Source organism: Qipengyuania psychrotolerans, assembly GCF_019711355.1.
In the GTDB taxonomy this organism is placed as follows: Bacteria; Pseudomonadota; Alphaproteobacteria; order Sphingomonadales; family Sphingomonadaceae; genus Qipengyuania; species Qipengyuania psychrotolerans.
The window spans coordinates 1191487-1248695 of the sequence record NZ_CP081297.1 but is presented as its reverse complement, the minus strand read 5'-3'; the positions used below and the strand labels follow the sequence as shown (position 1 = coordinate 1248695).

At 58.2% G+C, this 57209-nt stretch carries 55 protein-coding genes and 1 tRNA gene (2 of these 56 only partly in view); 25 read left to right on the top strand and 31 right to left on the bottom strand.

From position 1 onward, the window contains the following. On the bottom strand, positions 1-127 hold the beginning of the coding sequence (gene lipA, locus K3166_RS06130; RefSeq protein ID WP_221423773.1) for a lipoyl synthase. 827 nt of this gene lie to the left of the window's left edge; only the first 127 of its 954 coding nucleotides appear in the window; it begins with the start codon at positions 125-127; the stop codon falls past the left edge of the window. A gap of 100 nt (positions 128-227) precedes the next feature. On the opposite strand from lipA, the gene K3166_RS06125 reads away from it, so the two are divergent. Genes K3166_RS06125 through K3166_RS06110 form a run of 4 tightly spaced genes read left to right on the top strand, consistent with a single transcriptional unit; the run spans position 228 to position 2930 of the window. Then, the gene (locus K3166_RS06125) at positions 228-1208 is read left to right on the top strand and encodes a sodium-dependent bicarbonate transport family permease (protein WP_221423772.1); all 981 of its coding nucleotides are present in this window, start codon (positions 228-230) and stop codon (positions 1206-1208) included. Between the two features lie 10 nt (positions 1209-1218). Then, a complete protein-coding gene (locus K3166_RS06120; protein ID WP_221423771.1) occupies positions 1219-1527 on the top strand; it encodes a P-II family nitrogen regulator in 309 nt (102 codons plus the stop codon). Then, complete coding sequence (locus K3166_RS06115) at positions 1527-2168, top strand: carbonic anhydrase (RefSeq protein WP_221423770.1); 642 nt, start codon at positions 1527-1529, stop codon at positions 2166-2168. The genes K3166_RS06120 and K3166_RS06115 overlap by 1 nt, the downstream gene beginning before the upstream one ends. Positions 2169-2204: 36 nt before the next feature. After that, complete coding sequence (locus K3166_RS06110; protein WP_221423769.1) at positions 2205-2930, top strand: NYN domain-containing protein; 726 nt, start codon at positions 2205-2207, stop codon at positions 2928-2930. A gap of 70 nt (positions 2931-3000) precedes the next feature. On the opposite strand, the gene K3166_RS06105 is transcribed toward K3166_RS06110, so the two are convergent. Continuing rightward, positions 3001-4290, bottom strand: a complete 1290-nt coding sequence (locus K3166_RS06105) for a hypothetical protein (protein WP_221423768.1) — start codon at positions 4288-4290, stop codon at positions 3001-3003. 302 nt (positions 4291-4592) lie between these two features. Here K3166_RS06105 and gyrA point away from each other — a divergent pair, with 302 nt between their 5' ends. Next, positions 4593-7433, top strand: a complete 2841-nt coding sequence (gyrA, locus tag K3166_RS06100; RefSeq protein WP_221423767.1) for a DNA gyrase subunit A — start codon at positions 4593-4595, stop codon at positions 7431-7433. After that, the gene (locus K3166_RS06095; protein WP_221423766.1) at positions 7430-8272 is read left to right on the top strand and encodes a TauD/TfdA dioxygenase family protein; all 843 of its coding nucleotides are present in this window, start codon (positions 7430-7432) and stop codon (positions 8270-8272) included. The genes gyrA and K3166_RS06095 overlap by 4 nt, the downstream gene beginning before the upstream one ends. Here K3166_RS06095 and K3166_RS06090 read toward each other — a convergent pair whose 3' ends face one another. Further along, positions 8273-8947: a lysoplasmalogenase family protein gene (locus K3166_RS06090; RefSeq protein WP_247714756.1), complete on the bottom strand. Its 675-nt coding sequence runs from the start codon at positions 8945-8947 to the stop codon at positions 8273-8275. A 51-nt stretch (positions 8948-8998) separates the two neighbouring features. Between K3166_RS06090 and trmFO the strand changes: the two genes are divergently transcribed. Further along, positions 8999-10366, top strand: coding sequence for a methylenetetrahydrofolate--tRNA-(uracil(54)-C(5))-methyltransferase (FADH(2)-oxidizing) TrmFO (trmFO, locus tag K3166_RS06085; protein WP_221423765.1), 1368 nt, complete (start codon positions 8999-9001; stop codon positions 10364-10366). On the opposite strand, the gene K3166_RS06080 is transcribed toward trmFO, so the two are convergent. From K3166_RS06080 to K3166_RS06040, 9 genes are all read right to left on the bottom strand, one after another. Continuing rightward, entirely contained in the window at positions 10367-10837 is a 471-nt protein-coding gene (locus tag K3166_RS06080) for an EF-hand domain-containing protein (protein ID WP_247714755.1), read from the bottom strand. A gap of 31 nt (positions 10838-10868) precedes the next feature. After that, positions 10869-11540 carry a hypothetical protein gene (locus K3166_RS06075; protein WP_221423764.1) on the bottom strand — a complete coding sequence of 224 codons (672 nt, stop codon included), beginning with the start codon at positions 11538-11540 and terminating at the stop codon, positions 10869-10871. A 65-nt stretch (positions 11541-11605) separates the two neighbouring features. Beyond that, positions 11606-12013: a TadE/TadG family type IV pilus assembly protein gene (locus tag K3166_RS06070; RefSeq protein ID WP_221423763.1), complete on the bottom strand. Its 408-nt coding sequence runs from the start codon at positions 12011-12013 to the stop codon at positions 11606-11608. After that, complete coding sequence (locus tag K3166_RS06065; RefSeq protein ID WP_221423762.1) at positions 12010-12468, bottom strand: TadE/TadG family type IV pilus assembly protein; 459 nt, start codon at positions 12466-12468, stop codon at positions 12010-12012. Before K3166_RS06065 ends, K3166_RS06070 begins: the two co-directional genes overlap by 4 nt. Next, on the bottom strand, positions 12465-13706 hold the full coding sequence (locus K3166_RS06060) for a pilus assembly protein TadG-related protein (protein ID WP_221423761.1): 1242 nt from the start codon (positions 13704-13706) through the stop codon (positions 12465-12467). The genes K3166_RS06065 and K3166_RS06060 overlap by 4 nt, the downstream gene beginning before the upstream one ends. A 320-nt stretch (positions 13707-14026) precedes the next feature. Next, entirely contained in the window at positions 14027-15409 is a 1383-nt protein-coding gene (locus K3166_RS06055; protein ID WP_221423760.1) for a pyruvate dehydrogenase complex E1 component subunit beta, read from the bottom strand. Between the two features lie 3 nt (positions 15410-15412). Continuing rightward, the gene (pdhA, locus tag K3166_RS06050; RefSeq protein WP_247714754.1) at positions 15413-16495 is read right to left on the bottom strand and encodes a pyruvate dehydrogenase (acetyl-transferring) E1 component subunit alpha; all 1083 of its coding nucleotides are present in this window, start codon (positions 16493-16495) and stop codon (positions 15413-15415) included. 127 nt (positions 16496-16622) lie between these two features. Beyond that, entirely contained in the window at positions 16623-16937 is a 315-nt protein-coding gene (locus K3166_RS06045) for an FtsB family cell division protein (protein WP_221423758.1), read from the bottom strand. Positions 16938-16989: 52 nt separating this feature from the next. Continuing rightward, positions 16990-18156, bottom strand: coding sequence for an acyl-CoA dehydrogenase family protein (locus K3166_RS06040; protein ID WP_221423757.1), 1167 nt, complete (start codon positions 18154-18156; stop codon positions 16990-16992). A gap of 128 nt (positions 18157-18284) precedes the next feature. Here K3166_RS06040 and hppD point away from each other — a divergent pair, with 128 nt between their 5' ends. From hppD to K3166_RS06015, 5 genes are all read left to right on the top strand, one after another. After that, positions 18285-19388, top strand: coding sequence for a 4-hydroxyphenylpyruvate dioxygenase (gene hppD / locus K3166_RS06035; protein WP_221423756.1), 1104 nt, complete (start codon positions 18285-18287; stop codon positions 19386-19388). Then, positions 19385-19957, top strand: coding sequence for a VOC family protein (locus tag K3166_RS06030; protein ID WP_221423755.1), 573 nt, complete (start codon positions 19385-19387; stop codon positions 19955-19957). Before hppD ends, K3166_RS06030 begins: the two co-directional genes overlap by 4 nt. Positions 19958-20040: 83 nt before the next feature. Beyond that, on the top strand, positions 20041-20919 hold the full coding sequence (locus K3166_RS06025) for a mechanosensitive ion channel family protein (RefSeq protein WP_247714753.1): 879 nt from the start codon (positions 20041-20043) through the stop codon (positions 20917-20919). A gap of 66 nt (positions 20920-20985) precedes the next feature. After that, entirely contained in the window at positions 20986-21900 is a 915-nt protein-coding gene (locus K3166_RS06020) for a haloalkane dehalogenase (protein ID WP_221423754.1), read from the top strand. Further along, a complete protein-coding gene (locus tag K3166_RS06015; protein ID WP_221423753.1) occupies positions 21897-23072 on the top strand; it encodes an MFS transporter in 1176 nt (391 codons plus the stop codon). Before K3166_RS06020 ends, K3166_RS06015 begins: the two co-directional genes overlap by 4 nt. Here the strand turns inward: K3166_RS06015 and K3166_RS06010 are convergent. The 4 genes from K3166_RS06010 to grxC all read right to left on the bottom strand — a co-directional run bounded on the left by K3166_RS06010 (position 23073) and on the right by grxC (position 24740). After that, positions 23073-23149, bottom strand: a tRNA-Arg gene (locus K3166_RS06010). A 37-nt stretch (positions 23150-23186) separates the two neighbouring features. After that, positions 23187-23654: a DUF1178 family protein gene (locus tag K3166_RS06005; protein WP_221423752.1), complete on the bottom strand. Its 468-nt coding sequence runs from the start codon at positions 23652-23654 to the stop codon at positions 23187-23189. A 6-nt stretch (positions 23655-23660) separates the two neighbouring features. Then, positions 23661-24476, bottom strand: coding sequence for a carbon-nitrogen hydrolase family protein (locus K3166_RS06000; protein WP_221423751.1), 816 nt, complete (start codon positions 24474-24476; stop codon positions 23661-23663). Beyond that, entirely contained in the window at positions 24477-24740 is a 264-nt protein-coding gene (gene grxC, locus K3166_RS05995) for a glutaredoxin 3 (RefSeq protein WP_221423989.1), read from the bottom strand. It lies immediately after the preceding gene. 167 nt (positions 24741-24907) lie between these two features. On the opposite strand from grxC, the gene K3166_RS05990 reads away from it, so the two are divergent. Then, complete coding sequence (locus tag K3166_RS05990; protein WP_221423750.1) at positions 24908-25378, top strand: Hsp20 family protein; 471 nt, start codon at positions 24908-24910, stop codon at positions 25376-25378. A gap of 320 nt (positions 25379-25698) precedes the next feature. On the opposite strand, the gene pyrG is transcribed toward K3166_RS05990, so the two are convergent. The 3 genes from pyrG to tpiA all read right to left on the bottom strand — a co-directional run bounded on the left by pyrG (position 25699) and on the right by tpiA (position 28637). After that, entirely contained in the window at positions 25699-27333 is a 1635-nt protein-coding gene (gene pyrG / locus K3166_RS05985) for a CTP synthase (RefSeq protein WP_221423749.1), read from the bottom strand. Between the two features lie 103 nt (positions 27334-27436). Then, positions 27437-27799 carry a preprotein translocase subunit SecG gene (gene secG / locus K3166_RS05980; protein WP_221423748.1) on the bottom strand — a complete coding sequence of 121 codons (363 nt, stop codon included), beginning with the start codon at positions 27797-27799 and terminating at the stop codon, positions 27437-27439. Between the two features lie 76 nt (positions 27800-27875). Then, entirely contained in the window at positions 27876-28637 is a 762-nt protein-coding gene (tpiA, locus tag K3166_RS05975; protein ID WP_221423747.1) for a triose-phosphate isomerase, read from the bottom strand. A 215-nt stretch (positions 28638-28852) separates the two neighbouring features. On the opposite strand from tpiA, the gene K3166_RS05970 reads away from it, so the two are divergent. The 9 genes from K3166_RS05970 to lexA all read left to right on the top strand — a co-directional run bounded on the left by K3166_RS05970 (position 28853) and on the right by lexA (position 37868). Then, positions 28853-30790 (top strand): peptidylprolyl isomerase, encoded by a 1938-nt coding sequence (locus K3166_RS05970; RefSeq protein ID WP_221423746.1) that lies wholly within the window; start codon positions 28853-28855, stop codon positions 30788-30790. A gap of 8 nt (positions 30791-30798) precedes the next feature. Continuing rightward, a complete protein-coding gene (gene trpE / locus K3166_RS05965; protein ID WP_425594573.1) occupies positions 30799-32313 on the top strand; it encodes an anthranilate synthase component I in 1515 nt (504 codons plus the stop codon). Beyond that, positions 32310-33152: a phosphodiester glycosidase family protein gene (locus tag K3166_RS05960; protein ID WP_221423745.1), complete on the top strand. Its 843-nt coding sequence runs from the start codon at positions 32310-32312 to the stop codon at positions 33150-33152. Before trpE ends, K3166_RS05960 begins: the two co-directional genes overlap by 4 nt. Next, positions 33145-34107, top strand: a complete 963-nt coding sequence (gene pip / locus K3166_RS05955) for a prolyl aminopeptidase (protein WP_221423744.1) — start codon at positions 33145-33147, stop codon at positions 34105-34107. The genes K3166_RS05960 and pip overlap by 8 nt, the downstream gene beginning before the upstream one ends. 59 nt (positions 34108-34166) lie before the next feature. Next, positions 34167-34781 carry an anthranilate synthase component II gene (locus K3166_RS05950; protein ID WP_221423743.1) on the top strand — a complete coding sequence of 205 codons (615 nt, stop codon included), beginning with the start codon at positions 34167-34169 and terminating at the stop codon, positions 34779-34781. Further along, a complete protein-coding gene (gene trpD / locus K3166_RS05945) occupies positions 34778-35770 on the top strand; it encodes an anthranilate phosphoribosyltransferase (protein WP_221423742.1) in 993 nt (330 codons plus the stop codon). Before K3166_RS05950 ends, trpD begins: the two co-directional genes overlap by 4 nt. Continuing rightward, the gene (gene trpC / locus K3166_RS05940; RefSeq protein ID WP_221423741.1) at positions 35767-36570 is read left to right on the top strand and encodes an indole-3-glycerol phosphate synthase TrpC; all 804 of its coding nucleotides are present in this window, start codon (positions 35767-35769) and stop codon (positions 36568-36570) included. Before trpD ends, trpC begins: the two co-directional genes overlap by 4 nt. Further along, the gene (gene moaC, locus K3166_RS05935) at positions 36567-37040 is read left to right on the top strand and encodes a cyclic pyranopterin monophosphate synthase MoaC (protein ID WP_221423740.1); all 474 of its coding nucleotides are present in this window, start codon (positions 36567-36569) and stop codon (positions 37038-37040) included. Before trpC ends, moaC begins: the two co-directional genes overlap by 4 nt. A 123-nt stretch (positions 37041-37163) precedes the next feature. Next, complete coding sequence (gene lexA / locus K3166_RS05930; RefSeq protein WP_221423739.1) at positions 37164-37868, top strand: transcriptional repressor LexA; 705 nt, start codon at positions 37164-37166, stop codon at positions 37866-37868. A gap of 53 nt (positions 37869-37921) precedes the next feature. Here the strand turns inward: lexA and K3166_RS05925 are convergent, their stop codons facing one another. Further along, a complete protein-coding gene (locus K3166_RS05925) occupies positions 37922-40111 on the bottom strand; it encodes a ComEC/Rec2 family competence protein (protein ID WP_221423738.1) in 2190 nt (729 codons plus the stop codon). A 28-nt stretch (positions 40112-40139) separates the two neighbouring features. Between K3166_RS05925 and gltX the strand changes: the two genes are divergently transcribed. Both gltX and K3166_RS05915 read left to right on the top strand, forming a co-directional pair. After that, entirely contained in the window at positions 40140-41594 is a 1455-nt protein-coding gene (gltX, locus tag K3166_RS05920; RefSeq protein ID WP_221423737.1) for a glutamate--tRNA ligase, read from the top strand. 14 nt (positions 41595-41608) lie between these two features. Further along, entirely contained in the window at positions 41609-42895 is a 1287-nt protein-coding gene (locus tag K3166_RS05915; RefSeq protein WP_221423736.1) for a citrate synthase, read from the top strand. A gap of 55 nt (positions 42896-42950) precedes the next feature. Here K3166_RS05915 and K3166_RS05910 read toward each other — a convergent pair whose 3' ends face one another. The 4 genes from K3166_RS05910 to K3166_RS05895 form a co-directional block, all read right to left on the bottom strand. Then, positions 42951-44369 (bottom strand): sensor histidine kinase, encoded by a 1419-nt coding sequence (locus K3166_RS05910; RefSeq protein WP_221423735.1) that lies wholly within the window; start codon positions 44367-44369, stop codon positions 42951-42953. Next, on the bottom strand, positions 44366-45322 hold the full coding sequence (locus K3166_RS05905) for a hypothetical protein (RefSeq protein ID WP_221423734.1): 957 nt from the start codon (positions 45320-45322) through the stop codon (positions 44366-44368). Before K3166_RS05905 ends, K3166_RS05910 begins: the two co-directional genes overlap by 4 nt. A gap of 42 nt (positions 45323-45364) precedes the next feature. After that, positions 45365-46492: a hypothetical protein gene (locus K3166_RS05900; protein WP_221423733.1), complete on the bottom strand. Its 1128-nt coding sequence runs from the start codon at positions 46490-46492 to the stop codon at positions 45365-45367. Positions 46493-46624: 132 nt separating this feature from the next. Beyond that, positions 46625-46924: an Hpt domain-containing protein gene (locus tag K3166_RS05895; protein ID WP_221423732.1), complete on the bottom strand. Its 300-nt coding sequence runs from the start codon at positions 46922-46924 to the stop codon at positions 46625-46627. A 70-nt stretch (positions 46925-46994) separates the two neighbouring features. Between K3166_RS05895 and K3166_RS05890 the strand changes: the two genes are divergently transcribed. After that, positions 46995-49616 carry a coiled-coil domain-containing protein gene (locus K3166_RS05890; protein ID WP_221423731.1) on the top strand — a complete coding sequence of 874 codons (2622 nt, stop codon included), beginning with the start codon at positions 46995-46997 and terminating at the stop codon, positions 49614-49616. Between the two features lie 4 nt (positions 49617-49620). Here K3166_RS05890 and K3166_RS05885 read toward each other — a convergent pair whose 3' ends face one another. The 7 genes in view from K3166_RS05885 to nuoL are tightly spaced (at most 16 nt apart) and all read right to left on the bottom strand, a layout consistent with a single transcriptional unit that may run on beyond the window. Further along, entirely contained in the window at positions 49621-49893 is a 273-nt protein-coding gene (locus K3166_RS05885) for a DUF1467 family protein (protein WP_221423730.1), read from the bottom strand. Positions 49894-49909: 16 nt separating this feature from the next. Further along, on the bottom strand, positions 49910-51565 hold the full coding sequence (locus K3166_RS05880) for a ribonuclease J (RefSeq protein WP_221423729.1): 1656 nt from the start codon (positions 51563-51565) through the stop codon (positions 49910-49912). Further along, a complete protein-coding gene (locus tag K3166_RS05875) occupies positions 51562-52338 on the bottom strand; it encodes a type III pantothenate kinase (RefSeq protein ID WP_221423728.1) in 777 nt (258 codons plus the stop codon). Before K3166_RS05875 ends, K3166_RS05880 begins: the two co-directional genes overlap by 4 nt. Positions 52339-52341: 3 nt before the next feature. Next, positions 52342-53064, bottom strand: coding sequence for a biotin--[acetyl-CoA-carboxylase] ligase (locus K3166_RS05870; protein WP_221423727.1), 723 nt, complete (start codon positions 53062-53064; stop codon positions 52342-52344). Continuing rightward, complete coding sequence (gene nuoN, locus K3166_RS05865) at positions 53061-54515, bottom strand: NADH-quinone oxidoreductase subunit NuoN (protein ID WP_221423726.1); 1455 nt, start codon at positions 54513-54515, stop codon at positions 53061-53063. Before nuoN ends, K3166_RS05870 begins: the two co-directional genes overlap by 4 nt. Then, positions 54515-56059, bottom strand: a complete 1545-nt coding sequence (locus K3166_RS05860; RefSeq protein ID WP_221423725.1) for an NADH-quinone oxidoreductase subunit M — start codon at positions 56057-56059, stop codon at positions 54515-54517. Before K3166_RS05860 ends, nuoN begins: the two co-directional genes overlap by 1 nt. Next, on the bottom strand, positions 56059-57209 hold the 3' portion of the coding sequence (gene nuoL, locus K3166_RS05855; protein ID WP_221423724.1) for an NADH-quinone oxidoreductase subunit L. Its footprint extends 841 nt past the window's final position; 1151 of the gene's 1992 nt are visible here — the last part of the coding sequence; the start codon falls outside the window, past its right edge; it ends in the stop codon at positions 56059-56061. The genes K3166_RS05860 and nuoL overlap by 1 nt, the downstream gene beginning before the upstream one ends.

The window sequence follows — 57209 nt, the reverse complement described above, 5'->3', positions numbered from 1 at the left end:
CGCGCATCAGTTTGCGCGTTTCGTGATAGCCTTTGCTGACAGGCGCCTTGACTCGGATCCAGTCGGGCTTGCGCTGCTTGCGAGGGCGCTCTTCATCCGGAGCGGGCGTGGAGGAGAGATCGTTCATTGCGGGGGTCATCTAGGCTCGCCAGGCTTCCCAAGCAACCCGTGGATAGCTATTCCCTCGCTCACTTGCCGTGGCTGTGAGTGCTGTATAGGGCCAAGACATGGACGCCGCGATGATCGAAACCTTCACGTCACCCGTGATACTGTTTTTCGTATTGGGCATGCTGGCTGCCCTTGTCCGCTCCGATCTTGTCGTGCCGGAGGCGCTTGCGAAGGGAATGTCGCTTTACCTGATGGCGGCAATCGGCCTGAAGGGCGGCGTCGCCGTTTCAGAAAGCGGCGTCGATACCACGGTCGCTCTGGCCCTGCTGGCAGGCGTTGGAGCCAGTTTCCTTCTGCCATTGATCGCGTTCGCAGTCCTTCGCGGCTTTGCGAAACTGGATCAACTCAATTCCGGCGCGGTCGCTGCTCACTACGGCTCAGTGAGCGTTGTGACATTCGTCACCGCCGTGGAAGTATATCAGTTGCAGGGGATCCCGCCTGGCGGTTTCATGGTCGCAGTCATGGCAGCGATGGAAACTCCCGCCATTCTTACTGGCCTGATACTGGCGCGCAGAGCAGTTGACCAAACGGGCAGCGCAGACCAGCGCCGGACGGGCGAGCTTCTGCACGAGGTATTTTTCAACCCTTCGGTCGTGCTGCTGCTGGGTGCGTTTGCAATCGGCGTTGTTAGCGGTGCGAGCGGTTTCGAAGATGTCTCGCCCTTCTTCCAGGCGGGCTTCAAAGGTGTGCTTTGCCTTTTCCTTCTGGACATGGGCCTGATCGCCGCACGCCGCTTGATGGACGCCCGATTGATGACCCTGCGACTGGTTCTGGTCGCTATCGCCCTCCCTCTCCTCAACGGCGCTCTGGGCACCGCAGTTGGAGCAGCGATCGGGCTTGACGTGGGCTCAACCGCTGCACTGGGCGTTCTATGCGCCAGCGCTAGTTACATTGCAGTCCCGGCAGCAATGCGCCTCGCTCTCCCGCAGGCTGACGCAGGCATCTACCTCACGATGTCATTGAGCGTCACTTTTCCCTTCAACATCCTCATCAATATCGGCCTGATCGGGGCCTTGGCAAACCGCCTCGTTGCGGGCTGAGTAGGACGTCATGATCGAAACCGTCATCCGCAAACGCATCGAGATCCTCACCGACACTGCGCTTGTTCGCCGCGTGACGGACGCAATAGACCGGGCGGGCATTACGGGCTGGACCGTAACCCCTGTTCAATCCGGCAAGGGCAGCGATGGTCATTGGCGTGAGGAGCGCGTTATGGGGACAGACAAGGTGTTGGTCCTGACAATCGCACCGACCGAGAAGGCGATGAGTCTCGCCGAGGACATCGCACCCATATTGACCAGTCACGGGCTGCTGCTGTCGATGTGGGATGTGGAGGTTATACGCGGGGAGCGCTTCTGATGCCTGAATTTACCGAGCTTCTTCGCGGGTATCACCGGTTCAGGGCTGATGGGTATCCCGAACAGAAGGATCGCTACGACAAGCTCGTAGCCGAGGGTCAGAACCCCAAGTTGATGATCATAGGTTGTTCCGACAGTCGGGTGGATCCGGCGCAGATCTTTGACGTGGATCCTGGCGAAATCTTCGTGGTTCGCAACGTGGCAGCCCTCGTCCCGCCGTTCGAGGATTCTCCGGGCCAGCACGGCGTATCGGCTGCCCTCGAATTTGCCGTGAATTTCCTGATGGTGAAGCAGGTCGTCGTCATGGGACACGGTATGTGCGGCGGCTGCAAGGCTGCCTTGACCCGCGACCTGTATGGGAATGCACTTGGCGAAGGCGGCTTCATCGCCAACTGGGTTGGCATGCTCGATAGCGCACGCGACAAAGTCGCCGAGGAGTTCGGCATCGAAGGCCCCGAAGCGGAGCGTGCGATGGAAATGGCCGCGGTTTCGGTCAGCCTAGCCAATCTGCGGACATTTCCTTCAGTGCAGGCCAGAGAGGCGAACAACTCCCTCAAATTGCGCGGCGCCTTCTTCTCGATCGCGGAGGGTGTGCTTTACGTGCGCGATGACGAGACCGGACAATTCCTTCCTGCCAAGTGACTTGCGCAGCGGCCTATGCGCCGCCATGTGCCGGACATGGCTGAAAAGACACTCCAAAACATCGCCCTGCTGATCGACGCAGACAACACCTCCCCCAAGGGCATTGATCCTGTGCTCACGGTGATGGCCGAACTGGGTCAGGTCAATATCAAGCGGGCATACGGGAATTTCGCGAAGAACAATCTCGCGAAATGGGATACGATCACCCACAAATACGGTATCCGTCCGCAACAGCAATTCGACCTTACCGCTGGCAAGAACGCTACCGACATGGCGATGACCATCGACGCCATCGATCTGCTCTATCAGGGCAAGGTAGACGGGTTCGGGATCATGAGTTCCGACAGCGATTTCACACCGCTTGTGACTCGGCTTAGGCAGGACGGTCTTATCGTTTATGGCTTCGGCAGCACGCAAAAGACCCCTGGTGCGTTCAAGAGCGCCTGCACTCGGTTCATCGATATTGACGCCCTGATTAAGGGCGCGTCAGACGAAGGCGATAATGCGAAGGTACAAGCCTCGACGGGGAAGTCCCGCATAGACGACGAACTGGTCGAACTGCTCGGGAATGCTTGGAAAGCTGCGCGGCGCGATGACGAAGGTTTCGCGCAGATGGGAGAAGTCGGCCAGATTGCCGGCAACAGGTCCAGCTTCGATGTACGTAACTATGGCTTCAAACGTCTTTTCGACCTGTTTGACGCAATGGATCAATTCAAGGTCGAACGCCGCGACAACACCGTATGGGTAAAACGACTTCGCTAAAACAAAACGGCGCGGATCCCTCGGGACCCGCGCCGCTGAAAGTGTCGGCAGCCAAAAGCAGCCTAGTCAATTACATACCGGTATTCTGACCGGCGTAAGCTGCCCAAAGCTGCGCAATTGTCGCGCGCTTTCCTTGGACGGCATTGAAGTTTTCTTGTGCTTCGGCGGTCTTGCCTTGCTCAAGCTGCGCAATGCCAAGACGTGTGTGCGTCAGATCCGCATCAGCACCAGTCATGCCGAGCGCTTTGGTATAAAGCCTTTCGGCGGCAGCATAATCGCCATAGCTCAGCGCCAGATCGGCACCGGTCATGATCGTCCGCAGGTCACTCGCGCTCTGCGCACCGGTCAGGATTCCCGAAAGATCGGCCTTGTCGGTTTTCGCGCGATCTACAGCCATTCCGTAAATTTCGGCAACGTAGCTGTCCGTACGTGGCAGCGTCCCCTTGGAATAACCTTCGTCGATCACGGCCTGAACCTCACCCGGAAGGCGGCGGTAATCGGCACTGTCGATGTAATCGGCATACATCCGCTCATCGCGGAGTGCGTCCGCTTCACGTGCGAGACGCATCAGATCGAGAATTTCAGGGTTCTCCCAACCACCGCCGTAAGCGGTAATAGCGATCACTTCGCCCCAGTTTTGCTGCGAAGGAAAATGTTTCGCGAACAACAGAGCGAACTCGCCAAGCTCGGATTTCATCTGGTTGTTGTAGGACATCTGCAGGCCCCGGCGGACCCACTGCTCATTGATCGGCTGACCGGCAGCTTCACGGGCTTCGATGGCCGTAGCAAGATAGCGCAGGCCTTCGGCGTAATTTTCTTCGTTGAAATAGGATTCAGCTACGAGACCTTCCGGTTCGCTTTCGTTGTATCCAAGATCAATCGCTTTCTGGATGTAGCCACGTGCCTTGGCATACTGCTCGCCGTTATAGGAAAGCTGGCCAGCCAGGAGATTGTACTGGCCGACTGCTTCTGCCGGAACCTTGTTACTTGCAAGCATCATCTCGACGCCTTCGAGCTGAAGAGCCGCATTTTCGGTGTTCGTGCCGATGCTGTAGATGGTGTTGCCAGCGACCATACGGTCATCGTCTGTCTGTACAGCAGCTTTCAGCGCTGGAACATCGGCAGCTGCGCCGGTCCAATCAGGCGCTTCTCCGCCAACCTTGTCGGCAATCGGCTGGTAGACTTCGATAAAGCCCTTGGAATAGTCGGACTTGGCCTCATCTTTGTCCTTCTTTTTCTTCTGCGCATAGGCAGGCTGCTCGAACGCGATCGCGCCGGCAGTTCCGGTAGCGGCAAGAATTAGTGCCAGAGCAAGCGCTGAAGACGGACGCGAGCCTTTTGCAAGACGGGTAAAAATCATCGAAAAACTCCCAAGAGTGGAATAGGGGAATGAGCGCGGTGCGCCATGTTTCGCTTAATGGTGCGGCACTTGGCCTTTCTGCGCTTTCATTGCAAATTGTTGTACGCCAGCGGCGCTGAATGAGCATTGAATGGCCCCATATCTCGCCGTTCAGGGTCAACCTTGCGACAATCGGGAACCATATGTGGAAAAAGCGCACGAAACCCCCGCTGGGTTCCCGGAATACGTGGCGCTGGCGGCGCAACTAGCCTAAGGTTTCATTCGAATTTTATGCCCTTTAATTGACCATGGAATACTGAGTTTTGGCTGACGAAACCGAACTGATGGATCCCCCCGCTCCACGCGGTGAATACGCTCGCATCGATATCGTCGATGAAATGAAGACGAGCTATCTCGATTACGCAATGAGCGTGATCGTGAGCCGCGCTCTTCCCGATGTGCGCGACGGGCTCAAGCCAGTCCACCGCCGTATCCTTTTTGCGAGCCAAGAAGGCGGCTTCGTCGCTGGACGTCCTTACCGCAAGAGCGCGAAGATCGTGGGCGACGTGATGGGTAACTACCACCCTCATGGCGACTCCGCGATCTACGATGCGCTTGCCCGCATGACGCAGGACTGGTCACTTCGGGTCCCGCTCATCGATGGTCAGGGTAACTTCGGTTCGATGGATCCCGATCCGCCAGCTTCGATGCGTTATACCGAAGCGCGGCTCGCCAGGGTGGCCAACTCGCTGCTGGACGATCTCGACAAGGACACTGTCGATTTCACCGATAACTATGACGGGTCTCGCCGAGAACCCACCGTCCTTCCGGCCCGCTTCCCTAACCTGCTCGTCAATGGTGCGGGCGGTATCGCGGTTGGCATGGCCACGAATATCCCGCCCCATAATTTGGGCGAGGTTATCGATGGTTGCCTGGCCTTCATGGAAAACCCGGCAATCACGAGCGAGGAACTGTTCGAGATTATTCCAGGACCGGATTTTCCGACTGCCCCGCTAATTCTGGGCAAGTCCGGTGCCCGCGCAGCTTACACGACGGGTCGCGGCTCGATCCTTATGCGCGCTCGCCACGAGGTTGAAACCAATGGCAAGGGTCGCCAGTCTATCGTCCTGACCGCGATTCCCTATCAGGTGGGCAAGAACGGTCTGGTCGAAAAGATTGCCGAAGCGGCCAAGGACAAGCGGATCGAAGGCATCTCTGACATCCGTGACGAATCAAGCCGTGAAGGCGTGCGGGTGGTCGTCGATCTTAAGCGTGACGCTTCACCGGAAGTGGTTCTCAACCAGATCTGGCGCTACACGCCCGCGCAATCCAGCTTCCCGGCCAATATGCTCGCCATTCGGGGTGGGCGGCCGGAAGTTCTCACTTTGCGTGAGTTCATTCAGGCATTCATCAGTTTCCGTGAAGAGGTCATCACTCGCCGGACCAAGTATGAATTGAACAAGGCGCGCGAGCGGGCTCACCTTTTGCTCGGCCTCGTGGTTGCAGTCTCCAACCTCGATGAAGTCGTGGCAATGATCCGCGGTTCGTCGAATCCGGCAGATGCCCGGGCGAAATTGCTGACGAAGGAATGGCCGATCGGCGACATCGCGCAGTATATTGCGCTGGTCGAAGCGATCGAGCCCAGTGATGAGCAATCCGGCGGGACCTACCGGCTGTCCGAACGACAGGTAAAAGCCATCCTCGAACTTCGCTTGCACCGCCTGACCGCGCTTGGTCGGGATGAGATCGGTGACGAGTTGAAAGAGCTTTCGGTCCATATCGAAGAATACCTTTCAATCCTCGCCGATCGTGTGAAGCTTTATGCCATGATGCGCGAAGAGCTCGACGAGATCCGGGCGACTTATGCCACGCCGCGCATCACCGAAATTGCGCCGGCCTGGGATGGCCTGGAAGATGAAGACCTCATCGAGCGTGAAGAGATGGTCGTTACGGTCACTCACGGGGGCTACATCAAACGCACCCCGCTCGACACTTTCCGCGCGCAGGCAAGAGGCGGCAAAGGCCGCTCCGGCATGGCCACGAAAGATGAAGACGCCGTCGTCGAAATGTTTGTCACTTCGACGCATAACCCTGTGCTTTTCTTCACGAATACTGGCCGTGTCTATCGTCTGAAGGTGTGGAAACTTCCGGAAGGCGGGCCCCAGACCAAGGGCCGCCCGATGGTCAACCTCCTTCCTTTGGGAGACGAGGAGCGCGTGACCAACGTTCTCCCCCTACCCGAAGACGAGAGCGAATGGTCGGCACTCAATATCGTGTTCGGCACCGAACAAGGCATGGTGCGCCGTAACTCGATGGACGCGTTCACCAACGTACCCAGCAACGGCAAATATGCGATGGGCTTCGTCGAGGGTAGCGGCGACCGTTTGATCGGGGTGCGCTTGCTCAGCGAGGGTCAGGAAATCTTCCTGGCATCGGATTCAGGGAAAGCCATTCGCTTTGCCGCCTCTGATGCGCGCGAAACCAAGAGCCGGACCGGTATCGGTGTACGCGGCATGACATTGAAGAACGGCGCCAAAGTCGTTTCGATGGCCGTCCTGGATGCGGGAGAACGCGATACCGAGGTGCGGGACGCATATCTCAGGGCTGCGGCATGGAAGAACAACGATGCCGAAGCCACTCTGCCGCCAGAAAAGGTCGCTGAAATGGCCGAGGGTGAAGAATTCATCCTCACTTTGACGGCCAACGGTTACGGCAAGATATCTTCTGCCTATGAATACCGGACCATCGGACGCGGCGGACAAGGCCTCACCAACATCGGCACTCCGGATAGCAATCCGGAACGCAATGGTCCTGTCGTAGGCAGCTTCCCGGTCAAACATGGTTCGCAGCTGATGCTGGTAACCGACCAGGCCAAGCTCATCCGTCTACCGATAGATTTCCGGCATATGCTGCCCGGCGGTTTCGAAAATCACGACGGCTATTCAGTGTCAGGCCGCGGTTCGTCCGGTGTGCGCATCTTCAATGTGTCGAAAGGCGAACAGATCGTCGGCGCCGCATTGATCGACGAGACCGAAGATCCCGAAAACGAGGCCGAAGAAGCGGTGGTCGAGGAAATGGTAGAGCGCAGGGGCGGAGGCGACGTCACAACGCCCCACACAACTCTGCATTCTGACGACAACATCGAGGACGAACCCGGCGAATGACCCTGAAGATCGAGCCTAGCGGACAGGCGTGCGGTGCGCGCGTGTCCGGGCTCGATCTCAGTCACCCCATCGCTCCTGACTTAGCCGAACAAATTCGTTCGATCTGGCTGGAACACAAAGTCATTGCCTTCCCGGGACAGGCGATGGGAGATGATGCCCTTGAAGCATTCACGATCGCAATGGGCGGCTTTGGTGAGGACCCTTTCTTCGATCCGATACCCGGCCGGCAACATATAGCGGCAATCCTGCGTGAGGCGGATGAGCGCAGCCCGCTTTTCGCTGAAAATTGGCATAGCGACTGGAGCTTTCTGCCAGCGCCTCCTTCGGGCACCTGCCTTCTGGCTATCGATATCCCGCCACATGGCGGTGACACGCTTTTCGCTGACCAAGCGGCCGCATTCCGCGCTCTCCCGGAAGATCGGAAGGATTACCTCAGGTCGCTTACGGCAGTTCACAGCGCGCAGCTCGCTTATGCGCCAGACGGCACATACGGCGACCGTGACAAAGATCGCTCCATGGCCATCCGCCCTGACATTTCGGCGCTAGAGACCCGGACGCATCCTCTTGTGCAAGCGCACCCGGAAACGGGCGAGGAAACACTGTACTCCACACTGGGCTATATCATCGGGATCGAAGGAATGGCGCAGCGCGATGCCATCGCGCTGCTAAGCGAGCTTGCTCAATGGCAATCCCGAGAGGAATTCGTATACCGACACGAGTGGGAAAACGACATGCTTCTCATGTGGGACAATCGTTCACTGCTCCACAAGGCTACGGGCGGTTATGAAGGCCACCGGCGAGAACTGCACCGGACGACCATCGCGGCTTGGACGGCTTGATTAGGCAGCACGGGTCCTAAGTGTCTGGACGACCCCTGTGACGATCAGGAACTGGGCGCCGTAGTAGATCGGCCAAACCAGCCAGGAACCTAACTCCTGAGATATGTGCCCGGTCTCGCGGGCGAATATCAGCAGGTCACTCACCACGAACAGCACTGCGCCGGAGCCCACGCGGTAGCGCGGGAAACTGCTCGTCCAGGCACATGCCGCCATTGCGCCTACCAAAAGCGAATAACCCGTCGCCGTCTGCCAATTCGGCAATGGATAGGTCATAAGGGCAGCCACCACCGGAGTGAGGGCGACCAGAGCCAACCCGGCCATCGTCTGACTGCCGGTGGGATGAGTTCGCCGATTACGCATGTAGAGGGCGATTGCGATGATGTGACCCACCGCAAACAGCCCTCCGCCAACAAGGAAACTTATTTCCAGCAAGACGTCACCGAGCGCACCAAAAGCCATGACCAATGCAATCAAAGCCGCATCGACCCCTTTGCCGCGATGGGCCGCATAGAGCGCAAGAAACGCGACCCCTGCACCTTTCCATGCCATCAGCCAGATGCCCCCGATGGCGCTGTCCATCACGAAGAAATAGCTGATTGCAGCCGCAAGGCTGGCCAGAAGGTATGGACGGTGCTCTGATAATGCACGTTTCGGCATGAGATTCCCCTCGTTCATTTCCGGTATGCCTTGATAGAGGGGGCATGCAAGCACTAGGTGCGCCTCACCATGGCACATGACATACAGATAATCGGCGGCGGCCTCGCAGGAAGCGAAGCAGCGTGGCAACTTGCACAGCGCGGGTACAAGGTTCGCTTGTCCGAAATGCGCGGCAGCGGAGAAATGACCGCGGCCCATCAGACTGATGGGCTGGCCGAGCTTGTTTGCTCAAACAGCTTCCGGTCCGATGACAGCGACAAGAATGCCGTCGGTCTATTGCATGACGAAATGCGCCGGCTCGACAGTATTGTTATGCGCGCCGGCGAAATTGCGAGGGTGCCTGCCGGCAGCGCCATGGCGGTCGACCGCGACGTGTTCTCCGCCGAAGTGCAGCGCACCCTCGAGGAACATCCTAACGTGACGGTTGTCAGAGAACGCGTGGATACCCTTCCCTCGTCTGGTCCCACGATCGTCTCGACCGGCCCACTGACGGCGCAATCGCTTGCTGAAAGTATCGTCGGGGCGACCGGCCAAGACAGGCTCGCGTTCTTCGATGCCATCGCTCCTATTGTTCACCGCGACAGCATCGATATGAGCGTTTGCTGGATTCAGTCACGCTGGAACAAGCGGACAGAAGCCTCAAACGAAGAGGGCGATTATATCAATTGCCCGATGACCAAGGACCAATACCTCGCGTTCCATCAAGGGTTGATGGACGGCGAGAAGACCGAATTCCGCGAGTGGGAAGCTAACACGCCCTATTTCGATGGCTGTATGCCGATCGAAGTGATGGCATCGCGCGGCGTCGACACCCTGCGATTCGGTCCGATGAAGCCGGTCGGGCTCGATAATCCCCACGACGCCACACCCGAATTCCCGCAGGGCCGCTGGCCGCACGCGGTTGTCCAGCTGCGTCAGGATAACAAGCTTGGAACGCTGTGGAACATGGTCGGCTTCCAGACCAAGCTGAAATACGGCGCGCAGGTCGAACTATTCCGCACCATTCCGGGCCTCCAGAATGCAGAGTTTGCCCGGCTCGGCGGACTGCACCGCAACACTTTCATCAATTCGCCCTTGGTCCTCGACCGGCAGCTGCGTTTGCGCGGCGCTGAACATATCAGGTTCGCCGGGCAGATTACCGGCTGCGAAGGATACGTAGAAAGCTCGGCCGTCGGACTGATGGCCGGGATCATGGCGGCCGCAGAAATGGGCGGCCGCGAGTTTACTCCGCCGCCCCGAACGACGGCATTCGGTGCACTACTGAGCCACATAACCGGCGATGCGGAGGCTGAGACCTTTCAGCCCATGAACGTTAATTTCGGCCTCTTCCCGCCGCTCCATGATGTGAAGAAGAAGCAGCGCAAGGAAGCCTATACTTCGCGCGCGAAGGCTGAGTTCGGAGAATGGCTCGCTGCTAGCGAACCTGTCCCGGCTTGATCAGCACGCGCAGCTTGGCTTGCGTTTGGCGGGCTTGGGCTGCGTGGTGAGGAATTCGCGGGGCGTAAGTTCGTTGTCGGAGTTCGCGTCAGCGCCTTCGAACTTGTCGACCGTGGCGACGGCCCATTCCTCGAAGGTCAGCAAGTTATTGCCGTCCTTGTCGAGTTTGCGGAATGCGCTGCTTCGGGTAGCCAGCATTTCTGTCCGGGTGATCCGCCAGTCACGGTCACGGTCATAGCGGAAAAAGCGTTGCTGCTCTTTGGTCAATTCGCTTGCCTCTGGCGGTGCAGGACCAACCATGTCCTGCGCATCGACAATGGGCAGGTTGTTGGGGTCCGGCTTTTCATCCTCGGCAGTGAGCAAACTTGGCGGCGGCGCCGCCGTTTCGACTTCTGCCCTGCCCTGGTACCAGAACATGCCGATAGCCATGGCGAGCAACGTCACGAGTGCGCCAGTAACAGCGTTCTTCAAAGTGCGACCCCCTGAATTTTCAGTATTTTGTCTAGCGCCCAATCGCACCGACCCGCAAGGCCACTAATGCCGCGCGGCGCCCTTCCATCAGTGGACGTCCCCCTCGGCCAATGGCACGTTTGCCCAGCGCCGCCAGCACCGCGAATGGACGCAGCCGTTTGGGCAGCGGGTCCATTTGACCTGAACCCGACTTCGCCGCCGAAAGGATTAGATTGCGCTCTGTCTCATCCGACATGTGCGAAGCCAGATCAGCGAGCGACCAAAGCCTTGCAGCGCTGACGGCTCCATTGGGTTCGTCGTACCCCAGGCAATCCCGCGCTAGAGCCTGCCACGCATCTTCACGCCCCCTGGAAAAGGCTTCGATTGTTGCAAGGTCAAGCTGCTCCGCCGCGAGCAGAGATTCCCAGCCATCGACGAGTCCTGTAAGTGCTGGAATGTTGTGCCCCCAGCTGTTCGCAAGAGCCTTGATCAGCGGTTCACCCTCGGGGAGAGCGCCAATCGGTCTGGACAGGGTGTCGCGCCACCATGCCAATCGAAGCTGGCCGATCATCGTTTCGCTGCTGCCTGATACGATTTCCGCAAGCCGGCGGTCCAGTTCAAAGAGCGCCCGGTAATGCACCCTGTCAGCGGGAGAAGCGTAGGCGAGCGCGACCCGGATTTCGTCAGGCAGCGTATTGTCAGCGATGTTATCTTGGCCCGTCATTTTCGAGCCATGACCGCGCTCGACGCGATCTGCAAGACCGCATCGCCCCGCCCCCCAGCAATCGTTTAAAGCTGCGGGTATGACCTCTTCGTCATGCTCACGGGCATGGTGCCGAGGTTCACGAACACCAGGTTCACATCTATCCCGCCAGAGGCGGTGAGATCGACGTAGTCGCGGCCGAACGTGTCGGTCCCATGGGCAACCGCCAGCGTGGCATTTCCGAACGCCTGGGCGCTCAGCAGGTTATCTGTGAATTCTGTCTGCAATTCCGTGTCCGACGGCGTGGGCCAGACGGATACTTCTCGCGCTGCTTCGTCCAAAGCAGACGAAAGCGAGTTCTGGAAGAAGATGTAAATACCCATGTTCAGTGCGCCGAGCAGCATGGTCAGCGTAATCGGCAAGACCATTGCAAATTCGACAGCAGCGACGCCGCGCTGATTGTGCAATAGGCGTTTGAAACGAGTAAGCATCATTCCGTCCTCAGTGTAACCGATCCGACGTGTGTCTGCGTGGTTGCGAAATCCGCGATCCCGTCGATGTTCAACATCGGCGTCCACTGGTCGCTGACAGTAATTGTGAGATACTGAGTTTTCACTGCAGTCGGGTTAACGCACACAGGCGCAGGTACGGTTGGCTTCACACCGTCGCACTCAATCCAGTAAGTGGCGGTGATTTGCCCCATTGGATAGCCCGAGGAATCCGAGATCGCCTGCCGGACGTCGACCGCCGCTGGCAACGTTTCAAGCGTGCCCATAACGTATTCCGCGCCAGTCTGCGCGTGCTGTTGCACTTCTATCTTGTGACGGAATCCCATGCCGAAATCGATGCCGCCCAGCGCCATCATCAGCACAAGTGGCATCACCATAGCGACTTCCACGGCAGCATTTCCGCGCTTATCCCACAGGATGGTTGCGAATTTCTGGATCATTGGCGGAGCCTCAAATACTGGTCACCGCTGAACGAGGCCACACCGCGACCGGCAGGGCAGTTGTTCTGAACGTTCGTATTACCGGTGAAGGTGATGTACGTTGCGATGATCTGCAGGCAGTCGGTCGTCATGTTGCTGTTACCGCTGAAGGTAACCGCGTTGGTCGGCGCATAGATCGTGCCATCGAATACCGAGCCGCTGTCTCCGGTGATCATCATCCGGTTAGTGTTTGAGGGAACCGTTCTGCTGTCCTGCACCATTATGATGCCCGCGTACTGACCCGTAGTCGGAGCCGTAAGCTGGATGTTGGAGGTGCCCTGGGCACCGAAAGTGCCGATCTTGTTCGCGTTGAAAGGCGAACTGGTGTTGGTGAAGACCAAAGTTACTTCGTTACCAATAACCGTAGCGTTACCGCCTACCGACAGCCCTTTTTCCCCGAGATAGTATGTACCCGGAAGAAGGGTCAGCGTTGAGTTCGACTGGACTTGAATTCCTTTGAAGCAACCGCCGGGCCCGAGGACGTTGCCCGAACCGCTATATAACGGCCAATTGTTGCACACCATATTCGGGTCCGAAAACTGGCCTGCATAGGGATCTACAGCCGCCGGGGCCGCGTCGTTAATTGCCGTCGTGGTCGCGATGTCGCCGGTCGCATTGACCGATCCCACGGCTGACAGGGCGCCAGCGGTGATCGCGACCTGGCTACCAGGGGCGGTTGCCGTGGCATCGAAATTCGAATTGGACGCCATGCCGCAATTCATGTTCACCGTTGCAGAGCCAGAAACCGTCAGGCCGACCGTCAAGGTATCCAGAGCGATCATGCAGTTGGGAACTTCCGAGCTGCTTTGCGCCACTGCTTCCACACTGATGGTTGGTGCATTGGCAAGGAAAAGGCTCGAGAACGGGAGCGCCTGCGATGTGCTGAGCACAACGCGAACCATGCTGTTATCGCCGACAAAATCACCCGCAGTAGGAGGAGTTTCAATCGCGTCGATAGTGTAGGTGTGCTGATTGTTGACCCCGAGAACTTTGGTGACGACGGCGTTCACGTCTTCACCGTTCTTCATTGCAATCGCACCGGCCATCGCGCCGGCATCAGCCGCGCTATGGAGGTCACGGCGCCAGCTAAGCCACTGCGCAGCATCCACGGCTAGGCCCATCGTACCGACAATCGGCACGAGCGAAGCGGCGACCATGACAAGCACGTTACCGCGCTTGTCGTTGCGGACTTGCTTCAAGAATTGCATTGCACTGCGAAGCATTCTGAACCTCATATCCATATATTCGAGGTTCCGGTTATAACTCCCCGGAATGTGGGCGAAGTAAAACAGCAGGCCTAAGGACAGGTTAAAATCGCACGCATTTTATATCTGAGATGCGCGGAGTTCTGCCGATACGCTTTGTGCGGCAAAGGTTAATCGATCCTTGTCGCTCGGAATGCGCGAAACCAATAGTTCGGGCGCGCGCAACATAATAACGAATCGCTTTGCGCACAAAAAAGGCCGCGGCAACATGAAGCACCGCGGCCTTTCCAAGTGGAAGCGAAAGGGATCCGAACCTAGTCGCGATAAGTGACTTTCTTCACCGCCTGCACAATCCGGTCGCTGTCGATAAGCGCCAGCTTTTCCAAATTGGCCGCATAAGGCAGCGGCACATCTTCGTTGCACACGCGGGTGACCGGCGCGTCGAGATGATCGAAGCCTTCTTCCATGCAAATCGTGGTGATTTCAGACGCGATCGAGCAGGTCGGCCAGCCTTCTTCCGCAATCACCAGGCGATTGGTCTTAGCAAGGCTTTCGAGCACCGTTTCCTTGTCGAGCGGGCGCAGGGTGCGCAGATCGATAACCTCGGCATCAATGTCTTCATCTGCCAGTTTCTCGGCAGCTTCCAGCGCCAGTCCAACAGCGATCGAATACGCTACAATGGTGACGTCCGAACCCTCGCGCATGATCCGTGCCTTGCCGATGGGCAGGACGTGATCGTCGAGTTCGGGTAGCTCGAAGCTGCGTCCATAAACAAGCTCGTTCTCGAGGAAGACAACCGGATCTTCGCAGCGGATGGCTGCCTTGAGCAAGCCTTTGGCATCGGAGCTATCGTAGGGTGCGATAACAATCAGGCCGGGCACGCTGGCGTACCAGGGTCCGTAGTTCTGGCTATGCTGCGCTCCAACGCGGCTGGCAGCCCCGTTGGGTCCGCGGAATACCACCGGACACCGCATCTGTCCGCCAGACATGTAATTGGTCTTGGCCGCAGAGTTGATGATGTGGTCGATGGCCTGCATCGCGAAATTGAAGGTCATGAACTCGACCACCGGGCGAAGTCCGCCCATCGCAGCACCGGTACCGATACCGGCAAACCCGTATTCCGTGATCGGAGTGTCGATTATCCGCTTGGGACCGAATTCATCCAGAAGGCCCTGAGTGACCTTATATGCACCCTGATATTGCGCGACTTCCTCACCCATGACGAACACGCGCTCGTCGCGGCGCATTTCTTCCGCCATGGCATCGCGCAGCGCTTCGCGTACGGAAACGCTGGCCATATTGGTGCCATGCGGGATTTCAGGATCCTGCACATTGGATTTCTTGGCGGGCTTAGTGATCTCTGCCTCCGAAGCCTCGCGGCCAACATCCTTGCCCTCACCGGGCACATCGTCGACTTCGCTTGAGGAGGGAGCCTCCATCGCTGAGGCGTCTTCGCCCTCGGCCGCGAGCATCGCGATGACGGTGCCGACCTTCACGCCTTCTGCACCTTCCTCAACCAGGATCTTGCCAAGGGTGCCTTCGTCCACCGCCTCGAATTCCATCGTCGCCTTGTCGGTTTCGATCTCGGCGATGATGTCGCCAATCGCGATCTCGTCACCTTCCGACTTGAGCCACTTGGCGAGCGTGCCTTCTTCCATTGTTGGTGAAAGAGCGGGCATCTTGAGTTCAATGGCCATGGATCAATACTCCTCGACCAGAATTTCGGTATAGAGTTCGCTAGGGTCCGGTTCCGGCGAATTTTCCGCGAAATCTGCTGCAGCGCTCACCGTTTTGCGGATGTCCTTGTCGATAGCTTTCAGCTCATCTTCGCTGCTCCCCTGCTCGATCAAGGCCCTCTTGAGGCCCTCGATGGGATCCTTGTGGTCTTTCATGTCCTGGACCTCTTCACGGCTGCGATACTTCGCCGGGTCGGACATGGAGTGCCCACGATAACGGTAGGTCTCGCACTCCATCAGGACAGGTCCCTTGCCTTCGCGCACGTGCTTGAATGCGATTTCTGCAGCCTGACGCACTTCGAGCACGTCCATACCGTTGACCTTCATCCCGGGAATCCGGAATGCCGTCCCGCGCCGGTAAAACTCTGTTTCTGCCGAACTGCGACCGACGGCGGTCCCCATGGCGTACTGGTTGTTTTCCACCACGAACACGATCGGCAGCTTCCACAGGGCAGCCATATTAAAGGTCTCATAGACCTGGCCCTGGTTCGCCGCACCGTCACCGAAATAGGCGAGGCACAGGCCCCCATCATTGTTGTACTGATGTGCCAGCGCCAAACCGCCACCCAGCGAAACCTGCGCGCCGACGATGCCGTGCCCGCCGTAGAATTTGTGCTCGGTCGAGAACATGTGCATCGACCCGCCCTTGCCCTTGGAAATGCCGGCTTCACGGCCAGTGAGCTCGGCCATGATGACCTTGGGATCAATGCCGTAAGCGAGCATGTGACCGTGATCGCGGTATCCCGTGATCACGCTGTCCTTGTCCCCATCAAGCGCGGACTGAAGTCCGATGGCGACCGCTTCCTGTCCGATGTAAAGGTGGCAGAAGCCGCCAATCAGACCAAGGCCATAGAGCTGGCCAGCGCGTTCTTCGAACCGGCGGATAAGGAGCATCTGTTCGTAGAAGTGATGCATTTGATCTTTGGTGGCATCGAAGCGCTTCTTCTTTTCAAGCTCCACCTGGAGCGAGCGCAGTTCGAAATCCGTATCTTCGGCGGGGCTTTGTGCAGCCTTGTCTGACGCCTTCTTATTCGGGGCTTTAGCCAAAATCTCGGTTCCTTCATCTTCCGGGGAGGAATGTGCCAGAGCTATAGGCACAGCCATGCGGCGCACGCAACGCCCTGCTGGCTGCGCATACGAAAACCTTACGGAAATGGAAGCTTCTAGTGCCCGATCAGTCGTCGAGCTGGATCACGACTTCGTCAGGATGAACCACGTTGAGCTGACTGCGCAGCAATTCGCCAACCATGTCGGGATCAGCATGGTCGGGGTGCAGGAGCGCGACCTTGTTCTTCAGGGCCAGACGTTCCTTCTGCAGCTCTTCCAACTGAGCTTCGCGCTGGTCGAGCAAGCGCAAATTCTCGCTCCACGCAAGAAAGCCTGACGGGCCAGCAATCGCAATTCCACCCATCACAAGCAAAGCTGCCAGCGCCGCGCTTTGCGTCGCATGCTGCCTTTGCCGAATGTTGAGTCTCATCTTGCCCCGCATAACGCTACAGAATCACAGTTAACCATCGCGCGCAAGCGGATTTTGTGAGCTCCTAGTACGAACGCGGCAAGCCAAGGACATGTTCGGCCAGGTAACTCAGGATCAGGTTGGTGCTGATTGGGGCGACGGTATAAAGCCGCGCCTCACGAAATTTGCGTTCGACATCGTATTCCTCCGCGAAACCGAAACCGCCCAGCGTCTGGACGCACATGTCGGCCGCGGCCCAGCTTGCCTCGCTGGCAAGCATCTTGGCCATGTTTGCTTCCGCACCCGCATTGCCGCCCTCATCGAAAACGCGCGCTGCTTCATGGACCATCAGCTCTGCGGCGCGCGTCTGCGCGTAGCAGCGAGCGATTGGAAACTGGACGCCCTGGTTCTGCCCGATCGGCCGGCCGAATACCTGCCGATCGCTGGCGTATTTGCTGGCTTGTTCGATGAACCACTTCGCATCGCCGATGCATTCGGCACCGATCAGGATACGCTCAGCGTTCATCCCCGACAGGATGTAACGGAAGCCCTTCCCCTCTTCGCCGATCAGGGCAGAAGCAGGAATGCGCATATCGTCGAAGAACACTTCCGTGGTGGAGTGGTTCATCATCGTTCGGATGGGCTTGATGGTCATCCCGTTTCCGACAACCTTCCTCATGTCGATCAGAAACAAGGAGAGGCCTTCGGTCTTTTTGGCCACTTCATCGCGCGGGGTCGTTCTGGCCAGCAGGACCATGAGGTCCGAATGTTCGGCCCGGCTCGTCCAGATCTTCTGTCCGTTGACGATGTATTCATCGCCTTCTCGCTTGGCAAAGGTGCGGAGCGAAAGAGTGTCTGTGCCGCTGGTTGGTTCTGATACCCCGAAGGCCTGCAAGCGCAGCTCGCCAGTCGCGATGGCAGGGAGAAAAGTCTGCTTTTGCTCTTCGCTCCCGTAACGCAGAAGGGTATTCATCACGTACATCTGAGCGTGAGCAGCGGCGCCATTGCACCCAGCAGCCTGAATCTCTTCCATGATGACTGCGGCGGCATCCAGCTTGAGCCCGCTTCCGCCAAATTCCTCGGGAATGAGGGCAGCCAAGAATCCTGCCCTGGTGATGGCATCGACAAACTCGGCGGGGTAATCCCGTTCGCGATCCTTTTCCCGCCAATATTCTCCGGGAAATTCGGAACATACAGCACGGACCGCACGGCGGATTTCATCAAGTTCTTCATTGGCCATATCGGCACTCATGGACTCACCTTGCCGACAAGGCAATCCGCCGGAACGACGCATTTTCGCGCGCGTTGGTTTCTTGACAGAACCGGCACCAGCACGTAACTGGTTTCCATTGAAACTAATTTAGCGGACAGAGGAAACAAATGCCTGACCTTTTCGAAAATCCCATTGGCCTCGACGGTTTTGAATTCGTCGAATTCTGCGCACCCCAAAAAGGTGTCATCGAGCCGGTTTTCGAAGCCATGGGCTTTACTCATGTCGCAACGCACCGCTCGAAAGACGTGAACCTGTGGCGTCAGGGTCAGATCAACCTCATCGTCAACTACGAACCCAAGAGCGCTGCATGGTTCTTCGCCCGCGAACATGGCCCATCCGCTTGCGGCATGGGTTTCCGCGTTCGCGATGCGAAGAAAGCCTATGCCGAGCTTATCGAGCGCGGGGCAGAGCCGGTCGCCAACGAGCCAGGCCCGATGGAACTCCGCATTCCCGCAATCCGCGGCATCGGCGGAGCGATCGTATATCTGATCGACCGCTATTCCGACGAAAACGGGGAAGGCCTGTCGATTTATGACATTGATTTCGAATATCTTCCGGGCGTTGAGCAATTCCCGGTCGGCGCAGGCTTCAATGTCATCGATCACCTCACGCACAACGTTTACAACGGACGCATGAAGTACTGGGCGGATTATTATGAGACGCTCTTCAACTTCCGCGAAATCCGCTTCTTCGACATCAAGGGCGAATATACCGGCCTCACTTCCAAGGCGCTGACTGCACCTGACGGAAAAATCCGCATCCCGCTCAACGAAGAGGGCGAAGGCGGCAAGGGCCAGATCGAAGAATTCCTCCGCGAATTCAATGGCGAAGGCATTCAGCATATCGCGCTGATTTGCGACGATCTGCTTCAGTGCTGGGACAACCTCAAGCAGCTCGGCGTACCTTTCATGACCGCTCCGCCCGAAACCTATTACGAAATGCTGTCCGAACGTTTGCCCAACCACGGCGAGAACGTGGACGAGCTCAAGATGCGCGGCATCCTGCTGGACGGCACGACCGAAGGCGGACAACCGCGCCTGTTGCTGCAGATTTTCGCAGAAGCACAAGTCGGCCCCGTGTTCTTCGAGTTCATCCAGCGCAAGGGTGACGAAGGCTTCGGCGAAGGCAATTTCAAGGCGTTGTTCGAAAGCATGGAACGCGACCAGATCAAGCGCGGCGTTCTCGAAGTAGAAGCGGAGCCTGCCGAATGAGCGAAGCAATCACCCATCCCGTCAAGCTCGGCGGCGTCCATCATGCAGCCTATCGTTGCAAGGACGCCAAAGAGACCGTCGAATGGTACGGCAAGGTGCTGGGCATGGACTACACGACAGCCTTTGCCGAAGATCACGTCCCGTCGACGGGCGCCTATGATCCGTACATGCATGTCTTCCTCGACGCTGGGAATGGCAACATCCTCGCCTTCTTCGAACTGCCCAACCAGAAAGACATGGGCCGCGACGAAAATACCCCCGCATGGGTCCAGCACCTCGCCTTTCGGGTCGCATCGGAAGCTGAACTGCTTGCTGCAAAAGAACACATCGAAAGCCTCGGCATCGATGTGCTCGGGCCGACGCACCACGGGATCTTCAAATCGATCTACTTCTTCGATCCCAATGGTCACCGGGTTGAACTGGCCGCAGACATCGGAACTGACGAACAATACGCCGAGCTGAAGCGTGTCGCTCCGATGATGCTGGAGGAATGGAGCGAAACCAAGAAGGCTCCGCGCCATGCCGACTGGCTGCATGAAATCGCCCGCAAGGAGCACGGCGGTAATTAAGCCTAAGAGTTGAAAACCACGTTATTTGGGCAATCCGGAACCCTAAGCGGTCCACATCGTTGGCCCGCAAAGGGAGTCTCCGCTTGAATTACATCGACACACTGCGCGATCAGTTGCGGGAAATGGGTACGAGTTTCGTCGAAACCATGCCCAGCCTCGCGATTGCGATCTTCATCATGCTGGTCACGTGGATCGTCGCACGTTTCGGCGTGAAGATTTCGGATGCAATTGTTGGCCGCACCGAAATTCGCAGCAGCCTGAAGAACCTGATCGATACAATCGTGAAGCTAGCGATCTGGCTGACCGGACTTTTCATCGCAGCAGTTGTCGTCATCCCCACCCTGACCCCCGCCAGTCTGCTTGCCGGACTTGGCATCGGCGCAGTCGCCATTGGCTTTGCGTTCCAGGATATCTTCGAGAACTTCCTTGCAGGCGTCCTCATCATGGTGCGCGAAAAGATGCGTATCGGTGATATCATTGAGTGCGAAGGCATTACCGGGAAGGTAGAACATATCACCTTGCGCGAAACCCATGTACGCAAGCTATCGGGTGAGCTGTCGGTCGTTCCAAACTCGATCCTGTTCAAGAACCCGGTCGAGATTTTGACCGATGTCGACCAGCGCCGACACGAGGTTGTGGTCGGCGTTTCCTACGACACGAACCTCGATCACGCGGCAGATGTTATCCGCCGTGCCGTCGAGGGCATCGACGATGTGCTCGCGAGCAAGGGCGTTGATATTTTCGCGCAGGAATTCAATTCCAGCTCGGTCGATTTCCTCGTCCGATGGTGGGCCGGATCAACACCGCGTTCCGGATGGGAAAGCAAGGACAAGGTCGTGCGGAAGGTCAAGGCCGCGCTCGACGAGGCCGGGATCGAGATTCCCTTCCCGTATGTCACGCACACCTTCAAGGAAACGGTACCCGTTAGCCAGCTAGGTGACACAGGCAAACGCGCGCCTTAAGGGTTTCGAACAGAGACCGAATTGAGCTGCACGGTGCCGCTTAGTTCCGGTATCGGGGAGAGACCGATGAAAATCCTGCGAACACCTTCGGAGCAGTTTGAAAACCTCCCGGGGTTTGATTTTGCCGAGAACTGGTTTGAGGTAGATCTGGGCAACGGTCAGACTGCTCGGCAGCATTACGTAGATGAAGGCTCCCCCGAAGCTCCGCCGGTTTTACTGTTCCACGGCGAACCCAGCTGGTCCTTCCTATATCGCAAGATGATCCCGATCCTTGTTGATGCAGGCCTGAGAGTGCTTGCACCCGACCTGATCGGCTTCGGGAAAAGTGACAAACCTGACGATCCAGAATTCTTTACCTACGCGCGCCACGTCGATTGGCTCAAGCAGTGGCGCAGTGCGGTTGAACCAAGACCCGCGGCCCTTTTCTGTCAGGATTGGGGCGGCCTCCTTGGCCTGAGGATGGTCGCACACGACCCCGAGCAATTCGTTTGTGTCGTGGCGAGCAACACCTTCCTGCCCGCAGGCGGGACGCCTTCCAAAGCATTTCTCGCCTGGCGCGAGTACGCGCGGACGACGGATGATTTCCGGATTGGTCCGCTCTTGCAGCGCTCGACGGTCACAGAACTGACCGAAGCAGAGGTCGCAGCCTATGATGCCCCCTTCCCCAAAGAAGCCTTCAAAGCAGCTGCCAGAGCGTTTCCCGCCTTGGTACCTGTCGAAGACGGTATGCCAGGCGTCGAAGACAACAAGGCCGCCTGGCCATCTCTGGCGGCATATGACAAGCCTTTCCTGACGTTGTTCGGAGAGGATGATCCGATTACCCGGGGTAGCGAGAAATTCCTGATCGACCGGATCGCTGGCGCTGAAGGCTTGTCGCACCGAACGCTGCCGGGATGCGGGCACTTTTGCCAGGAAGACCGGCCGCAGGAACTGGCTAAAGGTATTATCGAGATGGCTCGCAAGGCTGGCCACCTGGGGTGAGCAGTCCAGCGCTGCTCACTCGGACACAGGAATACCTGTTGGCTGTCGTCGCCGCGGTGGTGACGGCCAATGCATATTATATCCATCCGATCATCGGCGATGTAGCGCAGCATTTCTCGGTTAGCGAGGCGCGTATCGGGCTCGTGCCGGCACTTAACCAGCTGGCGCTTGCCATTGGCATCCTGTTGCTCCTGCCGCTGGGCGATCGATATTCCAACAGGCGGCTCACAATCCTGTTCGCAATAGGACAAACGACCGGTCTGGCGATGATGACTTTCGCCGAGCAGTTTACTCTTTTTGTCGCAGGCTCGACCTTGCTGGGCTTCTTTACGATCGCGCCGTATCTGCTGCCCGCTTACGCATCCAAACGGGTCGCGCCAGAAAGGCTCGGCCACGTCACCGCCCTGCTTACGGCCGGTGTCATATTGGGCATACTCATCGCCCGCGTCGGAGCGGGCTGGATCGCAGAACATTACGGCTGGCGCCTGGTGTACTGGATCGCCACAGGCCTTATGCTGACAGTCACCATCGCCCTGCCCCGGCTGATGGAAGGTGGTTCGCGTTCAAGTGGTTCCGGGGCCTATTGGAAACTTGTTGTCTCCATCGCCCCGCTCTTGAAATCGCACCGCGAAGTCGTGCTGTCGGGATTAATCCAGGCGCTGAACTTTGCCCAATTTATCGGGCTATGGCTCGCCCTTGCGCTCTATCTGACTGATCCGCCGTTCAACTACGGGACCGATACAGTGGGCTATCTTGCCGCGATCGCCGCAGTCAGCATCTTGTCTACTCCAAGACTTGGTCGCTGGGCAGACCTGGTTGGTGCCCGCAAGGCCCGCTTCATTTTCGCAATCATCCAGTTGGTCGGCATCATTCTCTTCTGGCCATTGGGCGGGAATATTTGGGCCATGCTGGTGCCGCTTGTCCTGATCAATCTGGTGGGGCCGGGCATTGATGTGACCGGAAGAATGACTTTTCTGTCTTTGGAGCCTGCCGTGCGCACGAGGCTCACGACGATCTATGTCGTCCTGATGTTTATCGGTGGCGGGATAGGCAGCCTGGTCGGAACTACGGTCTATGACGCCTATGGGTGGGCGGGAACCTGCATCATGCTCGGCGTCTCTTCCGCATTGCTTACGGTATTGGCGGCTTTTGCCACCCGGTATGGAAGATGATGGTGCGCCCGACAGGATTCGAACCTGTGGCCCCCAGATTAGGAATCTGATGCTCTATCCGACTGAGCTACGGGCGCCCGCTGCTCCGTATAGCGACTGGGAATCGCGTGGCAATCAGTTCAATTCGTCAGGGGGAGCGATCGGGAAAAGGATCGGTGCAACGGCGATGCCTTCAGCCGCAAGCTCTTCGGCCTCTTCCTTCGATGCCTTGCCGTGGATCGGGGTATCTTCTGTCTCGCCATAGTGCTGAGACCTGGCTTCTTCTGCGAACTTGTTGCCGACCCAGGTGCTCTTCTCGAGCGCCTTTGCTTGGGCCTTGGCCAGCACCTCCAGCGCCTCTTTTACCTGCGGCGGCATCGGGGCATTCGACAATTGTGCCTCTGCCTTGGCGGAACGGGTATCAACCGACGCATTGGCTTTTGCTGGCACAGCCGGTGCCATGGGCGCCTTGCCCACGTTGCTGCATCCGCATTCGGGGCAATCGACCAAGCCGCGTTCGCGCTGCTGATCGTAATCGGCAGACGAGCCGAACCAGCCTTCAAACTTGTGGCCATTTTCGCAGTGGAGGTCGAAGACGATCATGGCGGCCTAAATGACTATTTTCCGGCGATTGGCAAGGCTTGGAACCTGGTCGCGCACTTCTTTGATCCGCGACAGGTCAATATCGGCGAAACCAAGGCCTGCCTGGTCGCTGCCCATATCCAGGAGCACCTCGCCCCATGGATCCACCACCAGACTATGGCCAAAGGTTGTGCGGCCGTCCTCGTGCCGACCGACCTGTGCAGCGGCAATTACGAAGGCACTCGCCTCAATGGCTCGCGCACGCTGGAGCACATGCCAATGCGCTGTGCCGGTTGGGACTGTAAATGCTGCGGGTATCGAGATAATATCGCACTGCGCCTGACCGAGAGCCTCGAACAGACCTGGAAATCTCAGATCGTAGCAAATTGAAAGACCGAGACGGCCAAGCGGTGTCTGTGCGGTGACGACCTTCTCCCCCGCCCGATACGCGTTGGATTCCCGCCAGCTTTCGCCGCTGTCCAGATCGACATCGAACATGTGGATCTTGTCATATCGTGCAGAGATATCGCCAGTGTCGTCAATCAGGAAACACCGGTTCGCCCACATTCCATCGCCGGCATCCACTGCGAGAGATCCTAGACAGGTCCAGATCCCTTCCCTCGCGCAGGCATCCCTTACGGCAGCGAGAGTCGGGTTATCCTCTTCTGCGACTATGTGGATTGACGCTCGCTTGCGATTCCGGTCGAGTAATCCCGACATCTCGGGAGTGAAGAGCATTTCGGCTTCCTCCCCGCTCGCCTCCCTGACAGCGTCGACCAATGCCGCAGCATTCGCATGCGGATCAATTCCGGTGTTTGCCTGATAGAGCGCAATTCGCGTCATTCAGTCAGCCAGTAAGGCATCAAGCTTGCCGGCACGTTCCAGGGCCGCCAGCTCGTCGGATCCGCCAACGTAGGTATCGCCAATGAAGATCTGCGGTACGGTCCGGGCGTTTGGCGCGCGTTGCAGCATTTCGTCACGCTTGGGACCGCCCATCGTGATGTCATGCTCTTGGTAATCCGCGCCTTTCTCGTCGAGCAAGCGTTTTGCACGGAAGCAGAAGCCGCAGCCGAACTTGGTGTAGATGTCGATAGTCGGTTGGCTCATCATGATCCCCGTCAAATTTCCAAGGCCCGATTTAGGGCTAGATCGAGGTGCTTGAAAGCTTTTGCAGCACCCCTATGTTATTTCTGTCGTTGCATGTTGCAGAGACGCGGGAGCGCCAACTTCGGGCTCCCATACATCTCAAATTGCTCACAAGAGGATTTGTTTCAATGAACCGTTTTGACACTACCCCATATCGCCGTTCCACCGTCGGATTCGACCGGCTTTTCGACTTGATGGAGCGCCAGGCACGTAATGCCGGCGGGGATAATTACCCACCCTTCAATATCGAGCGCCGCGGTGATGACGAGTACCGGATCACCTTGGCGGTGGCCGGGTTTCGCCCCGAAGACCTTGATATAACGGCACAGCAGAACCTGCTCGTCATTCAGGGCCGGAAGCGTGACGAACAGATTGACGGCGACATGCTTCACGTAGGCATTGCCAATCGCGGATTTGAGCGCCGCTTCGATCTCGCTGATTACGTACGCGTTCAAAACGCTGATCTGAGCGACGGCATGCTCGTCATCGACCTCGTGCGCGAAGTGCCCGATGCGATGAAGCCGAAGAAAATCTCGATCGGCGCGCAAAAGCCGCTCGAAATCGTCAAAGGCGATGACGAGGGCAGCGCCGCAGCGTAAAAACCAACGTCGAAAACGATAGGGGGCGGGATCCGAAGATCCCGCCCCCGCGACGTTAACGCCGCCAAGCCCCAAATTCGATCGTCCGGGTCGCAGAAGACGATCGGGTTCGAGGCAAGCCCACCCGCTTGCTGACGCAGCGTAAATCTTTAAATTCAAGGGTCTGCGACCGCTGAACCCAGCCTTTTTGCATCAAATGCAACAAAAGATAAAGAGCGCCATTCCCTGAGGAGTGGCGCTCTGTCGTTTTTATACAATTCGGATGATTCAGCCGTGAGTGAAAACAGATGTTTACGCTCACAACGGTTGTAAAAAAAAACTTACACAAGTCGCTCTTGTTCAAGCGCAGCGCCGATAAAACCCGCAAAAAGGGGATGCGGATCAAAGGGTTTCGACTTCAGTTCCGGGTGGAACTGCACACCGACAAACCAAGGATGATCCGGCCTTTCGACGATTTCGGGCAAAAGGCCGTCCGGCGACATTCCCGAGAAGATCAAACCTTCCTTCTCAAGCGGTTCTACATAGGCGCTGTTGACTTCGTAACGATGACGATGCCGTTCTGAAATCTCGGTCGATCCGCCATATATTGAAGACACATGACTATTGGCTGCCAGCTTGGCTTCATACGCACCCAAACGCATCGTGCCGCCCAGATCACCGCCAGATTCTCGGGTCTGTAAACCCTCTTCCGTCATCCACTCGGTGATGATCCCGACCACCGGCTCCTCGGTGTTCCCGAATTCGGTCGAACTAGCGTGCTCGAACCCTGCTGAACGTGCACCTTCGATGCAGGCCATCTGCATCCCGAGACAAATGCCAAAAAACGGCACCTTGCGCTCGCGTGCGAAGCGAACGGCGGCAATCTTGCCCTCGCTCCCGCGTTCGCCGAAACCGCCGGGCACGAGGATGCCGTGCATAGGCTCAAGCTGCGCGGCTATGTCGGCATCGTCCTGCTCGAAGACCTCCGCATCGATCCACTTGATGTTCACCTTTACACGGTGAGCCATGCCGCCATGCACGAGCGCCTCGTTGAGAGACTTGTAAGCATCCTGGAGGCCGACATACTTACCGACAACGCCAATTGTGACTTCCCCATCAGGGTTGGAATGGCGATCGACGACATCGTACCAGCGCGTCAGATCGGGATCTGGTGCGTCAGTGATCCCGAAGCCTCGCAATACTTCGGTATCGAGACCTTCGGCATGATATTGCAGCGGCACCGAATAAATGGACGGTGCGTCAAGCGCCGGGATAACCGCTTCGCGACGTACGTTGCAGAAAGCTGCAATCTTGCGTCGTTCGCTATCGGGAATCGGATGCTCGGCACGGCAGAGCAGCACGTCGGGCTTGATGCCAAGGCTGGCCAGTTCACGAACGGAGTGCTGCGTGGGTTTCGTTTTCAGCTCGCCCGCAGCTGCGATGTAGGGAACCAGCGTGACGTGGACGCTGAGTGTCTGCATCGGCTCCAGCTCGTTACGGAGCTGGCGAATGGCCTCCATGAACGGCAAGCCCTCGATGTCACCCACCGTGCCGCCAATTTCGCACAGGATGAAATCGTGATCGCTCTGGTCGGCCAGTGCGAATTCCTTGATCGCATCGGTGACGTGCGGGATGACCTGAACGGTTGCCCCCAGGTAATCGCCCCGGCGCTCCTTGGCGATGATCTGCTGATAGATCCGACCTGACGTGACATTGTCTGCCTGCTTGGCAGACACCCCGGTGAAGCGCTCGTAATGGCCGAGGTCGAGGTCGGTTTCGGCCCCGTCGTCGGTCACATACACCTCACCATGCTGATACGGGCTCATCGTGCCCGGATCGACATTCAGGTATGGATCGAACTTGCGGATGCGGACCTTGTACCCGCGCGCCTGAAGAAGCGCTGCGAGGCTCGCAGCCATGAGACCTTTGCCGAGCGAGGAGACCACGCCGCCGGTGATGAATATATACCGCGCCATGGGAGTTGGGCCTTAAGCGTGCGTTAGGAGTCGGCGCAAGGATAAAGACGCGCAGAAGCGCGCACCGTCCACAGGCGCCTGTGAAATGGCGAAATTTCGGAGGTTATTCCGCCAGCGGATCCGAATTTTCAGCGGGCTGTGCCGGAGCCGGTACAGGCGCTGCGTCCGACCCGCCAAGCGGATCAACAGTTTCTGCCGGAGTTACGCTGCGATCGAGTGTCGATTCGATACCGCCAGCACCCACGTCTTTGACCGCCATTGCCGCCAGAGCGATCGACAGCGCGACGAAAGCAACCGCCAACCATTTGGTCGAGCGAGTCAGGAAGTCAGCCGCGCCGCGGGCGCTTAGCATGCCGGATGGACTGCCGCCGATGCCTAGACCGCCGCCTTCGCTGCGTTGCATGAGGATAACGCCGACAAGCGCTGCGGCGACGATCGTCTGGACCACGGTGAGGAAGAGGAACATGAAACGCGTACTCTATCGAATAAATTGATTGCAGGCCGCATCTAGGCGCGTACGCCCGATACGGCAAGGTTTCGGGTCAGGCGTCTTCAGCCTCGGATGCGGCCACGACGATTCCGAGGAAGCTCTCCGCTGAAAGGCTGGCTCCACCAACAAGGGCTCCGCCTACTTCCGGGGTGCTGAGGATTTCGCCCGCATTTTCCGGCTTCACCGAACCGCCGTACAGAATGCGAACCTTCGAGGAGGCTTCTTCCCCGTAGGTTTCATCGAGCAGTTTGCGGATCGCAGCGTGCATCGCCTTGATGTCCTCGATCGTTGCGGTCCGGCCTGTACCAATTGCCCAGATGGGCTCGTAAGCAATCGTCAGACGCTCTATCGGATCCTTGATGTGCGGCAGGCTCGCCCTGAGCTGGTCCAGCACGAAATCTTCCGCCTTGCCGGCGTCGCGAATGTCGAGGCTTTCACCACAGCAAAGAATGATGCGCAGCCCCGCTTCGAGCGCGCTGTCGATCTTGGCATTGATCAGTTCGTTCGATTCGCCGTGGTCGCCGCGGCGCTCGCTGTGACCGAGAATCACGAATTTCGCGCCGGCATCAGCCAACATGGATGCAGCGATATCGCCAGTATGCGGACCTTCGGCCCCCGCGTGGCAATCCTGTGCACCTACTCCGATTTGCTCTGCCTCACGGTGGACAGCATGAATCAGCGTGTATGGCGGAGCTACAGCGACTTCTGCTTTCATGTACCGCTGTGCAGCACGGTCGATGGCACGCGCTTCGCTCAACATCGCGCGCGTCCCGTTCATTTTCCAATTGCCAACAATATAGGGCCGTTCGGCCATGCTTAATTTCCTGTCACGTCTTCGGGGCGAGCTGGCGCTATATAGTGGCCCGGCGAGTAATCGCCAGACCATGCTTGTTTATGCGCCAAAACCGGACGGGACCTGTTGCGGGGAGGTCGCAGGGCGGATAAAGCGCGCTCCTTAAACCTTCTCTGCAACGCTTTCCATCCGGAAGCGGCGCGCTCCAAAGCATCGAAGAGGCCCGACCGCAAGTCATGCTCACTTTTTTCCGGAATTTCTTCAAAACGAAGATTGGCCTCGCTATTGCCCTGGCCTTCCTTGCCCTGATCGGTTTCGCATTCGCGAGCATGGACGTCTCGAGCACCGGTGCTTTCGGCGGTGTCGCGGGCGGTGAACGTGTTGCCGTGGTGGGTGACGAGAAGATTTCCACGACGGTGCTGAACGATGGAGCTAGCGAAGCACTGCGCCGCGCGCGGCAGCAAAATCCAGAAGCCACGATGCAGACATTGCTCGCAAACGGCGGACTGGATCAGGTACTCGATGGCCTAATCGACCGTTACGTCTTGATTGCCTGGGGCGAACAAAACGACCTGCGTTCGGGCCGAAATCTCGTGAACAGCGAGATTCGCCAGCTACCGGGTGCCCGCGGACCCAGCGGGAATTTCGAAGAAGCTGCCTATCAAGCCTTCTTGCAGGCTCAGAGCCTGACGGATGCGCAGCTTCGTCAACAGATACGCACGTCCCTGTTTTTCCGCCAAGCGGTCATTCCTGCAGCATACGGGGCGACCGTTCCAGATTCGATTGCGCGGACTTACGCACAAACATTCAAAGAGCGCCGCCAAGGGGCAATCGCGGCAATTCCGGCAGCCGCTTTCGCACCGAAAGGCAATCCGACCGACGCGCAGCTCCAAAAGTTCTATGCGGAAAACGAAACCCGGTTCATCAGGCCTGAGCGTCGTACGCTACGTTACGCAAGTTTTGGCACCGATGCTTTGGGCGATTCGATTCAGCCAACAGACGCGCAAATCCGGGAATATTTCACTGCCAACGCAGATGAGTATGCGGCACGCGAAACGCGCAGCTTCACTCAACTTATCGTCGCGACCCGCCAGGGCGCCGAGGCAATTGCTGAAAGGGTTCGCGGAGGTCAGAGTTTCGCGGCCGCCGCTGCCGAAGCGGGTTTCCGGACTGCGGACCTCGAAGACCAGGAGCGTGACACCGTCCTCGAGCAAGCCAGCGCCTCTGTCGCTAACGCCTATTTCAGTGCCAAAGAAGGCGGTCTGACCGCGCCTGCGCGCAGCCCGCTTGGCTGGCACATTGCGCGCGTCAACGATATTACGAATGTTCCCGCTCAGTCCTTGGCGAGTGTGCGTGATGATATCGTCGCGGTTCTCAGCGAACGAAACCGGCAGCGCGGGATCGCCGAACTGGCAACGACAATCGAAGACCGGCTGCTTGACGGCGCCTCCCTGACTGCGCTTGCCGAAGAGCTTGATCTCAATTTGCAGACCTCTCCGGCCATTACCGCATTGGGCTTGGTCTATGGGACGGAGCAGCAGGCCCCTGCCCAGGTTATGGCCACCCTGGATTTCGCGTTTGAAATTGAGGAAGGCGAGCCGGAAATCGCGGCTCTGCCTGATGGACAGAACTTTGTTGTCTACGAAGTTGCCTCGATCACACCTGCGGCAGCCGCGCCCCTCGCCGAGGTTCGGAACAGTGTCATCAGTGAATGGCGCCGCGTGAGAGGCAACAAAGGTGCAGAAGCAGCTGCTGCCCGGGTTCTGGCCCGGGTGGAGAAAGGGCAATCGCTCGCAGAAGCGATCGCCGCCGAAGACGTTTCGATTCCTGCGCCAGAAAGCGTCAACCTAAGCCGCGAGGAGCTTGCCCGGCTCGGGAATGCCAGGGTGCCTGCCGCTTTCGCGCTCTTCTTCGCCATGGCTGAAGGCACGACGAAGAAGCTTGAAGGTTCTGGCGATCAGGGCTGGTACATTGTCCAGCTAGACGACATTTCGCTTGGCAAACTCGAAGAGAACGATCCGCTTATTGGTCAGGCTCGCACCCAGATTGCCCAGGGCTGGTCTGGTGAATATACCGAGCAACTGCTTGCAGCCATGCGTGCAGAAGTTGGCGTAGAGCGCAATTCGGACGCCATTGAAGCTGTTCGCCGCCAGCTTCTCGGCGAAACGAACTGAGCCAGCTATTGGGACAGCCATTGGAAGGTCTCGAACGCGCACGACAGGCACTTCGCGACGGCAGGCCCGCACTCACTTGGCGCCGAATTGTTGCCGATACTGTCACGCCGGTCGGCGCTGCTCTTCGCCTGATCAAAGAGGGACGCGGCGATTTTCTGCTGGAATCGGTCGAGGGCGGCGAAGTCCGCGGGCGATACAGCCTACTTGGCCTCGACCCCGACCTTGTCTTTCGTGCCGAAGGCAATTCTGCCGAGATCAACCGGGAATGGCGGTTGAACCGGCTCGGATTCGAGCCTTCCAACCAACCGACATTGGACGCGCTGCGCACGCTGCTCGCTGAATGCCGGATCGACGTGCCTGAGCAGCTCCCCCCGGCGCTTGCGTGCCTGGTGGGCTATTTTGGATATGAAACGATCGGGCTGGTAGAGAAGCTGCCTGCGGCCGGAGAGGCTGTGCTGGATGTTCCGGACATGCTGTTCGTTCGTCCGACGCTATTGCTCGTCATCGACAGCTTGAGCGACGAACTCTTTTGCATCGCGCCGCTTTGGCCATCCGATGACGATGTCGAAGGGAAACTGGAACGCGCAGCCGAGCGGGTGGACGCGGCCCTGTCGCAGCTGGGCGCTGCCACGCCTGACGAGCGCACTTGTGCAGAAGACCTCGCATCCTGCGACCCTGAACCCGTGATGCCTTCTGCAGAATACCGGGGCATGGTGGAGCGTGCGAAAGAGTACATCACCGCTGGAGACATATTCCAGGTGGTCTTGTCGCAGCGCTTCACGGCCCCGTTCACCCTGCCCCCGATGGCGCTCTACAGGTCGCTTCGAAGGGTGAACCCTTCACCGTTCCTATACTTCCTCGATTTGCCGGGATTCGCGGTTGTTGGCTCAAGCCCCGAAATTCTGGTGAGGGTCCGCGATAACGAGGTAACCATTCGCCCGATTGCCGGCACCCGCAGGCGCGGCGCAAACGCTGCTGAGGATCGCGCGGCGGAAGAATCGCTGCTCGCTGATCCGAAAGAGCGGGCCGAACACCTTATGCTGTTGGATCTGGGCCGAAATGATGTCGGACGCGTGGCGCAAAGCGGCACGGTGACTGTGACAGACAGCTTCAAGGTCGAACGCTACAGTCATGTGATGCACATTGTCAGCAATGTAACCGGCCAGCTTTCACCCGATCATGACGCGATTGATGCGTTGTTTGCCGGGTTCCCGGCGGGGACAGTCAGCGGAGCGCCCAAGGTGCGTGCATGCGAGATTATCGCCGAACTCGAGACTGCGAAACGCGGTCCCTACGCTGGCGGTGTCGGATACTTCTCGCCCGATGGTTCGCTAGACAGCTGCATCGTGCTCAGAACAGCGGTTGTGAAAGACGGAATAATGCATGTTCAGGCCGGTGCAGGGATAGTCGCCGACAGCGATCCGGATTATGAGCAGCAGGAATGCGAGGCCAAGGCCGGAGCATTATTTGCAGCCGCCAAAGAAGCGGTAAGAATCGCCAAGGAACCCGGTTTCGGACAATGAAATACCTTCTGGTCGCATTACCATTGATGATCCTGTCCGCATGCGAACCACCGCAGGGCGGAGAGCCTGTTACGCGGACGCGAATTGACGGTCAGGCTGAGGCAACCCCCAGCCCTACGCCAAGCGAAACCCCCTTGGTCGCAAGCCAGGTGGAAAGCGCCTGCCGCTCGATCATTTTCGAGGATACTTCGCTAACTCACTGTCTTGCCGTGCCTTCAAGGCACCGCATCCGAATGGCGCTCGCCAGCGACGAAGGCGTAACTTACCGCAGCCTCTCGGCCTACTCGCGCTCGCGTGATCCTGTGGAAATGGCTTTTGCAATGAATGCAGGAATGTACGACGAGGAAGGCCAGCCAATCGGCTACTTCGTCGTGAATTCCGAGCGATTGAAGGCACTCAATACGAATGACGGGGAAGGCAACTTCCACCTGAAGCCCAACGGCGTGTTTTTCGGCACGGGCGACTCTTGGGAAATCAGGACCACCGAAGATTTCCTGGCAAATGTCAGCGATCGTCCCGAATTCGGCACACAGTCCGGACCGATGCTCGTGATTGACGGAAAGATTCATCCGGAAATCAGTCAGGATGGCCCCTCCCGGCTGGTGCGGAACGGTGTCGGTATCGATGACCGCGGACGGGCGCACTTTGTCATTTCCAATGCCCCGATCTCGTTTGGAAAGCTTGCCCGTTTCTATCGTGACGAGCTGAAAGTGTCAGACGCTCTTTATCTTGACGGGAATGTTTCAGGGCTATGGAACCCGGCAACCGACCGGCTCGATACCGGCGCTCCAATTGGCCCGATTGTGGCCGTCGAAAGAAAGGTCTCTGACGATGAGTGACACGCGGCGAAATCTGTATCCCGAGATCGAACCATACGAGACGGGGATGCTGGACGTCGGTGAAGGTCACTCGCTCTATTACGAACGCGTAGGGACACCGGGGGCGAAGCCTGCTGTGTTCCTTCATGGCGGCCCTGGCGGAGGGATGAGCCCCTCACATCGCCGGCAGTGGGATCCCGAACTTTACGACGTTCTGCTTTTCGACCAGCGCGGCTGCGGTAAATCGCTCCCATTTGCAGAGATCGAGAACAACGACACATGGCGCATCGTGGCCGATATCGAACGCTTGCGCGAAATGTGCGGCCACGAGAAATGGCAGGCATTCGGCGGCAGTTGGGGATCGACACTCGCCCTCGCCTACGCCCAAAAGCATCCGGAACGTGTGAGCGAACTCGTACTGCGCGGTGTGTTCCTCGCGCGCGCCAAGGAAAAACAATGGCTCTATAGTTACGGCGCAAGTGAGATCATGGCCGAGGCATGGGACGATTTTATCAGCGTCATACCGGAGTGCGAACGGGGCAACCTAGTGGAAGCATTCCACACGAGGCTTACCAGCGATGACGAGGAAACCCGTCTGACGGCAGCGAAAGCATGGTCTATCTGGGAGGGCCAGGTCGCAACTTTGCTGCCTGATACCGACCTGCTCGACAGCTTCGCGGATGCGTCGAAAGCCGTGCCATTCGCCCGCATCTGCGCGCGCTATTTCCTGAATGATTTCTATCTCGAAGAAGCCCAGTTGCTCGCCGATGTCGACAAGCTTGAAGGCATTCCGGGCATCATTGTCCAGGGGCGTCACGACATATGTACTCCGCCAACCAGTGCGTGGGCGCTCAAGAAAGCGTGGCCCGAAGCAGGGCTGTGGATCGTTCACGATGCCGGTCACAGCGCCAGCGAACCGGGCATTATCGATGGGCTTGTCAGAGCGACTGACAAACTGGCCGGCAAGCAGGTTTGACGTCGCGACTGGTTTTGATTGCTTGAAACCGATCACGCGCAGCGCCATTGACGCCATACATGACCGACAGCCGGACAATCTTCGTCGTAGACAACTACGATAGCTTCACTTTCAACCTCGTCCATTACCTGATGGAACTGGGCGCGGAGGTGAAAGTGGTCCGCAATGATGCGGTTACCGCCGCAGAGGCCATTGCCGCCAATGCTGATGGCTACCTCATTTCACCTGGACCCTGCACGCCAAACGAAGCCGGCATGAGCCTCGATCTGGTTGCAGCTTGCGCCGAAGCAGGGAAGCCCCTCCTCGGGGTGTGCCTTGGCCACCAGGCCATCGGTCAACACTTCGGCGGGCGCGTTGTGCGCGGCGGCTTGATGCATGGCAAAACCAGTGACGTCACCCACAACGGCAGCGGCGTCTTTGCAGGTTTGCCATCACCCTATCTCGCTACCCGTTATCACTCGCTCGTTGTTGAAGACATTCCCGACTGCCTCGAGATCAACGCACAAAGCGAGACCCCCGGCCTTGATGGTTCGAGCGTCATGGGGTTCCGCCACAAAACCCTTCCTATTCATGGCGTACAGTTCCACCCGGAAAGTATCGCGACCGAGCATGGTCACGCCTTGCTCGCCAATTTCCTCCACATTTGCGGCATTGAGGCCCAGGTTCCAGCATGAAGCAACTACCCGCAGCCGACATCCACCTCGATGCTGAAAAGGCAGAAGAAGTCTTTGGCTGGATCCTGGACGGTGAAACTTCCGATGATGAGATTGCCCGCTTCCTGGTAGATATGTCAGCCCGAAGCGAAACGGCTGAGGAAATCGCTGGCGCCGCCCGCGCTCTCCGAGCCCGCCTGATCCCGATCAACGCGCCAGATGGCACGGTCGATTGTTGCGGGACCGGCGGCGACGGCCACCATACACTCAATGTTTCAACCGCCGTTAGCCTTGTTGTCGCGGCCTGCGGGGTAAGTGTCGCCAAGCACGGTAACCGTGCTGCTAGCTCGAAATCGGGCGCTGCGGACACCCTTGAAGCCTTGGGTCTCGACATGGAGGCGGCGGGAAGAACGGCGGAGAAGACACTGGCAGAGCTGGGAATTTGCTTCCTGTTCGCCAAGAACCATCACCCTGCGATGGGCCGCATCCAACCGATCCGCCAAAAACTGGGGGTCCGGACCATTTTCAATCTGATGGGTCCGCTTTCCAATCCGGCAGGCGTAAAGCGCCAGCTGATCGGCATCGCTCGCCCAGCCTATGTACCCATCTATGCGAAGGCCAAGGCGATGCTCGGTACGGAGCGCACTTTTATCGCTTCGGGCGACGAAGGTCTCGACGAATTGTCTCTCGCGGGCGGCAACGAACTCGCTGATGTCTCTGGCAACGATTTCGAAATGCGCCGCGTGCTCGCGGTTCAGGCAAACTTGCCGCACGCACCGGTCGAAGCCATTCGCGGCGGTGATCCGGTGCATAACGCGAAAGCGCTCGAGGCTCTGTTGCTAGGCACACCGGGACCCTACCGCGACGCAGTGCTGTTCAATGCAGCTGCGACCCTGATTGTAGCGGGACGTACCGAAGACTGGACAGAAGCCGCCGAAACTGGCGCAGAAGCACTCGATAGCGGGAGGGCGAAAGAGCTCCTCGCAAACTGGATCGAGATGGCGCAGTGAATAAACTCGAGGAAATTTGTGCCACCAAGCGCGATGAAGTGGCTGCGCGCAAAACCAAGGCAAGTCTCTCGCAGCTTGATCTGGGTTCGCGCAATATCGATGCGCCCAGAGGCTTCCGCAATGCCCTTGAGGAAGCGCAAAAGAGCGGCTTTGGTCTGATCGCCGAGATCAAGAAAGCCTCCCCTTCCAAAGGCCTCATTCGTGAACACTTTGACCCCGCCGATCACGCGAAGGCGTATGAACGCGGCGGTGCGGCATGCCTGTCGGTTCTCACAGACGCTCCGTATTTCCAGGGCCATGAAAGCTATCTGATCGAAGCGAGGGCAGCTTGCACTTTGCCGGTTCTTCGCAAGGACTTCATGGTTGACCCGTGGCAAGTTTCAGAAGCGCGATCCATTGGTGCCGATGCGATCCTGATTATCGTCGCTGCGCTTGAAGATGGAGTCATGCATGAGATCGAAGCCGCTGCCGTCGAGCGCGGAATGGACGTGCTGGTCGAGGTTCACGATGCCGAAGAACTGGAGCGCGCCGCACGCCTTCAGTCACGACTGATCGGCATTAATAACCGCAACCTGAAGACCTTCGAAACTGACTTGGGTATCACTGAAGCACTTGCTCCGCTCGCCCCGGCAGGGTCGCTCATTGTTGGCGAAAGCGGCATTTTCACGAATGATGACTGCAACCGTCTTTCGCGTGCAGGAGTGAATACATTTCTCGTCGGAGAAAGCCTGATGCGGCAGGCCGACGTTGAACTGGCGACCCGCACTCTTCTTTCCCCAGGTTCTGACAGCTCATTATGACACGCCTGACGCATCTTGATGAAAGCGGTGCCGCAAGGATGGTGGATGTTTCTACAAAGCCTGAGACCGAGCGCAGTGCAACCGCCGAAGGGCGCATCGTGATGTCACAAGAGGCGCTTGAGGCACTTTCATCCGGTGGAAATCCAAAAGGCGATGCAGTCGCGGCCGCTCGTATTGCCGGCATTCTGGCGGCCAAGCGGACCGGCGAACTCATTCCGCTTTGTCACCCACTGGGGCTCGATTCGATGGTCGTCGATATCGAGATTGAAGAGCGAGCCATTCGCGTCCAGGCCACTGCCAGACTGGTCGGCAAAACCGGGATCGAGATGGAAGCGCTCACTGCCGTTTCGGTAGCACTGTTGACGCTCTACGATATGGGCAAAGCTATCGATAAAGGGATGCGTATCGAGGGTATTCGGCTCTTGGAAAAGGTCGGAGGCAAGTCAGGACACTGGCGAGCACAGGACTGAAACGGGAACACCTGTTCCGTTCCATTGCCCAGAAATGGCTGAATTGCTTGACTTTGAAAAAATGGTTGCCTAATTGTTCCACATTCGTTCGCATTAAGTGAACTGGAACCAGGGAGTGACCTGATGCTGACCGCAAAGCAGCACGAATTAATTCGGTTCATCCAGCAGAAGCTGGAAGATACCGGCATTTCGCCTTCTTTCGAAGAAATGAAAGAAGCGCTTGATTTGAAGAGCAAGTCTGGCGTGCACCGCCTGATTTCCGCGCTTGAAGAACGCGGCTTCATCCGGCGGCTTCCCAATCGGGCTCGGGCGCTTGAAGTGATCAAGTTGCCAGAAGATGCGGTCACGCTGCCAGCCTCCGCTCAACCGGCAAAGGTGTCATCAGCAAATGATACCATTGTCGCCGCGCACGCCGCTAAAGCGATTGCGCCGCGAGCGGCAAATGACATTATCGACGTCCCATTGCATGGCAGGATTGCGGCCGGTGCACCGATTGAAGCCATCGAAGGCCAGTCCAGCATGCCAGTACCTGCGGCCCTGCTTGGCCCGGGCGATCACTATGCGCTCGAAGTTTCAGGTGATTCCATGATCGAAGCGGGAATTTTCGACGGTGATTTTGCGCTAGTGCAGCGCACCGAAACTGCCCGGGATGGTGAAATTGTGGTCGCACTGGTCGACAATGAGGAAGCGACCCTCAAGTACCTCCGCAAAGAGGGTCCGATGGTCCGCCTCGACCCCGCCAATGGCGCATACGAACCTCAGGTTTACGAAGCGAGCCGAGTGCAGGTCCAAGGTAAGCTGGCTGGACTGCTGCGTCGCTACCATTGATCTGAGATACTTGAATTGAAATGGGGCGCTTGCTGATGCGGGCGCCCTTTTTTTCAATATTTTTCGGCGTCCGTTTTCCACCAGCCATGTTGCCCCTGAGCCGATGCAACGGTGTCGATCCGTTCGTCTGCCAGGTACACAGATGTACCGCCATTCTCTGCTACGAAGCGGCCGTCGATCTTCGCCCATTTGGGCTTGCAACTTCTCGGCAGCCACCGATCTGCAATGACAAGATCAGACAGCTCGCACGCAGCGGCTAACTGGCGCTCATCAATCCTCTGACGGTTGAGGGCGACAAGAATCGACCAGTCCCGTTCCCCTCTGCTGAGCCCGATGGAGCAAAAATCTGCGCTGCACCGCGCGCCGGGATATTCCTCTATGGGCATGGCCTCGGCCTCGCTCCCTGCCAGTTCGACAATGTTGGTTCTCGAATAAGAGCCCGGCGCACCGCGCAGAACGAAGAGATGCCCGTCCTGATTTGTAATTCCGACATTGCGCCCATCACGTGTGATAAGCAGATCCGGGACGGGGCTAAGCACCAATGCAATTGTGCCAATTGCCGCTGGAACAAGGCCCAACAAGCGCGCCCTGCCCCTCCACAAGGCAAGCCACAGCCCTCCCCCAACGAACAGAGAGATTATCCCTAGCCCCATATGCGGCACGAGCTTGACAGCTCCAGGCTGTGACGATGTGAAATGCGCCATCGCAATGAGAATTTCGAGCGATTTGCCTGCGAGCCACCAGAACGGCGCGCCCGCTCCGACAAGGTCGAAAAATAGCGCGAGCGCAATCAGTGGCATCGACAAGAACGTGACCAATGGAATTGCGAAAACATTCGCAAATGCGCCGTAGAGACCAGAACGATGGAAATGGAATAACACGATAGGTGTGAGGGCTATCTCGATCACCAAGCCGGTAATGAACAACATCAGAACGCGCCTGGACATCACTCTCGTCCAGCCTTCCTCACGGGGCGCCAGGAAATCCCTCACTGGCTGTGAATTATGGAGCGCTACGATTGCAATGACCGCAGAAAAACTCATCTGGAAACTTGGGCCAACGAGAGATTCTGGCCATAGCACCAAGACGGCCCCCGCTGCTACGGCCACCATTCGCAGGGACAAAGGCTCACGTCCCAGGGCTAGCGCGCCCAGAACCAGAACGGCCCCGATGCAACTTCTTACGGTGGGAACCTGAGCGCCGGTAAGGAGCGTATAGGCGATGCCCACACCCGCGGCAGCGGCAGCGGCCAGCAATGGCAGCCTGGCGCGCAGGGCCAGCCAAGGCCACAAGGCAAGCAGCTTGATAGCCAGAAAATATGCCGCTGCGATTACCGCGCTTACGTGCAATCCGCTGATTGAGAGAAGATGGGTCAAGCCGGCATCCCGCATGGCCTCTTCATCGGCCTTCGCAATTCCTCCGCGGTCTCCGGTTGCAAATGCAGCCGCGATGGTTCCCGGTGCTCCGCTTAGTCGCGATCGGACATGCGCAGAAAGATCACGTTGTTTTCCGGCCAGCCAGCCATCATTGGCTTCTGCAGGCTCGGTCACTCGCACCTCGCCGACTAACGAACCGGTAGCCGCGAAACCTTTGAACCATGCATCCCGCGCGAAATCATAAGCGCCGGGGAGCAGGGGCGGAGATGGCGGCATCAGGCGCGCTCGCAGTTCTACCCTCGCGCCTTCGCGAAGTTCGGGCATGTCATGGTCGTTTGGGACATTCACCCTCACACGGATCGCTCGCCCTGCTTCGGCGTCCCGCGCGGCAAGGACAAGCCGAACCCTATCTTCCGAAGGCTGTTCCGTGCGCTCGAGTATACGTGCATCGAGCTTCATAAGCATCGGCCGGGATATCGGCTCTGCTCCGACCATCTCCGATCGCACCCACACGGTGGTCAGTCCTAGTGCGAATGCCAATCCAAGCGCACCGACAGCAAGCCGTAAGTGCTGCCGACCCTCCGCGCCGCGCCAGATCGCATGAGAAAACACGGCGGCAGCCAAAGCAATCACCAAGCCGGCAATCCATTGCCACGGCATCGCGAGCAAGAACCACGCACCGATTCCAGCGGCAAACGCCACGGCGAGCCAAGGCCCCCTATCGAACCCGGATTGGACCAGAAACTTCTCTGTATGATCGCCCGTTCTGGACAATATGGCGCGCATGCGCCAATGGCGCTGCACTGCAGCATCGGCGGGGCCGTCAGGCGCGCCAAATGGTACCATCGGCGTCCCGTCATTCGCCATGGAAGTCTCTGAAAGGAAAGCAAAGAGAATGGCAAGCGAAACCGGGAAAACAACACCCGCTGGACAGGTCGTTACTCGATTTGCACCCTCGCCGACCGGTTTCCTTCACATTGGTGGAGCGCGCACCGCGCTTTTCAATTGGCTATTTGCCCGCCATTATGGCGGCAAGGCACTGCTACGCATCGAAGACACCGACAAAAAGCGCAGCACGCAGGAAGCCATCGACAAGATCCTTGAAGGTCTCGACTGGCTTGGCCTCGATTATGACGAACCGCCAGTATTTCAATCCGACCGCGCAGCTCGCCACAGCGAAGTGGCCTACAAGCTTCTGGAGGCAGGACATGCCTACAAGTGCTATGCGACATCTGAAGAGCTCGAACAGATGCGCGCCGAACAGCGCGCCAACAAGCAGCCCATGCGGTATGACCGCCGGTGGAGAGAGCGCGATCCCGCCGACGCGCCCGAAGGTGCTCCATTCGTCATTCGTCTAAAGGTACCTGAACACGGTGAGATGACCATCGACGATGCCGTCCAGGGCAGCGTTACCGTCAAGAACGCCGAAATTGACGATTACATCCTGCTGCGCGCCGACGGCACACCAACGTATATGCTGGCGGTCGTTGTCGACGATCACGATATGGGTGTGACCCACATCATCCGGGGCGACGATCATCTCAACAATGCCTTTCGCCAGATGCCCGTAATACGGGCAATGAACGAGATCGAAGGGGGTTGGCCCGATCCGGTCTATGTCCATGTTCCGCTGATCCATGGATCGGACGGAGCGAAATTGTCAAAACGTCACGGCGCGATCGGAGTGGAAGCTTACCGCGACGAAGAAGGCATCCTTCCTGAAGCCCTGTTCAATTACCTGCTTCGGCTTGGCTGGGCCCACGGTGACCGCGAAGAGATCACCCGTGACGAGGCGATCAAGCTGTTCGACCTCGACGGGGTCGGGAAAAGTCCTTCTCGCTTCGACATCAAGAAGCTGTTGAATCTCAACGCACACTATATCCGCGAGGCCGATGATGCCCGACTTGCTTCGCTGGTTGCTGCGGAAATTGGCGATGATGCCGATGAGCAAATTCTGACAGAGGCGATGCCGGTCCTCAAAACTCGTGCCAAGACCGTGCACGAACTATCTGAAGGTGCAGCCTTTTTGTTCAAGAAACGGCCGCTGGAAATGACCGAGAAAGCAGCTGAACTTTTGAATGCGGAAACGCGTGCCCGTCTCGGCGAACTTGCCGAGCGTTTGAGAGCGGAAAATAGCTGGACAATCGAGGCTCTCGAAGCCACTACCAAATCATATGCCGAGGCGCTTGAATTGGGCCTGGGCAAGCTCGCGCAGCCCATGCGTGCGGCACTTACGGGCACAACCACGTCGCCCGGAATTTTCGATGTTCTGGTCCTGTTGGGCAAGGAGGAATCGCTGGCGCGCATCGACGCGCAGGCATCCTCGGCAGGTACCGGACAGAACGGCTGATTAAGGAGACTCGCGTGGCCGATAAACAGGCAACTCTCGATCTTGGCGGACAGAGCCAGAATTTTCCCATTCTTGAGGGAAGCGTTGGGCCCGATGTCATCGACATCCGCAAGCTCTACGGCACGACTGGCACATTCACCTATGATCCGGGCTACAAGTCCACAGCAAGCTGCGAAAGCGCGCTGACATATATCGACGGTGAAGAAGGTGTGTTGCTGCACCGTGGTTATCCGATCGGGCAACTGGCCGAAAATTCGAGCTTCATGGAAGTTGCCTACCTGCTGCTCAATGGCGAACTGCCGAGCCCGGATGAACTTGGCGACTTCGATTACACCATCACCCGCCACACAATGCTGCACGATCAGCTGCGCCAGTTTTATCAGGGCTTCCGCCGCGATGCGCACCCGATGGCAATCATGTGCGGTGTCGTTGGCGCGCTGTCGGCGTTCTACCATGACAGCACGGATATTTCGGATCCGGAACATCGCAAGATCAGCAGCCACCGGCTGATCGCTAAGATGCCGACAATTGCAGCTTGGGCTTACAAGTACTCGATCGGCCAACCGTTCATGCAGCCGAGGAATGACCTCAGCTACACGGGCAACTTCCTGCGCATGACTTTTGGTGTTCCTGCAGAAGAGTATGAGCTGCACCCGGCCGTCGAGAAGGCCATGGATCGCATCTTCATCCTCCATGCCGATCACGAACAGAACGCATCGACGTCGACCGTAAGGCTTGCTGGTTCGTCGGGCGCTAATCCGTTCGCCTGCACCGCCGCTGGCATCGCGTGTCTCTGGGGCCCTGCGCACGGCGGAGCGAACGAAGCCGCGCTCAACATGCTGCAGGAAATCGGCACTCCCGATCGCATTCCGCATTATATCGAGCGTGCGAAAGACAAGAACGATCCGTTCCGCCTCATGGGCTTCGGCCACCGGGTTTATAAGAACTACGATCCGCGCGCCACGGTCATGCAGAAAACTGTCCGTGAGGTGTTTGACGCCCTGAACGTCAAGGATCCGGTGTTCGAAACCGCGCTTCAGCTTGAAGAACTCGCTCTCAATGACGATTATTTCAAGGAAAAGAAGCTGTTCCCGAACGTGGATTTCTATTCCGGCATCATCCTTTCGGCAATCGGCTTCCCGACGACGATGTTCACCGCCCTCTTCGCCCTCGCCCGTACCGTCGGATGGGTTGCACAGTGGAACGAGATGATTTCCGATCCCGGCCAGGTCATCGGCCGTCCGCGCCAGCTTTACACTGGACCGACGCAGCGCGATTACGTCCCGATGGACCAGCGCTGAGAACATTCAACTTTTACGGATCAGGGGCGCTTCGGCGCCCCTTTTTCTTGGCAGTCTATTTTCCGTCCGGCTTTGGAACGTTGCTGCCCGGCCCGTCACGCTGCTCACTCCGCAAGTCATCCGCAGCAGGCACTGACAGGGTGAAACGAGCGCCCAATCCCGGCGCGCTCTCCACCGTCAGGTCGCCGTCCATCGCCCTCGCGATCCGGCGGGAAATATAGAGACCAAGCCCAGACCCGCCGTCACCGCTTCGGCCCAGTCTTTCGAATTTCTCGAAAACTTTCGCCTGTTGCGCTTCATCAAGGCCCTTCCCTTGGTCGGCAACGGTGATCATCGCTCGCGAGCCGATACAATCAAGCCTGATCCAGACCTGACTCTCTTCTGGCGAGTAGCGGATCGCGTTGCCAACCAAGTTGAGCATGATCTGCAGTACGCGCCTGAACTCGGCGATGGCCAATTGGCTCTCACCTTCGGCGGGCGGGACGAGTGTGATGCCGCGCTCTTGCGCTCTCACCCCTAGAATTCCGCAAGCGCGCCGAGCGACGTCTGCCAGCTCAATCCGGTCAGGCTCGGTGACGAAGTCCTCGGATTCGACGATTTCGAGATCGGAAAGGTCATCCACCAGTGCCAGCAAATGCTGGCCCGCGCTCGCAATATCAGCGGCGTACTGGCTGTATTCCTCCGCCAGCGGTCCGGCGAGTTTGGTGCGGATCGTTTCCGCGTTGGCGATGATGCGATTGATCGGTTGGCGCAGAACCGGCGTCAGGTCGCGCCCCATTGAGGGAGTTTCGCCCGCATCCTGCTCTCCCACATCGGCGAGTGGAGTGGTTGCATTCAGGTGAAGCACAAACCCTGCACTGCCAGGGTTTGGCTGGCCGAGCGGCTCGAGGTGCGCGGTCCATTCCCGCTTGGAGCCCGGTATCTTGCACTTCGCGCCATCAAGAAGCCGCCAGTGCATCGGTTGCTCATGAGCATTGCCCGGCAGTTCCACCAGATCGGTCCAAGGCTTTCCGATGGAAGTCAGGGCCTTGCTGGCAAAATCCGTCAGATCTGCAGCCTCGGTATCGACAGAAAGCAGAGCCTGAGATGGATCGAGCCGCGCTGTACACTCCGCCAGATGGCGGTTTATCTCAACTTTCCGGCGATCCGCTTCGACGCTGTTTTCCGGAGGAAGGGGCTGCGTTTGCCAGCTTGCGATGACAATCTCGCAGCCATCTTTCCCGCCATCAACCGGCGAAATCTCGGCCCAGGCGGTAATCCTGTTCTGGTCATCGACCGCCTCAAACTGACGGGCAATTCTCAAACCGTATGAGCGGGCCTTTTCGACCAATGCAAGCAATGCGGGGATGGCGATTGTCCCACCAATCCGACCACCGCAATCATGTTGGAGGTCCGCCAGGGGGCCGTCCGCTTCGATAAGCCGATCCTGCGCGTCACTGCGCCCTTGCGCAATTGTCTGCGTTGCAACGTTCATGGCCGACCCTCATTCAAAATTTCGGCCAGCATTCTACGCGCATCTTCGCCGCTAATCCGATCGAGTTCGGGTACAGGTGCAGCTTGTGGATGCAATCGCAGGAGAACCTCGTCGATCTGCCCGGCATCAAGGCCGGCAGCGCGCAGACCCAGTGCCAAGCGCGCAATCTGGCGCGCGTTGCTTGAAAGAATGGCAAAGACACGATCCTGACCCGACCTTGCGGCAAGGGCCGTGAAAAACAGTCCGGCTCCCGCTTGGTCGGGAATGAGCGCATCCAGGCCATCCTTGCCCGCACCCGCGATAAGCCTCGCGAACAGAGCGAGGCGGCCAGCGCTCTCATCGTAACCGGACCGTAACTTGCTCTCAGCACGTGTCAGTGCGTCGGAGGCGCGCTCTCCGTTATAAGCACGCCAGGCCAGCAATGTTTCGTGGAACAGGTCTGCGGGAAGTTCGGCCAGCGGCAACTCCATCCGACGCTGCGCTTGAGCGAAGCGCGCCTGGGCAGCAAGGGCGGACATCGCCGCGCTGGCCATGGACGGGTCAGGATGCGCGATAAGTGCCTGGAGTACCGGCGACAGTACGGGATCCAGCCCATTTTGCGTTTCCAACCTTTCGGTCAGTTGCCATTCGACTGCCAGTGCATGGCAATGAGACAACAAGGCTCCACGGCTCTGGAAATGAGCGGCCAACGCCTCGCCGTGACGCTCAGCAAATGCCTCGCGCCCGGATTGCCCCGTTGCTTCGGCTTGAACCCGAAGGATCTGCCATGCCAGGTCATTCAGCATGCCTCGCAGGCGTGCGATGATCTCGTCACTGAAAAGCGAGTGGTCGGGCGTGGAAAGCAGGTGCCCGAGGATTGGTTCGATCTTCGACAGCGTACGATCGCCCCGCGCAAGCGCACAACGCAGTTCATCCTGCGCTGAACTTATCCGTTCGGCTCGATCTTTTGCCATCGTCATATGCCCGCGCGTAGCAGTTGCGTGGTTAATTCGAGGTTAGTCACCGCGAAAGCTGTCAAAAAATCTTGAGGCCAAAACCATCAAAGCAATTAGTGCCGCTGCCTCCGGTGCGAAACCTAGAAACGCGGCCGGCACTAGGACAAAGCCAAGAAGGATACGATCCGCGTAAGTTCGCCGCCATTTCTCGCTACCGTGGGTAGCACCCAGCCTGAGTATGCCAAAAAGCATCAACGGCACAAATATGCGCATAAGGTCAGGAAGATCCGGAGATGCCAAGAAAATCAGTAAGATAAAGATAGGGTCTAAGGCGTAATCGAGAAGTTTCAAAAGCGGACCGCGTTTGCTGGCTACCTGCCCTTTACGGGCCACGCGCTCTATCACTGAACCTATTCGAGCAAGGAAAGCGGCGGCGGTAGCGAGGCCAAGGCCAGTTGCAGGCATACCGAAAGCCCCGGCGGCGATTGCAAAGAGGCCGAAAACGCCGCCAGCCACTGCTGGACCCGTCTCGCTGCGCCGTCCAACGACGTCTTGTGCAAGCCGCGTCCCGACTCTCTCGGCCACGGCAATTCCAGGTGCGTTGAAGGGCACCGCTTCGCGCTGCGCCTCGATCCATTTCTTCTCGCGAACGATCAACGCTTCGCGAGGTGCATCTATCGTCCAGTCGTTCTCGTCTACCAGTTTGCGTTCTGCGGGCACTAGGCGGGTTCCTGCCTGCAAGGCCAACCGCATCAGGGCCGAAGGCACATCAATGTCCGCTGGCAATTCGGCGAGTCTCTCGATCAGGTTGCCCCGCGCCAGCAGCACTCCGCCCCATGCGAACTCTGCGTCGATCCGTTCAAAACCGGCCGGCACCGCGATATCGGCTGGAAATCCGATGACTGAAGGCTTCACCAGCAGTCTTTCAACGGTCGCAGTATCAGGAAGCACCCCAGGGGCGATAACCACGATCTCGTCCGCTGCAGTAATCAGGCCGGACAGCTTTGCGTGGTCGCGGATGGTGACAAACTTTGCGCATGACCGCTCTGCGCGGTGCTGCAGCTCAATAACCTCACGGCTAATGCCGTCGGCAAGGCAAGCTACTGTTTCGCAGCCAAGGCTTAACGCCAGATCGAGTTGCCGTTCGACGACACGTGCGCCTGCGAAGTTGACGTACGCTGCCCTCATCTTCCCGGGCTTTGGGTCCCGGTCGATGGTAGAAAGCAAAGCTATACGCACGTGAAAATCTCTCCCGAGGAAGGAATTTCACCTTAGGAGCCACAGACTGGGCTGGAAAGCACTCGTATGAGCGTGTCCGCCCTATTCCCCGAAATTATCGGCAAACCTCTCGATTGAACTGATCACAGTCGGCTCTCCCGGAGCTGATTCAAGCGCCAATTCCGCCAACTCTATAAGCTCCACTGCTGAAAAGCTGGCCGCCAGCCCTCGTATGCGTTCAGCTGCTTGGTACCAATTGGCATCACACCGGGCGCGCTTGAGGAGGTCCAGCCTCTGCTTCAGACTTGCGAGAAACGCAGCACGCAATTCGGCCGCAAGCTTCGGATCTTCTCCGGCTGCCGCACCCAGTGCGCTGTCAAAGCTGGGAGAATGATAGGCCATCGCCCACAGCGATACACGGTTGATCGTTAAAGAGGCTTTAAGGATAATTTAAACGTGGTAGCGTCCAACCATGAGAAAACGTTCGCATATTTCGGTTGTAGAAGGTGAGCAGGAAAATGCCGCTTCTCCTGTCGACGCGCCTGAGGCAACGGCCCTGGAGCTGGAAGACGAGGTCTACGAGTCCGAGGAGTGGAGCGAGTATGCTCCTCCAAGCGCAAATATTTCGGCTTGGATTGCCCCAGTCCTCGCCACGACAGCGATTGCTGGCTGGACGGCATTCTTCGCATGGGCGCACCGTGCCGAGATGCTCGCCGGTGGATCAGCGCAAGCATGGACTGGCTGGATCACCGCTTGGGCGATGCCGGTTTTGCTGCTTCTGGCGGCCTGGCTCTTGGCGAGCCGCAACTCGACGGCAGAATCGAAGCGCTTCGGTGAAATCGCTCGCTCTCTCGCAGAAGAATCTGCTCAGCTTGAGGTTCGGCTCGCCACGGTAAACCGCGAATTGAGCCTTGCGCGTGAATTCCTGGGCAGTCAGTCGCGTGAACTGGAGTTTCTCGGCCGCTCCGCAGGTGAACGTCTTTCGGAGCATGCAGATCGCCTCCAGGGCCTAGTGCGTGAGAATGGCGAGCAGGTCGAAGCGATTGCCAGCGTAAGCGGTGCCGCGCTCGAGAACATGACCCGCCTGCGTGATAATCTTCCGGTTATCGCAAACTCTGCCAAGGACGTATCCAACCAGATCGCTGGCGCAGGTAGAACTTCGCAGGATCAGCTCGACAAGTTGGTGGAAGGTTTCGATCGTCTCAACGAATTTGGTGCGGCAAGCGAACGTCAGGTCGTGTCGCTGCAAATGCGCGTGGATGATGCGCTGGAGGCCTTCTCAGCCCAGGCCGGAGACCTCGAGAAGATTTCCGCCCAAAGGTTTGCCGTTCTGCGCGAGGAAAGCGACCAGTTCCGCTCGGCTCTGGACGCGCGTGAAGTTGAAGCACTCGCCGCTATTCGCGAGCGTTCGGCGACGCTTCGCAGCGAACTTGCCGAAGCGCATCAGACTGCCAGTGCGGAGGAGGAGCTTGCACTTGCCTCCTTGCGCGAACGCCTTGCAAGGTTCCGTGATGAAGCGACCAAAATTGCCGCGGCCGTTCGTGCAGGTGAAGACGGCGCTATTGCAAAATGGGCCAGCCAGGTCGACGCAATGAAGTTGAGGCTGGCGGAGACCGCGGACAAGATTGAGACAATCGAGAATTCGTTGAAAGAAGCGGCTCTGGCGCGCTTCAACGCCTTGGGCGCAGAAGCGGAATCGATCAAGGCGATGGTCCGCGAAAACGCCGAAGTATTGGATACCGAGGGGAAAGCGCGCCTTGATGCAATTGCGCACTCGCAAGACCAGCTGTCGCAGGAATTGAGCGACAAGCTGGAAGCGCTTGATATCGCTATTGCGCACCGCCGCGAAGCGCAAAGGGAGCAGATGGGCATCCTGATGGAACAGGGCGATGTCCTCGATACCAGGTTCGCTGCCCTCGCCTCGACATTCGATACGGTGACCGAGCAGGGCCGGGAAGCGAGCGAGACCGTGGCAAGCGGTGTCGCTTCCCTTAACGAAACGCTGATCGGCAGCCGAGAAGCTTTGGACGGGACCGATCAGGCCGTTGCAGCACTGACCGACGCGAGTGTCCGGCTGCTTGAACTGATCCAGGCCAGCGCGCGTCACAGCAGGGAGGACCTGCCCATTGCGATGGATGCCTCCGAAGGCCGGCTCGCCCAAATTGAAACTCGGACTGCGGCCGTCCGCGGCCTGCTCAATGAAGCGCGTATATCGGGTGAACGCCTAACCGAAGGCATGGCGGAGATCGAGAAGCGCACCCTGGACGCGATCGAGGGTTTCGAGAGGTTCCAATCGGACTTCGGCGATACGGCAAATGCCCAGATCGAAGGGGTTGAGCGCCTGCGCTCCGGCGTGGTGTCGCTGCGCGAGGAAAGCGAACAGCTCGCTCAGCGCGTCCAGGTTGAGCTGCGCGAAGCCATCGCTGCTCTGGAAAATAGCGCCAAGGGCGCCCTCGACGCACTGGAAACGGAAAACGCCGCTCGGATCACCGCGCTTGCAGAGAAAGTCGGCGAGCGTAGCAGTGCGGCAATCGACAAGGCGCTGGCCGAACACACGGATGAAGCACTGGCCAAGCTGGATGCTGCACGTAACAAATCAACGGAGGCTGCCCGCGCAACAACACGCGAACTACGCGATCAATTGGCCCGCCTGAATGATCTCACCGGCAATCTTGAGGCCCGTATTGCCCACGCCCGGGAGCAGGCGGCTGATACAGTGGACGGTGATTTCGCACGCCGCGTGGCTCTCATAACTGAAAGCCTCAACTCGAACGCAATCGACATTTCCAAGGCATTGTCCGCCGAGGTTACTGATACAGCTTGGTCAAGCTATCTCAGGGGCGACCGGGGCATATTTACCCGCCGTGCAGTCCGCCTGATAGACAATGGTGAAGCTCGGGAAATTGCGGAGCTCTACGATGCCGACCCAGACTTCCGGGAGCACGTAAATCGCTACATCCATGACTTCGAAGCGATGCTGCGAAACCTACTGTCCACTCGTGATGGCAACGCGCTAAGCGTCACGCTGCTCTCCAGCGATATGGGCAAGCTTTATGTGGTGATGGCGCAAGCGCTCGAGCGTCTACGCCAGTAGAAGATCAGCGCGTGCTGGGACCCCAGAAGATCAGATCTTCAGGTACGATCCAGCCATAGGCATAATTCAGGATGTATAAGGTGGTCAGCACTGCCCCGAGGAAGGTGGCTCTCAGTGCCACCTTGCCGGGACGGAAATTGGCCGGTGCGCTGTCAGCCTGTCCGGGTATCTTTTCGATCCCGGCCTCGTCATGAGTCTGCACACCGAAAGGCAGCAGAACAAACGCGCTCACGACCCAGAACAACACATAGATCGCGAGGATTGAGGTCCACTGCATCGGGAGTTCCATGTCCCTACCCCATGCTCGCCGGCAAGATCACGCGGACCTGCGGACGCTTTCCGGACCAGCGCTGTGCCGCACGGCGCGCAGCAAGGCGTGCCGCTTCGTGGACCGACGAAGCGGTGCTGCGATCCTTGCCCTTCAGTTTCGCGATTGCGTTGACGACGTCTTCTTTGGTTTCCGCAATGAAATCATCATAGTCTTCGTCAAGCGGAAGGCCCAGGCTATCGATCTGCGGGTCGAGACGGCTGTCCAGCGCAACTATCATGACGCCCTCCTGCATGATGCGCCGACGCATCACGATGGCATCACCGCCCGCTGGCGCAATAATATCACCGTCGAGCACGAGCCGCCCCGCCCTGACCTGTGCGATGGTGCCGGGTGCTCCAGGAGCGAGCCTTACGATGTCACCGTTCTGCTGGACGACAGCATCTGCAATGCCATTCGCTTTTCCAAGCCGTCCTTGTTCTTGCATGTGACGCATTTCGCCATGGACCGGGACCAGCACATCCGGTCTGATCCAGCCATAGAGCGCCTCCAGTTCAGGACGGCCCGGGTGGCCAGATACGTGGATCATACTCTGACGGTCGGTGACCATCGTGATGCCCTTGGCCGCCAGTCGGTTCTGTACGGCCCCAATCGAAAGTTCGTTGCCGGGAATCTGGCGCGTCGAGAAAAGAACCACGTCGCCTGAAACGAGTTGAAGTGGATGGTTGTCTTCAGAAATCCTGGAAAGAGCAGCGCGCGGCTCGCCCTGCCCCCCGGTTGCAAGGATCAAGACCTCGCCGCGTGGCAGGCCCATGGCAGTGTCGAAATCAACAGGATCCGGGAAGTCATCCAGATAGCCGTTGGCCTGCGCAACTTCGATGATGCGGTCAAGCGAACGACCTGCAACACAAAGTTGGCGCCCGGTTTCCTTGGCCACTTCGCCCAAGGTGTGGAGCCGGGCGACATTGCTGGCGAAAGTCGTGACCAGGATGCGTTTGCCCGAATGCCGCTGCGCCTCTTCCAGGAGCCCTTTATAAACGGCCCCTTCGGAGCCGCTTGGCGCGGGATTGAAAACGTTGGTGCTGTCACAAACCAGTGCAAGAATGCCTTTGTCGCCCAGCTCGGTAAGCTCTTCTTCCGTGGCGGGTTCGCCGATGATCGGATCTTCGTCGAGTTTCCAGTCCCCAGTATGAAAAATCCTGCCATGCGGTGTGTCGATCAGCAACGCGTTGCCCTCGGCGATTGAGTGAGCAAGCGGGATATAGGTCACCTCGAAGGGCCCTACTTCGAAGCTACCGTGATCGTCCGGGATCGTGTGCAGTTCGACTTCCCCCAGAACGCCTGCTTCTTCCAGCTTACGACGCACGAGGTCCATCGTGAACGGCGTGGCATAGATCGGGACGCCCAGGTCAGCCGCGAAATATGGCACGGCGCCAATATGGTCCTCATGCGCATGGGTCAGCACGATGGCCTCAAGTTGGTCGAGCCGTTCTTCGATGAATTCCAGATCTGCAAATACAAGGTCGACGCCGGGATATTCTCCGCCGGAAAACGTCATCCCGAGGTCAACCATCAGCCATCGGCCCTGGCACCCGTAAAGGTTGACGTTCATTCCGATCTCGCCGGACCCGCCGAGGGCCAGGAACAGAAGTTCGTCTTCGGGTGCGAAATTCTTTTTCAAGTAATTGCCCTTTCGGCAAGAATGGCAAGGCCATCCAGAGTGAGGTCACTATCGACCTCGTCAAAAAGCTGTGTCGTTTCGTCAAAAAGCAGGGCGAGACCCCCGGTGGCCACAACCTTGGCGGGCCGCCCGATTTCGCTTCGCATACGGGCTACCAGCCCTTCGATGAGAGATACATAGCCCCAGAATACGCCGATCAGCATCTGGTCTTCTGTGTTGCGACCCACCACGCTGTCGCTCTCGGGCTTGCGAATGGCGATCCGCGGCAACTTGGCTGTGTTTCCGACCAATGCATCGAGCGACAAGTTGATGCCCGGGGCAATTATCCCGCCCTTGTATGCGCCTGTGAAATCGACCGCGTCGATGGTGGTCGCGGTTCCGAAATCGATCACGATCAGATCGCCTTCGTATTTCTCGTGTGCAGCAATAGTGTTGAGCGCCCTGTCGGCTCCGAGCGTACGCGGATCGTCCACGTCGATCGCGATACCCCATTCGGCATCGCCCTGACCCGCAACGATTGGTTCAATTCCAAAATACTTCTGGGCAAGAACGGTGAGGTTGTGGATCGAGCGCGGAACGACCGAACCAAAGATGATCTGGGTGATGTCATCGCGGTCGTGACCTTCGAGTTCAAGCAAGCGCAGTAGCCAGACGGCATACTCGTCACCCGTGCGCCTCGGGTCCGTGGCGATACGCCAGCGCGCCTTGATCTCGCGCCCCTCGAACAAGGCGAAAACAACGTTCGTATTTCCGACATCAGCGGCCAAAAGCATAGCTTAGCCCTCCTCTTGTACGAGCATTACATCACCAGCATGGATGATGCGCGCTTCACCGTCTGGCAAGCGAAGGGACAGCGCACCGTCTACAGTGAGTCCAGCGAAAGTCCCCTCAACGGACCCTTCTCCCGGTGGATGTACGCGCAATGCCGTGCCTTCCGGGTGAGCGGCGGCAAGCCAGCGCCGGATGATCGGGGCCAGTCCATACTGACGCCAGCGCTCCAACTCGCTGGCAAAATGGGCGGCAAGGCTCTGCGCAAAATGATCGCGATCAGGCACTGGGCCGAAGCTCGACAGCGCCGTAGTGCAGCGATCCGGAAGAGCAGGAGCCTTTGCCAGGTTCACCCCAATGCCGACCACGATTGCATCGCCTTCACGCTCCAGCAGAATTCCTGCCAGTTTAGCACCGTTGAGAAGCAGATCGTTTGGCCATTTGAGGCTGAGTTCAGCAGGTTTGGCGTGCAACCCAAGCACAGTCTCATAAAGCGCCAATCCCGCGACGAGCGCGAGACTCGGCGGAGAAGGGTCGCGCTCATGCGGAAATACCGCCGTGGAGCCCATGAAGTTTCCCGCACCGTCGAACCATGTACGGCCCTGCCTGCCCTTGCCGGCCGTCTGGCGATCGGCGACCAGCCAATTGCCTTCGATCACGCGCTCACCCGACCGCACTCGTGCGATCAGATCGGCATTCGTGGAACCGGTTTCGGCGAGCGTCTCTATCAAGCGATCAGGGACAGCGCCTGCGCTGCCGCATCAGCGACACTGCCAAGCCACGGCGTCAGAAGATATCCCAAGGGCGAAATCACCAGTACGCAAAGCCCCAGAACCACCCAGTGGGATGTAGGCGCCTTGGCTGGGCCATCATTCTTCGGCTCATCGAAGAACATAACCTTGATGAACTTGATGTAGTAGAATGCGCCGATGACACTGGCCGCGATGCCGATGGCGGCCAAGGCAATCATATCTGCCTGGACTGCCGCCTGGAAGACGACGAATTTACCCCAGAAACCGAACAGCGGCGGGATACCGGCGAGGCTGAACATCAGGGCTAGCAAGCACCAGGCAAGTGCCGGGCTGGTTGTCGACAGTCCGGAGATATCCTCGAACGTTGCCAACGCCTGCCCATTTCGATCACGCAACATGAGAAGCGCGACGAAGCTGCCGATCGTCATGAAAACATAGATGGTCAAGTAAACGAGCACGCCGGAAAAACCCTCCGGAGTTGCAGCAGCGAGGCCGATCAGAATAAAACCCACGTTGTTGATCGAAGAATAGGCGAGCAAACGCTTCAGGTTCTGCTGCCCGATCGCGCCAAGTGCGCCGACGATAATCGATGCGAGTGCAGCGAAAATAACGATCTGCTGCCATGCATCGGCTTCACCGCCGAACGGGACTGCGGCCATCCGGACAAGCATTGCAACCGCCGCTGCCTTGGGCGCGCTGGCGAAGAATGCGGTGACCGGAGTGGGTGCGCCTTCATAAACATCGGGCGTCCACATATGGAACGGAACCGCAGCCACCTTGAACGCAAGGCCTGCCAGGACGAACACGACGCCGAACAATGCACCGGTCGCAAATTCTGCATCGAATGCAGCGCGAATGCCATCGTAGCTCGTATGGCCCGTGAAGCCGTAAACCAGGCTGATACCGTAGAGGATGATACCCGAAGCCAGGCCGCCGAGGATGAAATATTTAAGACCGGCCTCACTCGACTTGTCATCACGCCGCGCGAAGCTTGCGAGGACATAGGACGACAGGCTCGACAGTTCGAGGCCGATATACAGCGTCATCAGATCGACCGCGGACACCATGATGCCCATGCCGACGGCATTGAAAAGGATGAGGACCGCATATTCGCCGCGGAACTGGCCGCGATCATGAAAATAACGCGGGGCCACAATGAGGCAGGCGATCGTTGCGATATACACCAGTGATTTGGCGAACACAGAGAAGGCATCGATCTTCAAAAGCCCGCCGAATGCATATGCGCCCACGCCATCATCGAACTGCGAAACGTTGAAAATCAGCGCCCCGAACAATGCCGCGACCGCTGCAATCGTAATGGCGCGAGCCGAAGCGCGCGAAGTCCATGCAGTCGCGAGCAGCAAAGCCAGGCCTGCAATGGACAGACCTACTTCAGCGCCGGTCAGATAGAGAGAGTTTGCGTAGGACATCAATGCTCTCCCTCCGAGCCGTGCTCTGCCGCAATATAATTCGCAGCATGCTCCTTGGGCGTGCCAACGGCCAGAGCGCTATCGTACTCCGGAGCGACACTAGCGAGACGAGCTTCAAGCGCGGCGATGTCCTGGCGCATCGGTGCCAGGAAGCTTTCCGGGTAGACGCCCATCCACAAAACTGCGGCCGCTATCGGCGCCAGCATGGCCCATTCCCGGGCATTGAGATCGGGCATCCGCGCAGCATCCGAATTGACTTGCTCGCCAAAGGCGACGCGGCGGTAGAGATACAGCATGTAGGCAGCGCCCAGAATGATACCGGTGGTGCAAACCAGCGCAACCAAGGTCGAAACCTTGTAAATCCCGACGAGGGCGAGAAACTCACCGACGAAGTTGCTGGTGCCCGGCAGGCCAACGGAGGCCATGGTGAACAAAAGGAAGAACACGGCGTATTTCGGCATGTTGATCGAAAGACCGCCATATCTTGCGATTTCACGGGTGTGCAGGCGGTCGTAAATCACGCCAACGCACAGGAAGAGTGCGCCGGATACCAGCCCGTGGCCAAGCATGACCATCATGGCGCCTTCCAGGCCTTGCACGTTGAAAGCGAACAGGCCGACCGTCACAATCGCCATGTGGGCGACCGAGGAATAAGCGATAAGCTTCTTCATGTCAGTTTGCACCAGCGCCACCAGCGAGGTGTAGATTACCGCGATCATCGACAGGGCGAAAACCAGCCAGGCAAGGTCCGCACTGGCATCAGGGAACATGGGCAGACTGAACCGGATGAATCCGTAACCGCCAAGTTTCAGCAAAACGCCAGCAAGGATAACCGAGCCCGCAGTCGGAGCCTGAACGTGGGCGTCAGGAAGCCAGGTGTGAACGGGCCACATGGGCATCTTGACCGCAAAGCTGGCGAAGAATGCAAGCCAGAGCCAAAGTTGCGCACCGACCGGGAAATCGTACTGCATCAACACCGGAATGTCGGTGGTGCCCGCCTCGTTCACCATCCACAGCATCGCGATCAGCATCAGGACCGAGCCAAGCAACGTGTAGAGGAAGAATTTGTACGAAGCGTATATCCGGTTATCGCCGCCCCACACGCCGATGATCAGGTACATGGGGATCAGGCCAGCCTCGAAGAAGATGTAGAACAGGAACAGGTCCTGCGCTGCAAACACGCCGATCATCAGCACTTCCATCAACAGGAAGGCGGCCATGTACTCGCCCACCCGCTTGGTGATCGAATCCCAGCTGGCGAGGATGCAGATCGGCATCAGGAAAACGCTGAGCATGATCAGCATGAGGGCAATCCCGTCGATGCCGAGCGCATAGCTGAAGCCCGCAAACAATTCAGCGCGTTCGGTGAACTGCCACTGTGCCCCGCCAATCTCGTAATTCACCCAAAGCAGGATGCCGAGCGCCAAATTGAACAGCGTCGCAAACAGCGCAACCATGCGGGCACTGCCAGCATTCAGGAACAGGCAGGCGATTGCACCGACGAGCGGCACAGCAAGCATGAGCGAAAGGATGGGAAACTCCATCAGAACAGCACCCAGGTAATGGCCGCGACAAGTCCGAGGAGCATCACCAGCGCATAGCTATACAAATATCCGGTCTGGAACTTTTTGGCACCGACCGCGCCCTTTTCGACCACCCAGGCGATGCCATTGGGGCCGAACCGATCGATTGTGCCGATATCGCCGAGCTTCCAGAATTGGCGACCGAGCCAGAAGGCCGGGACCACGAAAAGGTAATGATAAAGTTCGTCGAAATACCACTTGTTGTAGAGGAACCGGTAAATCGGACCGAGCTGTTCAGCCGCCTTGGCCGGAATGGTGGTGTCCTTGATATAGGCAAGCCACGCCACGAAAAGACCGATCAGCATCACGATCAACGCAGCGTATTTTACCGCGTACGGAACTGCGTGCATGGCATGGATCAGCGCTTCGTTGTAGAAGATCGATCCGCCCCAGAATGCCGCGCTGTCGAGGAAGGCCGGTGCGAACACCTGGCCGGCAGCGACGGCGCCGATCGACAATATTCCCAAGGGAACGAGCATTGTCATGGGGCTTTCGTGCGGGTGATAGCCGCCGGTCTTGTCCTCTCCAGCCTCTTCAGGAGTTTTGTGGACCGAATGCTGGATATGCTCGCTCTCGATCCAGCGCGGCTTGCCCCAGAACGTCAGGAACATCAGGCGCCAGCTGTAGAAGCTGGTCAACAGCGCTGCGAAGACACCCATCCAGAATGCGAAATTGCCAAGTTCTGTACCGCGAGCAAACGCTACCTCGATGATCGCATCCTTCGACCAGAAACCAGCGAAGCCGACGCCAAGGTGATAGATGCCAAAGCCCGTGATCGCCAGAGTACCGGCCATCATCGCCCAGAACGTAAACGGAATGTGCTTACGCAGTCCGCCGTAGTATTTCATGTCCTGCTCGTGGTGCATCGCGTGGATGACAGAGCCTGCGCCGAGGAACAGTAGCGCCTTGAAAAATGCATGTGTGAACAGATGGAACATGGCCGCGCCATACGCGCCCACGCCAGCAGCAAAGAACATGTAGCCCAGCTGCGAACAGGTCGAATAGGCAATGACCCGCTTGATGTCCCACTGCACAGTGCCGACAGTCGCGGCGAAAATACAGGTCGCAGCACCCACGAAGGTCACCATCGCAAGCGCAATCGGTGCAGTTT

What these genes read in the sequence shown, in the direction of transcription:
- K3166_RS06125 (WP_221423772.1), top strand. Translation starts at nt 228, where the DNA reads ATGGACGCCGCGATGATCGAAACCTTCACGTCACCCGTGATACTGTTT.
- K3166_RS06120 (WP_221423771.1), top strand. Translation starts at nt 1,219, where the DNA reads ATGATCGAAACCGTCATCCGCAAACGCATCGAGATCCTCACCGACACT.
- K3166_RS06115 (WP_221423770.1), top strand. Translation starts at nt 1,527, where the DNA reads ATGCCTGAATTTACCGAGCTTCTTCGCGGGTATCACCGGTTCAGGGCT.
- K3166_RS06110 (WP_221423769.1), top strand. Translation starts at nt 2,205, where the DNA reads ATGGCTGAAAAGACACTCCAAAACATCGCCCTGCTGATCGACGCAGAC.
- K3166_RS06105 (WP_221423768.1), bottom strand. Translation starts at nt 4,290, where the DNA reads ATGATTTTTACCCGTCTTGCAAAAGGCTCGCGTCCGTCTTCAGCGCTT.
- K3166_RS06095 (WP_221423766.1), top strand. Translation starts at nt 7,430, where the DNA reads ATGACCCTGAAGATCGAGCCTAGCGGACAGGCGTGCGGTGCGCGCGTG.
- K3166_RS06090 (WP_247714756.1), bottom strand. Translation starts at nt 8,947, where the DNA reads ATGAACGAGGGGAATCTCATGCCGAAACGTGCATTATCAGAGCACCGT.
- trmFO (WP_221423765.1), top strand. Translation starts at nt 8,999, where the DNA reads ATGGCACATGACATACAGATAATCGGCGGCGGCCTCGCAGGAAGCGAA.
- K3166_RS06075 (WP_221423764.1), bottom strand. Translation starts at nt 11,540, where the DNA reads ATGACGGGCCAAGATAACATCGCTGACAATACGCTGCCTGACGAAATC.
- K3166_RS06070 (WP_221423763.1), bottom strand. Translation starts at nt 12,013, where the DNA reads ATGATGCTTACTCGTTTCAAACGCCTATTGCACAATCAGCGCGGCGTC.
- K3166_RS06065 (WP_221423762.1), bottom strand. Translation starts at nt 12,468, where the DNA reads ATGATCCAGAAATTCGCAACCATCCTGTGGGATAAGCGCGGAAATGCT.
- K3166_RS06055 (WP_221423760.1), bottom strand. Translation starts at nt 15,409, where the DNA reads ATGGCCATTGAACTCAAGATGCCCGCTCTTTCACCAACAATGGAAGAA.
- K3166_RS06045 (WP_221423758.1), bottom strand. Translation starts at nt 16,937, where the DNA reads ATGCGGGGCAAGATGAGACTCAACATTCGGCAAAGGCAGCATGCGACG.
- K3166_RS06040 (WP_221423757.1), bottom strand. Translation starts at nt 18,156, where the DNA reads ATGAGTGCCGATATGGCCAATGAAGAACTTGATGAAATCCGCCGTGCG.
- hppD (WP_221423756.1), top strand. Translation starts at nt 18,285, where the DNA reads ATGCCTGACCTTTTCGAAAATCCCATTGGCCTCGACGGTTTTGAATTC.
- K3166_RS06030 (WP_221423755.1), top strand. Translation starts at nt 19,385, where the DNA reads ATGAGCGAAGCAATCACCCATCCCGTCAAGCTCGGCGGCGTCCATCAT.
- K3166_RS06020 (WP_221423754.1), top strand. Translation starts at nt 20,986, where the DNA reads ATGAAAATCCTGCGAACACCTTCGGAGCAGTTTGAAAACCTCCCGGGG.
- K3166_RS06005 (WP_221423752.1), bottom strand. Translation starts at nt 23,654, where the DNA reads ATGATCGTCTTCGACCTCCACTGCGAAAATGGCCACAAGTTTGAAGGC.
- K3166_RS06000 (WP_221423751.1), bottom strand. Translation starts at nt 24,476, where the DNA reads ATGACGCGAATTGCGCTCTATCAGGCAAACACCGGAATTGATCCGCAT.
- grxC (WP_221423989.1), bottom strand. Translation starts at nt 24,740, where the DNA reads ATGAGCCAACCGACTATCGACATCTACACCAAGTTCGGCTGCGGCTTC.
- K3166_RS05990 (WP_221423750.1), top strand. Translation starts at nt 24,908, where the DNA reads ATGAACCGTTTTGACACTACCCCATATCGCCGTTCCACCGTCGGATTC.
- pyrG (WP_221423749.1), bottom strand. Translation starts at nt 27,333, where the DNA reads ATGGCGCGGTATATATTCATCACCGGCGGCGTGGTCTCCTCGCTCGGC.
- secG (WP_221423748.1), bottom strand. Translation starts at nt 27,799, where the DNA reads ATGTTCCTCTTCCTCACCGTGGTCCAGACGATCGTCGCCGCAGCGCTT.
- tpiA (WP_221423747.1), bottom strand. Translation starts at nt 28,637, where the DNA reads ATGGCCGAACGGCCCTATATTGTTGGCAATTGGAAAATGAACGGGACG.
- K3166_RS05970 (WP_221423746.1), top strand. Translation starts at nt 28,853, where the DNA reads ATGCTCACTTTTTTCCGGAATTTCTTCAAAACGAAGATTGGCCTCGCT.
- K3166_RS05960 (WP_221423745.1), top strand. Translation starts at nt 32,310, where the DNA reads ATGAAATACCTTCTGGTCGCATTACCATTGATGATCCTGTCCGCATGC.
- pip (WP_221423744.1), top strand. Translation starts at nt 33,145, where the DNA reads ATGAGTGACACGCGGCGAAATCTGTATCCCGAGATCGAACCATACGAG.
- K3166_RS05950 (WP_221423743.1), top strand. Translation starts at nt 34,167, where the DNA reads ATGACCGACAGCCGGACAATCTTCGTCGTAGACAACTACGATAGCTTC.
- trpD (WP_221423742.1), top strand. Translation starts at nt 34,778, where the DNA reads ATGAAGCAACTACCCGCAGCCGACATCCACCTCGATGCTGAAAAGGCA.
- moaC (WP_221423740.1), top strand. Translation starts at nt 36,567, where the DNA reads ATGACACGCCTGACGCATCTTGATGAAAGCGGTGCCGCAAGGATGGTG.
- lexA (WP_221423739.1), top strand. Translation starts at nt 37,164, where the DNA reads ATGCTGACCGCAAAGCAGCACGAATTAATTCGGTTCATCCAGCAGAAG.
- K3166_RS05925 (WP_221423738.1), bottom strand. Translation starts at nt 40,111, where the DNA reads ATGGCGAATGACGGGACGCCGATGGTACCATTTGGCGCGCCTGACGGC.
- gltX (WP_221423737.1), top strand. Translation starts at nt 40,140, where the DNA reads ATGGCAAGCGAAACCGGGAAAACAACACCCGCTGGACAGGTCGTTACT.
- K3166_RS05910 (WP_221423735.1), bottom strand. Translation starts at nt 44,369, where the DNA reads ATGAACGTTGCAACGCAGACAATTGCGCAAGGGCGCAGTGACGCGCAG.
- K3166_RS05905 (WP_221423734.1), bottom strand. Translation starts at nt 45,322, where the DNA reads ATGGCAAAAGATCGAGCCGAACGGATAAGTTCAGCGCAGGATGAACTG.
- K3166_RS05900 (WP_221423733.1), bottom strand. Translation starts at nt 46,492, where the DNA reads ATGAGGGCAGCGTACGTCAACTTCGCAGGCGCACGTGTCGTCGAACGG.
- K3166_RS05895 (WP_221423732.1), bottom strand. Translation starts at nt 46,924, where the DNA reads ATGGCCTATCATTCTCCCAGCTTTGACAGCGCACTGGGTGCGGCAGCC.
- K3166_RS05890 (WP_221423731.1), top strand. Translation starts at nt 46,995, where the DNA reads ATGAGAAAACGTTCGCATATTTCGGTTGTAGAAGGTGAGCAGGAAAAT.
- K3166_RS05885 (WP_221423730.1), bottom strand. Translation starts at nt 49,893, where the DNA reads ATGCAGTGGACCTCAATCCTCGCGATCTATGTGTTGTTCTGGGTCGTG.
- K3166_RS05875 (WP_221423728.1), bottom strand. Translation starts at nt 52,338, where the DNA reads ATGCTTTTGGCCGCTGATGTCGGAAATACGAACGTTGTTTTCGCCTTG.
- nuoN (WP_221423726.1), bottom strand. Translation starts at nt 54,515, where the DNA reads ATGTCCTACGCAAACTCTCTCTATCTGACCGGCGCTGAAGTAGGTCTG.
- K3166_RS05860 (WP_221423725.1), bottom strand. Translation starts at nt 56,059, where the DNA reads ATGGAGTTTCCCATCCTTTCGCTCATGCTTGCTGTGCCGCTCGTCGGT.